At 59.9% G+C, this 56,918-nt stretch carries 53 protein-coding genes, 1 tRNA gene and 1 pseudogene (2 of these 55 cut by a window edge); 24 read left to right on the top strand and 31 right to left on the bottom strand.

Translation table 11 applies throughout. From position 1 onward, the window contains the following. On the top strand, positions 1–568 hold the 3' portion of the coding sequence (locus tag FDM28_RS09270) for a lipocalin-like domain-containing protein (RefSeq protein ID WP_138514860.1). It extends 545 nt beyond the left edge of the window; the window shows 568 of its 1,113 coding nt (coding positions 546–1,113); its start codon lies off the left edge, out of view; its stop codon occupies positions 566–568. A gap of 86 nt (positions 569–654) precedes the next feature. On the opposite strand, the gene FDM28_RS09265 is transcribed toward FDM28_RS09270, so the two are convergent. Further along, a complete protein-coding gene (locus FDM28_RS09265) occupies positions 655–1,491 on the bottom strand; it encodes an alpha/beta fold hydrolase (protein ID WP_240791958.1) in 837 nt (278 codons plus the stop codon). A gap of 188 nt (positions 1,492–1,679) precedes the next feature. Here FDM28_RS09265 and FDM28_RS09260 point away from each other — a divergent pair, with 188 nt between their 5' ends. The 4 genes from FDM28_RS09260 (at position 1,680) to FDM28_RS09245 (ending at position 5,607) form a co-directional block, all read left to right on the top strand. Beyond that, positions 1,680–3,458: an ABC transporter transmembrane domain-containing protein gene (locus tag FDM28_RS09260; RefSeq protein WP_138514859.1), complete on the top strand. Its 1,779-nt coding sequence runs from the start codon at positions 1,680–1,682 to the stop codon at positions 3,456–3,458. 102 nt (positions 3,459–3,560) lie between these two features. Continuing rightward, positions 3,561–3,758: a hypothetical protein gene (locus FDM28_RS09255; protein ID WP_138514858.1), complete on the top strand. Its 198-nt coding sequence runs from the start codon at positions 3,561–3,563 to the stop codon at positions 3,756–3,758. Between the two features lie 16 nt (positions 3,759–3,774). Next, positions 3,775–4,176: a hypothetical protein gene (locus tag FDM28_RS09250; RefSeq protein ID WP_138514857.1), complete on the top strand. Its 402-nt coding sequence runs from the start codon at positions 3,775–3,777 to the stop codon at positions 4,174–4,176. 102 nt (positions 4,177–4,278) lie between these two features. Next, positions 4,279–5,607, top strand: coding sequence for a Glu/Leu/Phe/Val family dehydrogenase (locus tag FDM28_RS09245; protein ID WP_206021942.1), 1,329 nt, complete (start codon positions 4,279–4,281; stop codon positions 5,605–5,607). A 39-nt stretch (positions 5,608–5,646) separates the two neighbouring features. Here FDM28_RS09245 and FDM28_RS09240 read toward each other — a convergent pair whose 3' ends face one another. From FDM28_RS09240 to rpsO, 23 genes are all read right to left on the bottom strand, one after another. Next, entirely contained in the window at positions 5,647–6,144 is a 498-nt protein-coding gene (locus FDM28_RS09240) for a DUF1178 family protein (protein WP_138514856.1), read from the bottom strand. 24 nt (positions 6,145–6,168) lie between these two features. Further along, on the bottom strand, positions 6,169–6,768 hold the full coding sequence (locus tag FDM28_RS09235; RefSeq protein ID WP_138514855.1) for an NUDIX domain-containing protein: 600 nt from the start codon (positions 6,766–6,768) through the stop codon (positions 6,169–6,171). After that, positions 6,761–7,060 (bottom strand): DUF2818 family protein, encoded by a 300-nt coding sequence (locus FDM28_RS09230; protein ID WP_138514854.1) that lies wholly within the window; start codon positions 7,058–7,060, stop codon positions 6,761–6,763. Before FDM28_RS09230 ends, FDM28_RS09235 begins: the two co-directional genes overlap by 8 nt. A gap of 35 nt (positions 7,061–7,095) precedes the next feature. Next, positions 7,096–8,586, bottom strand: coding sequence for an NADH-quinone oxidoreductase subunit NuoN (gene nuoN, locus FDM28_RS09225; RefSeq protein ID WP_138515230.1), 1,491 nt, complete (start codon positions 8,584–8,586; stop codon positions 7,096–7,098). Positions 8,587–8,610: 24 nt separating this feature from the next. Beyond that, positions 8,611–10,086 (bottom strand): NADH-quinone oxidoreductase subunit M, encoded by a 1,476-nt coding sequence (locus FDM28_RS09220; protein ID WP_138514853.1) that lies wholly within the window; start codon positions 10,084–10,086, stop codon positions 8,611–8,613. A 12-nt stretch (positions 10,087–10,098) separates the two neighbouring features. After that, complete coding sequence (gene nuoL, locus FDM28_RS09215) at positions 10,099–12,114, bottom strand: NADH-quinone oxidoreductase subunit L (protein WP_170211684.1); 2,016 nt, start codon at positions 12,112–12,114, stop codon at positions 10,099–10,101. A 4-nt stretch (positions 12,115–12,118) separates the two neighbouring features. Next, positions 12,119–12,427 (bottom strand): NADH-quinone oxidoreductase subunit NuoK, encoded by a 309-nt coding sequence (nuoK, locus tag FDM28_RS09210; protein ID WP_138514852.1) that lies wholly within the window; start codon positions 12,425–12,427, stop codon positions 12,119–12,121. Continuing rightward, on the bottom strand, positions 12,424–13,062 hold the full coding sequence (locus tag FDM28_RS09205; RefSeq protein ID WP_138514851.1) for an NADH-quinone oxidoreductase subunit J: 639 nt from the start codon (positions 13,060–13,062) through the stop codon (positions 12,424–12,426). The genes nuoK and FDM28_RS09205 overlap by 4 nt, the downstream gene beginning before the upstream one ends. Positions 13,063–13,087: 25 nt before the next feature. Next, positions 13,088–13,606: an NADH-quinone oxidoreductase subunit NuoI gene (gene nuoI / locus FDM28_RS09200; RefSeq protein WP_138514850.1), complete on the bottom strand. Its 519-nt coding sequence runs from the start codon at positions 13,604–13,606 to the stop codon at positions 13,088–13,090. 12 nt (positions 13,607–13,618) lie between these two features. Beyond that, complete coding sequence (nuoH, locus tag FDM28_RS09195; protein WP_138514849.1) at positions 13,619–14,695, bottom strand: NADH-quinone oxidoreductase subunit NuoH; 1,077 nt, start codon at positions 14,693–14,695, stop codon at positions 13,619–13,621. Then, the gene (gene nuoG / locus FDM28_RS09190) at positions 14,692–16,815 is read right to left on the bottom strand and encodes an NADH-quinone oxidoreductase subunit NuoG (RefSeq protein ID WP_138514848.1); all 2,124 of its coding nucleotides are present in this window, start codon (positions 16,813–16,815) and stop codon (positions 14,692–14,694) included. Before nuoG ends, nuoH begins: the two co-directional genes overlap by 4 nt. Before the next feature lie 13 nt (positions 16,816–16,828). Further along, positions 16,829–18,181 carry an NADH-quinone oxidoreductase subunit NuoF gene (gene nuoF / locus FDM28_RS09185; protein WP_138514847.1) on the bottom strand — a complete coding sequence of 451 codons (1,353 nt, stop codon included), beginning with the start codon at positions 18,179–18,181 and terminating at the stop codon, positions 16,829–16,831. Beyond that, positions 18,178–18,669 (bottom strand): NADH-quinone oxidoreductase subunit NuoE, encoded by a 492-nt coding sequence (gene nuoE / locus FDM28_RS09180; protein WP_138514846.1) that lies wholly within the window; start codon positions 18,667–18,669, stop codon positions 18,178–18,180. The genes nuoF and nuoE overlap by 4 nt, the downstream gene beginning before the upstream one ends. Next, a complete protein-coding gene (locus FDM28_RS09175) occupies positions 18,666–19,919 on the bottom strand; it encodes an NADH-quinone oxidoreductase subunit D (RefSeq protein ID WP_138514845.1) in 1,254 nt (417 codons plus the stop codon). Before FDM28_RS09175 ends, nuoE begins: the two co-directional genes overlap by 4 nt. An 11-nt stretch (positions 19,920–19,930) precedes the next feature. After that, positions 19,931–20,539: an NADH-quinone oxidoreductase subunit C gene (locus tag FDM28_RS09170; RefSeq protein WP_138514844.1), complete on the bottom strand. Its 609-nt coding sequence runs from the start codon at positions 20,537–20,539 to the stop codon at positions 19,931–19,933. An 8-nt stretch (positions 20,540–20,547) separates the two neighbouring features. After that, positions 20,548–21,027 (bottom strand): NuoB/complex I 20 kDa subunit family protein, encoded by a 480-nt coding sequence (locus FDM28_RS09165; protein ID WP_138514843.1) that lies wholly within the window; start codon positions 21,025–21,027, stop codon positions 20,548–20,550. A 4-nt stretch (positions 21,028–21,031) separates the two neighbouring features. Then, complete coding sequence (locus FDM28_RS09160) at positions 21,032–21,391, bottom strand: NADH-quinone oxidoreductase subunit A (protein ID WP_138514842.1); 360 nt, start codon at positions 21,389–21,391, stop codon at positions 21,032–21,034. 64 nt (positions 21,392–21,455) lie between these two features. Then, a tRNA-Leu gene (locus tag FDM28_RS09155) sits at positions 21,456–21,540 on the bottom strand. A 117-nt stretch (positions 21,541–21,657) separates the two neighbouring features. Further along, positions 21,658–22,017: a preprotein translocase subunit SecG gene (gene secG / locus FDM28_RS09150; RefSeq protein ID WP_138514841.1), complete on the bottom strand. Its 360-nt coding sequence runs from the start codon at positions 22,015–22,017 to the stop codon at positions 21,658–21,660. A 25-nt stretch (positions 22,018–22,042) separates the two neighbouring features. Beyond that, a complete protein-coding gene (gene tpiA / locus FDM28_RS09145) occupies positions 22,043–22,792 on the bottom strand; it encodes a triose-phosphate isomerase (protein WP_138514840.1) in 750 nt (249 codons plus the stop codon). Further along, positions 22,789–23,802 (bottom strand): NAD(P)H-quinone oxidoreductase, encoded by a 1,014-nt coding sequence (locus tag FDM28_RS09140; RefSeq protein WP_138514839.1) that lies wholly within the window; start codon positions 23,800–23,802, stop codon positions 22,789–22,791. Before FDM28_RS09140 ends, tpiA begins: the two co-directional genes overlap by 4 nt. Before the next feature lie 68 nt (positions 23,803–23,870). Then, a complete protein-coding gene (gene pnp / locus FDM28_RS09135; RefSeq protein ID WP_138514838.1) occupies positions 23,871–25,976 on the bottom strand; it encodes a polyribonucleotide nucleotidyltransferase in 2,106 nt (701 codons plus the stop codon). Between the two features lie 218 nt (positions 25,977–26,194). Continuing rightward, a complete protein-coding gene (rpsO, locus tag FDM28_RS09130) occupies positions 26,195–26,461 on the bottom strand; it encodes a 30S ribosomal protein S15 (protein WP_087494539.1) in 267 nt (88 codons plus the stop codon). A gap of 322 nt (positions 26,462–26,783) precedes the next feature. On the opposite strand from rpsO, the gene FDM28_RS09125 reads away from it, so the two are divergent. Next, positions 26,784–27,173: an Hsp20/alpha crystallin family protein gene (locus FDM28_RS09125; protein ID WP_138514837.1), complete on the top strand. Its 390-nt coding sequence runs from the start codon at positions 26,784–26,786 to the stop codon at positions 27,171–27,173. 79 nt (positions 27,174–27,252) lie between these two features. On the opposite strand, the gene tsaD is transcribed toward FDM28_RS09125, so the two are convergent. Further along, complete coding sequence (gene tsaD / locus FDM28_RS09120) at positions 27,253–28,308, bottom strand: tRNA (adenosine(37)-N6)-threonylcarbamoyltransferase complex transferase subunit TsaD (protein ID WP_138514836.1); 1,056 nt, start codon at positions 28,306–28,308, stop codon at positions 27,253–27,255. A gap of 88 nt (positions 28,309–28,396) precedes the next feature. Between tsaD and FDM28_RS09115 the strand changes: the two genes are divergently transcribed. The 5 genes from FDM28_RS09115 to FDM28_RS09095 all read left to right on the top strand — a co-directional run bounded on the left by FDM28_RS09115 (position 28,397) and on the right by FDM28_RS09095 (position 33,783). After that, positions 28,397–29,044, top strand: a complete 648-nt coding sequence (locus tag FDM28_RS09115; protein WP_138514835.1) for an ANTAR domain-containing response regulator — start codon at positions 28,397–28,399, stop codon at positions 29,042–29,044. Between the two features lie 257 nt (positions 29,045–29,301). Next, positions 29,302–30,546, top strand: a complete 1,245-nt coding sequence (locus tag FDM28_RS09110; RefSeq protein ID WP_138514834.1) for a CmpA/NrtA family ABC transporter substrate-binding protein — start codon at positions 29,302–29,304, stop codon at positions 30,544–30,546. Between the two features lie 9 nt (positions 30,547–30,555). Next, on the top strand, positions 30,556–31,494 hold the full coding sequence (gene ntrB / locus FDM28_RS09105) for a nitrate ABC transporter permease (RefSeq protein WP_138514833.1): 939 nt from the start codon (positions 30,556–30,558) through the stop codon (positions 31,492–31,494). A gap of 11 nt (positions 31,495–31,505) precedes the next feature. Further along, on the top strand, positions 31,506–32,324 hold the full coding sequence (locus FDM28_RS09100; RefSeq protein WP_138515228.1) for an ABC transporter ATP-binding protein: 819 nt from the start codon (positions 31,506–31,508) through the stop codon (positions 32,322–32,324). A 244-nt stretch (positions 32,325–32,568) separates the two neighbouring features. Further along, entirely contained in the window at positions 32,569–33,783 is a 1,215-nt protein-coding gene (locus FDM28_RS09095) for an MFS transporter (protein ID WP_138514832.1), read from the top strand. Between the two features lie 57 nt (positions 33,784–33,840). Here FDM28_RS09095 and FDM28_RS09090 read toward each other — a convergent pair whose 3' ends face one another. Continuing rightward, entirely contained in the window at positions 33,841–35,595 is a 1,755-nt protein-coding gene (locus tag FDM28_RS09090) for a bifunctional protein-serine/threonine kinase/phosphatase (RefSeq protein WP_138514831.1), read from the bottom strand. Between the two features lie 59 nt (positions 35,596–35,654). Then, the gene (locus tag FDM28_RS09085; protein WP_138514830.1) at positions 35,655–36,962 is read right to left on the bottom strand and encodes a type IV pili methyl-accepting chemotaxis transducer N-terminal domain-containing protein; all 1,308 of its coding nucleotides are present in this window, start codon (positions 36,960–36,962) and stop codon (positions 35,655–35,657) included. A gap of 322 nt (positions 36,963–37,284) precedes the next feature. On the opposite strand from FDM28_RS09085, the gene nirB reads away from it, so the two are divergent. The 10 genes and pseudogenes from nirB to FDM28_RS09035 all read left to right on the top strand — a co-directional run bounded on the left by nirB (position 37,285) and on the right by FDM28_RS09035 (position 48,816). Further along, a complete protein-coding gene (nirB, locus tag FDM28_RS09080) occupies positions 37,285–39,726 on the top strand; it encodes a nitrite reductase large subunit NirB (protein WP_138514829.1) in 2,442 nt (813 codons plus the stop codon). Positions 39,727–39,740: 14 nt separating this feature from the next. Continuing rightward, on the top strand, positions 39,741–40,535 hold the full coding sequence (locus FDM28_RS09075) for a type IV pili methyl-accepting chemotaxis transducer N-terminal domain-containing protein (protein ID WP_138514828.1): 795 nt from the start codon (positions 39,741–39,743) through the stop codon (positions 40,533–40,535). Between the two features lie 80 nt (positions 40,536–40,615). Then, positions 40,616–40,984: pseudogene (gene nirD / locus FDM28_RS09070) on the top strand (nitrite reductase small subunit NirD); the annotation flags it as partial. A gap of 106 nt (positions 40,985–41,090) precedes the next feature. Next, on the top strand, positions 41,091–43,925 hold the full coding sequence (locus tag FDM28_RS09065; RefSeq protein ID WP_138515227.1) for a nitrate reductase: 2,835 nt from the start codon (positions 41,091–41,093) through the stop codon (positions 43,923–43,925). Between the two features lie 42 nt (positions 43,926–43,967). After that, positions 43,968–44,885, top strand: coding sequence for a DNA-binding protein YbiB (gene ybiB / locus FDM28_RS09060; protein ID WP_138514826.1), 918 nt, complete (start codon positions 43,968–43,970; stop codon positions 44,883–44,885). Then, positions 44,882–45,679: a uroporphyrinogen-III C-methyltransferase gene (gene cobA, locus FDM28_RS09055; RefSeq protein ID WP_138514825.1), complete on the top strand. Its 798-nt coding sequence runs from the start codon at positions 44,882–44,884 to the stop codon at positions 45,677–45,679. Before ybiB ends, cobA begins: the two co-directional genes overlap by 4 nt. A 54-nt stretch (positions 45,680–45,733) precedes the next feature. Continuing rightward, positions 45,734–46,420, top strand: a complete 687-nt coding sequence (locus FDM28_RS09050; RefSeq protein ID WP_138514824.1) for a methyl-accepting chemotaxis protein — start codon at positions 45,734–45,736, stop codon at positions 46,418–46,420. Between the two features lie 243 nt (positions 46,421–46,663). Then, positions 46,664–47,908, top strand: a complete 1,245-nt coding sequence (locus FDM28_RS09045; protein WP_138514823.1) for a BaiN/RdsA family NAD(P)/FAD-dependent oxidoreductase — start codon at positions 46,664–46,666, stop codon at positions 47,906–47,908. Between the two features lie 129 nt (positions 47,909–48,037). Continuing rightward, a complete protein-coding gene (gene rpsU / locus FDM28_RS09040; RefSeq protein ID WP_006296472.1) occupies positions 48,038–48,250 on the top strand; it encodes a 30S ribosomal protein S21 in 213 nt (70 codons plus the stop codon). A gap of 119 nt (positions 48,251–48,369) precedes the next feature. After that, positions 48,370–48,816 carry a GatB/YqeY domain-containing protein gene (locus FDM28_RS09035; RefSeq protein WP_138514822.1) on the top strand — a complete coding sequence of 149 codons (447 nt, stop codon included), beginning with the start codon at positions 48,370–48,372 and terminating at the stop codon, positions 48,814–48,816. A 65-nt stretch (positions 48,817–48,881) separates the two neighbouring features. On the opposite strand, the gene pmbA is transcribed toward FDM28_RS09035, so the two are convergent. Then, on the bottom strand, positions 48,882–50,294 hold the full coding sequence (pmbA, locus tag FDM28_RS09030; RefSeq protein ID WP_138514821.1) for a metalloprotease PmbA: 1,413 nt from the start codon (positions 50,292–50,294) through the stop codon (positions 48,882–48,884). A gap of 23 nt (positions 50,295–50,317) precedes the next feature. Between pmbA and yjgA the strand changes: the two genes are divergently transcribed. Both yjgA and mog read left to right on the top strand, forming a co-directional pair. Further along, positions 50,318–50,977: a ribosome biogenesis factor YjgA gene (yjgA, locus tag FDM28_RS09025; RefSeq protein WP_138514820.1), complete on the top strand. Its 660-nt coding sequence runs from the start codon at positions 50,318–50,320 to the stop codon at positions 50,975–50,977. Beyond that, positions 50,974–51,573, top strand: coding sequence for a molybdopterin adenylyltransferase (mog, locus tag FDM28_RS09020; RefSeq protein ID WP_138514819.1), 600 nt, complete (start codon positions 50,974–50,976; stop codon positions 51,571–51,573). The genes yjgA and mog overlap by 4 nt, the downstream gene beginning before the upstream one ends. Before the next feature lie 137 nt (positions 51,574–51,710). Here the strand turns inward: mog and cysE are convergent, their stop codons facing one another. Both cysE and FDM28_RS09010 read right to left on the bottom strand, forming a co-directional pair. Then, positions 51,711–52,484 (bottom strand): serine O-acetyltransferase, encoded by a 774-nt coding sequence (cysE, locus tag FDM28_RS09015; RefSeq protein ID WP_138514818.1) that lies wholly within the window; start codon positions 52,482–52,484, stop codon positions 51,711–51,713. Between the two features lie 9 nt (positions 52,485–52,493). Then, a complete protein-coding gene (locus FDM28_RS09010; RefSeq protein WP_138514817.1) occupies positions 52,494–53,336 on the bottom strand; it encodes an RNA methyltransferase in 843 nt (280 codons plus the stop codon). 132 nt (positions 53,337–53,468) lie between these two features. Here FDM28_RS09010 and FDM28_RS09005 point away from each other — a divergent pair, with 132 nt between their 5' ends. Next, positions 53,469–54,383: an inositol monophosphatase family protein gene (locus FDM28_RS09005; protein ID WP_138514816.1), complete on the top strand. Its 915-nt coding sequence runs from the start codon at positions 53,469–53,471 to the stop codon at positions 54,381–54,383. 69 nt (positions 54,384–54,452) lie between these two features. Here the strand turns inward: FDM28_RS09005 and FDM28_RS09000 are convergent, their stop codons facing one another. Continuing rightward, positions 54,453–56,918, bottom strand: partial view of a sensor domain-containing protein gene (locus FDM28_RS09000; protein WP_138514815.1) — the 3' portion only. Its footprint extends 444 nt past the window's final position; the window shows 2,466 of its 2,910 coding nt (coding positions 445–2,910); the start codon falls outside the window, past its right edge — the gene reads right to left on this strand; its stop codon occupies positions 54,453–54,455.

Below are 56,918 nucleotides of genomic sequence, written 5' to 3'. Positions count from 1 at the left end.
AGGGCCGGAGGACAAGCAGGCCAGCTACTACTACAGCCTGCCCCAGCTGCAAGCCCGGGGCAGCATCCGTTTGCAAGGCCAGACGCATACGCTGCAAGCCGACAGCACCGCCTGGCTGGACCACGAATGGAGCCAGGAAGTGCTGCACCCGCAAGCTGTCGGCTGGGACTGGATCGGCATCAACCTGTTTGACGGCAGCGCGCTCACCGCCTTTCAGCTGCGCGACAAGGACGGCCGCGCGATGTGGGACGGCGGCTCCTACCGGAGCGGCGCCACGCCGGGCCACTACCAGCGCTACGCTTTCACCCGGGGCGAGGTGCAGTTCCAGGCCCTGCGCCGCTGGACGAGCCCGCTGAGCCAAGCCAGCTACCCGGTGGAGTGGCGGGTGCGCACACCGGCGGACTTCTACACCGTCAAAGCCGTGCTGGACAACCAGGAGCTCGACAGCCGCAACTCCACCGGCGCCATCTACTGGGAAGGCCTGTGCGAGGTGTGGGACAGCAACCAGCGCCTGGTCGGCCGGGGCTACCTGGAGATGACCGGCTACGCCAGCAAGCTCCAGCTCTGAGCCCACTTATCTGCTATGAAATCAGGAGCTGTTCGCGCAGATAAAACGAGGGCTAGCGGCCAATTTGGCACTCAAGCGCTGTTTGCCTAGTGCCTTGCCATCTTGCGGCGCTCGCGCCCCGCGAGCCAACGCAGCACCAGCGCATGAAAGGCCTCAGACTGCTCCAGCATCACCCAATGCCCGCAGCGCAAGCCGTGGGCGGCACCGTCTTCCGAGGCGCGCAGGGTGTGCACCCAGCGGGGGGAGTGGAACATGAAGGGCTTGCGCTCCCCGAACACATAGAGCACCGGGCACTGCAGCTGCACTTGCTGCGTTTTCAAACCGCCACGCAGTTGGAACCAGCGCATGGCGTAGGGGTAGTTCATCTGCCAGTGCACCTCGCTGACAGGTATGGGGCAGCGCAGGGTGGCCGCCATCCAGCGGGTCATGCGATTGGCCAGACCGCCATGCAGATAGCGGCCCACGGCCCAGGCAGTCGCCAGCCAGAGCTGGTAGCCCAACACCGAGAACTTTTGACCCGGTGTGAGCACGCTGGTGTAGGCCCGCGCGTTGTAGTCGCCAATGTCCACCGCCACCACCGCTTCTACGCGCTGCGGCAGGCGCATGGCCAGCTCGTACCCGAAGATGCAGCCCCAGTCGTGCAGCAGCAGCGTGACCGGTGCGCGCGGGCTCACCACATCGAGCACGGCTTGCAGGCGGCGGACCATATCGTCCACCGTAGGCACCGGCGTGGCACCCGAAGTACTACCCACCTCAAAGCCCGGCAAAGTGAGCGTCACGCAGCGGTGAATGACGGACATTGCCCGCACCGTGCCATCCCACACGCGCCGGGTGTCCGGCCAGCCATGGAGCATGACCAGCGTGCGCGGGCCATTCCCCTCCACATGGATTTCCATGCCTTCTATCTGCAAAGTTTGCGTCACCACAAGCTCCTCCACTTTTTTCTTCTAGCTTACATCGACATTCACGCAACAAAGTGAAACAAACCGAAATTCAGGCGCTATAAAAGCCATAGCTACTTGCGCAATACTTGCGGGCGCTGGCGCGTATTTGCCATTGCCACTATTGCGCCGCCCCCACGACCTGCCGAACCGCCCCCACCTGCACCCCCATGAGCACCTCTGACCGTCCCAAATCCAGCAACCCCCAATCCCTCTCCGGCCTGCTGCCGTTTCTGCGGCCTTACCGGGCACGCATCGGCATGGCGCTTGTGTTTCTGGTGCTGGCCGCAGGGGCCACGCTGGCCTTTCCGGTGGCCCTGCGCAGCCTGATTGATGGCGGGCTGGTGCAGGCCGACAAAGGCGCGCAGATGATGGCCTTGCGCGGCCACTTTGCCGCCCTGTTTGCGGTGGCGGTGGCGCTGGGCCTGTTTTCGGCGGCGCGCTTTTACATGGTGAGCTGGCTGGGCGAGCGGGTCACGGCCGACCTGCGCAACGCGGTGTACAGCCATGTGCTCCAGCAAAGCCCGGAATTTTTTGAGACCACGCAAACCGGCGAAGTGTTGTCGCGCCTCTCGGCCGATACCACGCTGGTGCAAACGGTAGTGGGCTCCTCACTCAGCATGGGGCTGCGCAATGCGGTGATGGGCGTGGGCGCTTTGGGCGTGCTGGTGTGGACCAACCCGCTAGTCATGCTGCAGGTGCTGGTGGTGTTGGTGCTCATCGTGCTGCCCAGCCTGTGGTTCGGGCGCCGGGTGCGCAAGCTCTCGCGGGCCTCGCAGGACCGGGTGGCAGACTCCAGCGCCATCGCGGCCGAGGTGTTGAACGCCATTCCCGTGGTGCAAAGCTACACCGCCGAGGCGCGCGAGACCCAGCGCTTTGTGACCTCGACTGACAACGCCTTTGCCACCGCCACCAAGCGCAGCCTGATGCGCTCGGGGCTGGTGGCCTTCATCATCATTGCCACCTCGGCCGCGCTGCTCTGGGGCTTGTACCAAGGCACGCAGGCAGTGGCGGAGGGGCGCATTACCGCAGGCCATCTCGGGCAAACCGTGGTGTATGTGATCATTCTGGCCAGCGCGTTTGCGGTGCTGGGCGAGGTCTACGGCGACCTGCTGCGCGCGGCAGGAGCTACCGAGCGGCTGATGGAGTTGCTGAACACCCAGTCGCCTATCGTTTCACCTGCAAATCCGCTTCTGGCGCCCGCCCCCTCTGCGGGAAGCGCTATCAAATTTGAAGCAATCAATTTTCACTACCCTTCCCGCCCCCAGCAGCAAGCGCTGCAAAATTTCAGCTTGGACGTACAACCTGGGCAGACCGTGGCCATCGTGGGCCCCAGCGGCGCGGGCAAGAGCACGGTGTTCCAGTTGCTGCTGCGTTACTACGACGCGCAGAGCGGCAGCATCGCGCTCGACGGGGTGGAAACACGCCAGCAAGCCCTGCAAGCCTTGCGCCGGCGGGTAGGCATCGTGCCGCAGGACGCCGTCATTTTCTCGAGCAGCGCGCTGGAAAACATCCGCTACGGCAAACCCGACGCGTCGGATGCGGAGGTGAAAGCCGCAGCGCAAGCGGCCTTTGCGCACGAGTTCATTGAAGCGCTGCCCGAGGGCTACAACACCTTTTTGGGTGAACGCGGTGTGCGCCTCTCCGGCGGGCAGCGCCAGCGCATCGCCATTGCCCGCGCCATGCTCAAAAATCCGCCCTTGCTGCTGCTGGACGAGGCCACCAGCGCGCTGGACGCCGAGAGCGAGCGCATGGTGCAGGCCGCGCTGGAAAGCGCCATGCGCAACCGCACCACGCTGGTCATAGCCCACCGCCTGGCCACAGTGCAAAAAGCCGATTTGATCGTGGTGCTGGACCACGGCGTGCTGGTGGAGCAAGGCACGCATGCGGAGTTGGTGGCGCGCGGCGGGGTGTACGCGGGCTTGGCGGCGCTGCAATTCAACGCCTGAGCCGGGCAGATTGCGCCCTATCAGTTTTCAATACGCCGCAATCGGTTGATAAAAGGGGGTTAGACCTCCTAAAATCGGGCTTTCCCCACCCCGGAGGTCCGCATGGAAATTTCACGCGCCAAAGTGCAGCAACCTGAACAGGTGCAAGCCGCGAAAAGGACCGAGGCCATCCAGCGCGAGGCGGTCCAAAAACAAGCTGCGTTAGAACAAAAACCAGCCCAAGCACAAGAAGCGGAGCGCAAGCCGGTCGTCAACGGCCAGGGCCAGACCATCGGCACCCGCCTGAACGTGAGCGCCTGACGCGCCCTCCTCCGCCATGGCCATTGCCGCCACCAACAGCGCCACACCGTCTCTGCAGGCGACCTTAAGCAAGGCACGCCTGGAGCAGGCCAAGCGGGAGGCCGACAGCGCCCAAATCAAGGTAGAGACGCTGCAGCAACAAACCGAGCAGGCGGAGCAGGACCTGCAAGTCAAACGCGAGAATGTGCAAGAACTGGCCGGCCGCACCGCGCTGCAAGACAGCACTTACGTGGGCCAGTTGCGGGCTGCCAAATCAGCAGTAGCCCCTGCAACACAAGACTTTTTAGTACGCATGTACGCAGCGGCATCGTCCAAATTTGCAGCCAGTGGCAATGCGTTGAAAACCAGCGTGGCGGCCCGCCCGTTTGTCAATACGCAGGGGCAAGCAACCGGGCGCATTGTCGACATCAGCGCCTGATCGTTATTATTTTTTTGCATAGTTAGCAAATGAAGTGGCCTTGGACAGGTCGTCACCGCGCGCCTACATTGCGGACCTTGACGACAACTACAAGGAGCATTCATGTCGCAGCACCCCGGCGCCCACACGGCGTCTTCCGTGACCCCCGCAGCCAACACCCATGCGCTGCCCTCATACCTGCAGGCCGATCACCTCGGCCCGTGGGGTATTTACCTGCAACAAGTGGACCGTGTCACGCCCTACCTCGGACACCTCGCCCGCTGGGCTGAAACCCTGAAGCGCCCCAAGCGCGCACTGATCGTGGACGTGCCCATCCAGCTCGACAACGGTACCGTCGCCCACTTTGAGGGCTACCGCGTGCAGCACAACACCTCCCGCGGCCCGGGCAAAGGAGGGGTGCGTTTTCACCAGGACGTGACCTTGTCCGAGGTGATGGCTCTTTCTGCCTGGATGTCTATCAAAAACGCTGCCGTCAATGTGCCCTACGGGGGTGCGAAGGGTGGCATTCGCGTCGACCCCAAAACGCTGTCGCTGGGTGAGCTGGAACGTTTGACGCGCCGCTACACCAGCGAGATCGGCATCATCATCGGGCCGACCAAAGACATTCCAGCGCCGGACGTGAACACCAACGAGCAGATCATGGCGTGGATGATGGACACCTACTCCATGAACGAAGGTGCCACCTCCACCGGCGTCGTCACCGGCAAGCCGATTGACCTCGGTGGTTCGCTGGGCCGGCGCGAAGCCACTGGTCGTGGTGTTTACACCGTGGGGGTAGAAGCAGCGCGGCATTTGGGCCTGGACATCAGCCAGTCGCGGGTGGCGGTGCAAGGTTTTGGCAACGTGGGAGGCATCGCTGCCAAACTGTTTGCGCAAGCAGGGGCCAAGGTGGTCGCGGTGCAAGACCATGGCGGCACTATCTATCGGGAGGCAGGCCTAGATGTGCCGGCCTTACTCACCCACGTCGCACGACATGGCACCGTTGGCGGCTTTGCCGCGGCAGAGCCCTTGGATGCCAATGCGTTCTGGGACGTGCCTTGCGAAATCCTGATTCCAGCGGCGCTGGAGCAGCAGATCACAGCAGCCAATGCCCACCGCATTCAGGCCAAGCTGGTCATAGAAGGCGCCAACGGCCCGACCACGCCCGCTGCGGACGACATTCTGCAAGACCGCAACATTCTGGTGGTACCGGACGTGATTGCGAATGCAGGCGGGGTCACCGTGAGCTACTTTGAGTGGGTGCAGGATTTCTCCAGCTTTTTCTGGAGCGAAGACGAAATCAATGCCCGCCTAGTGCGCATCATGAAAGAAGCGTTTGCCGGAGTGTGGGAAGTAGCGCAAGACCACAAAGTCAGCCTGCGCACTGCGACCTTCATCGTGGCGTGCAAACGGATACTGCATGCACGCGAATTGCGCGGTTTGTACCCGTAATACCTGCAGCAGCTGGCACTCTGCCGCTGCAGTGAATCATTACTGCAGCGGTTTTTTCAGATGCTCGGGGATGGGGAGCGCTACCAAGGCAATCCCCTCTTCGACGAGTTCCCGAGCCTCGTCCGGTGTGGCCTGACCACGGATACCACGCTCTTCTGTCTCGCCATAGTGGATGCGTCGGGCCTCTTCTGCAAACCGGTCTCCCACATCATCGGTAGTGGCGACGACATGCTTGGCGACCTGCACCCACGCCTGGTGCAACGCTTGTTGGAGCTCCGGACTTAGTGGGGGCAGCTCTACCGGCGCATTGCCAGCGAGCTGTGCAGCGCCAGGAGCTTGGTGGTCCTGAGGCTCAACAGGGGGTTTGGCGCCGGACAAATTTAAACGCGGTGCGCTCAGCTTCTTGTGAACAGAGGCATCGCCACATACAGGGCAAGCAACCAAAGCGCGCGCACTTTGCGACACGAAGTCTTGCTCAGAAGCAAACCAGCCTTCAAAGGTATGGCCGTACGAACACTGAAGATCCAACACTTTCATGGACAGACCCGTCTGCAATAGGCCTTAAACCGGAGCCACCCAATCAGGTGCCCAGCGCCCGGATTGGTAGTGCTGAAGCCAGAGTGCTGCTGCGATCGTTTTGGCATCCGTCACGTGGCCGCTGATGCACCAAGCGATCAGCTCGTCTGCCGTGGCCGTAAAAACATCCAAAAACTCACCGCTGTCCAATTGACGCTCGCCGGCGGCCAAACCACGCGAGAACCACACCTCAATGAATTCTGTGGAGTAGGCAATGACCGGGTGAATGACACCCGCTTTGGCCCAAGCCGAGGCGGTGTATCCGGTTTCCTCGTGCAACTCCCGCTGCGCGCAACGCTGGGTGGCCTCGCCGGCGTCCAGCTTGCCAGCCGGAAATTCAATCATGACCTGCTGAACTGGGTAGCGGTATTGCCGCTCCAGAACGACCCGGAGGGGCTGCCCAGCCTCTTCCACCAAGGGGATGATCATGACAGCGCCGGGGTGCACCACATATTCACGCGTCGCAACCGACCCATCGGGTAGCGCCACCGTATCTCGCAGTGCGTGAAGAAAACTGCCCTTGACTAACTCTTGACTGGAAACTTGGGTTTCCCGCAAATGGGCGTCTTGCCCCGGGTCAATCATGTTGCTTCAACAGGTAGCGGTATACGAAACCAGGAAATGCAAAGGTGAGGAACAAGGTGGCGGTGATGGCGTAAAACTCCCACCCCTGAGGTGCAATTTGCCCTGCATTCTTCTCGAGAAGCAGCCCCAAACCGCCCACCAAAAAGTAAAAAGCGAGCAACTCCAACAAGCGTATGCCCAGCGTTTTACGACCTCTCTGGGTAACTCCAAACCACCGGCTAGAAAAAAATGGGAAATTCGCGGCCAGCAAAGCAATGAGCAATAGCACTGGTATCGAGAGCGAATTCCCCATGGTGTGATGTAGACGTACGGCGGAAGGAATACCGCTTACATGCCCAACATCTGGCGCACCGAGGATGCGCACAAGGCCATCAAGCTGCCGGGGGCCAGGCCAAGAATCAGCACCAAAGCACCGTTGATAGTCAGGACTACGCGCACATCCGCAGGCGCGCTCACTGTCGTGACGGTGATGGGCTCATCGAAATACATCACCTTGACCAAACGCAAATAGTAAAACGCACCAATCAAAGACATGAGCACCGCGAAGATGGCCATACCCAAGTGAACCGGCTGACCAGACACCACCAAGGACTGCAACACCGAGAGCTTAGCATAAAAGCCCACCATGGGTGGAATGCCCGCAAGCGAGAAGGCACAGATGGCCATGACCGCTGCGTACAAGGGACTGCGCTGGTTCAGGCCGGCGAAGTCAGAGATTTCTTCGCTCTCGAAACCTTCCCGGGACAACAGCAGAATCACTCCGAATGTCGCCAGTGTCGTCAGCACATACGTGATGACGTAGAACATGGACGAGCTGTAGGCATTGGCGGCAAACGTGACCGCATCACCATTCACAACACCGGACATCAAACCCAGCAAGACAAAACCCATCTGGGAAATCGTCGAAAACGCGAGCATACGCTTCAGGTTGGTTTGTGCAATCGCTGCCAGGTTACCAATCAGCAAAGAACCTACCGACAAGACCATCAGCATTTGCTGCCAGTCACCGGCCAAGGGACGCATACCCTCTACCAACAAGCGGATACAAATCGCAAAAGCTGCCAACTTGGGAGCGCCACCAATCATCAGCGTCACTGCGGTGGGCGCGCCCTGGTACACATCAGGAATCCACATATGGAAGGGAACCACACCCAACTTGAAAGCCAAGCCAGCCACGATGAACACCAATCCAAACACCAACACGTCAGGACGGATTTGGCCGCTGGAGATGGACTTGAACAGTTGGGTAATGTCCAAGGTGCCGGTTGCGCCGTACAGCATGGACATACCATACAACAAGAAGCCGGAAGCCATCGCACCCAACACAAAGTACTTCATGGCAGCCTCTGTGGCAGACGCATTGTCACGGCGAAGGGCAACCAGTGCATACGCAGACAGCGTCAACAACTCCAGGCCCATATAGGTCAGCAAGAGGTTGTTGGACGAAATCATCACAAACATGCCCAACAAAGAAAGCATGTTGAGGGTGAACAGCTCTCCGCCGCGCAGCATGTCGCGATGGCTGGCGTACGGACGTGCGTACACCAAAGACACCATCACGGCAATCGCAGCAAAACATTTGAGCCAATTGCCCATGGCATCGCTGACCACCATGTTGCCAAAGCCGTAGTAAGTCTGGCCAGCGACCGCCAAATTGGCCTCGAGTACAGCCACTACTGCCAAGGTGAGCATCGTCAGCACATAGGTGCCGTTCCGCAAGGGAGTTTTCACACCGAGATCAATCAACAGGATGGCGCAAGCCATCACCATCAAAACGATCTCGGGGTACACCGTGATCCAACTGATTGTGTCAATCATCATTCGTCTCTCAATTCAGTTTGATCAGTTCAATTTGGAAATAGCAACGTGCTTGAGCAATTCCGCCACAGACACATCCATCACATCCGTGAAAGGCTTGGGATACAAGCCCATGGCCAGCACCGCAACAGCCAACAAGCCCAGCATCAGGAACTCGCGGGCATTGATGTCCGTCAGCTCCTTCACGTCGTCATTGGTCACAGGGCCGAGGTAAACGCGCTTGAACATCCAGAGGGTGTAGGCGGCACCAAAAATCAGGGCGCTGGCAGCAGCGAAACCGATCCAGAAGTTGAACTTCACGGCACCCAGAATCACCATCCACTCACCGACGAAGCCAGCTGTTCCCGGCAAGCCGCAATTGGCCATGGCAAACAGCAGTGCAAACGCTGCAAACTTCGGCATCCTATTCACGACTCCACCGTAGCTGGCAATCTCCCGGGAATGAACGCGGTCGTACAGCACGCCGATGGACAAGAACATGGCACCCGACACAAAGCCGTGCGCAATCATCTGCACCAAGCCACCGGACACGCCCAGGTCATTGAAGATAAAGAAGCCCAAGGTAACGAAGCCCATGTGAGCCACCGACGAGTACGCCACCAGCTTCTTCATGTCTTGCTGCACCATGGCAACCAGCCCGACATACACCACAGCAACCAAAGAGAGCGCGACCATAAAGCCACCCCACTCATGAGCGGCATCCGGCGCGATGGGCATCGAGAAACGCAAGAAACCGTAAGCACCCAGCTTCAACATGATGGCAGCCAACACTGCAGAGCCACCGGTGGGCGCTTCAACGTGCACGTCGGGAAGCCAGGTGTGCACAGGCCACATCGGCACCTTCACCGCAAATGCTGCAAAAAAAGCGAAGAACAACAACGTCTGTGCGGTTTGCCCTAAGGGAAGCGCGTGCCACTTGGCCAGATCAAAACTGCCGCCCGATTGGGTGTACAAGTAAATCAGCGCAATGAGCATCAATAGGGAGCCCAACAGCGTGTACAGGAAGAACTTGAAAGCCGCGTAAATCTTGTTAGGACCACCCCAAATGCCGATGATCAAGTACATCGGAATCAGCGTTGCCTCAAAAAAGACATAGAAAAGCATGCCATCGAGTGCTGAAAACACGCCGATCATCAAGCCGCTCAGGATCAAGAACGCACCCATGTACTGGTTCACGCGCTGGGTAATCACCTCCCACGCTGCGATCACCACGATAACGGTGATGAAGGCCGTCAAAGGCACGAACCAGAACGAAATACCGTCCAAGCCCAAGTGGTAATTGATATTGAAACGCTCAATCCACGGCAAGTTCTCCACAAACTGCATGGCAGCCGTAGAGTTGTCGAATTGGCTATACAGAGGCAACGTCAGCAAGAAACTGATCAATGCACCCATCAAGGCAACCCAACGAACGGCCTTGGCTTGTTCGTCGCGGCCCAAAGCGAGAAGTAGCACACCAAACGCGATAGGCACCCAGATAGAAAGGCTCAACAAACCCATATTATTTTTCTCCTACTTGAGCCAGACGAAATACGTCATCAATACAAACACTCCCAAAATCATGATGAGTGCGTAGTGATACAAATAACCAGATTGAGCCTTGCGTACCAGGCCGGAGAACAAGCCCACGAGCTTCCAAGCACCATTGACTACGGCACCATCAATCAGCGTCTGATCGCCGACTTTCCACAGACCAGTTCCCAACAAACGGGCACCACGCGCCAGAATGTTCTCGTTGATCCAATCCAGGTAGTACTTGTTCTCCAGCAAGGTATACACCGGCTGAGCGAACCGCTTGATCGCAGCAGGGATGGCCGGGTACATCATGTAGAACACGTACGACATCGCAACACCCGCAATCGCCAACCAGAGCGGCAAGGTAGAGAGCGAATGCATAGCCATCGCCGACGCACCATGAAACTCCGCAGACAACTCTTCCATGGCAGGGTGAAGCTCGTGGTTGACGAAAATCACACCCTTGAAAAAGTCTCCATGCAACATGGGCTCGATCGTGAAGTAGCCGATCAACACCGAGGGAATGGCTAACAACACCAGTGGTACCCAAACGACCCATGGCGACTCATGAGGATGTGCATCGTGGTGGCCGTGTCCGTGGTCGTCACCGTGATGCGCATCAGGATTTTGATCGAAGCGCTCTTTGCCGTGGAAGACCAGGAAGTACATCCGGAAGGAATAGAACGCGGTCACAAAAACACCCGCCAACACGGCGAAGTTCGCAAAACCAGCGCCAGGCAAGTGGCTTGCGTGCACCGCCTCGATGATGCTGTCTTTGGAGTAGAACCCTGAAAAGAAAGGCGTTCCAATGAGAGCCAGAGAACCCAGCAAGGAGGTAATCCAAGTCACAGGCATGTACTTACGCAAGCCGCCCATCCAACGAATATCTTGGTTGTGGTGTACCCCCATGATGACGGAACCCGCACCAAGGAATAACAACGCCTTGAAAAACGCGTGAGTCATAAGGTGGAACACCGCCACCGAGTAGGCAGATGCACCGAGTGCCACCGTCATGTAGCCCAGCTGGGACAAGGTGGAGTACGCCACTACGCGCTTGATATCGTTTTGGATGATCCCGAGGAATCCCATAAACAGCGCAGTGATAGAGCCAATCACCAAAATGAAATTCAATGCGGTATCGCTCAGCTCAAACAGCGGTGACATACGAGACACCATAAAGATGCCAGCAGTAACCATGGTCGCCGCGTGAATCAGCGCGGAAATAGGTGTGGGACCTTCCATCGAATCCGGCAACCACACATGGAGAGGGAACTGGGCAGATTTACCCATCGCGCCAATGAACAAACAGATGCAGATTACGGTCACCAGCATCCAGTCGGTACCTGGAAAGACCAAAGCGGACAGATCGGAAGTTTTCGCAAACACTTCGGTGTAGTTGAGACTTCCAGTGTAGGCACCAATCAACCCGATACCCAAAATGAAGCCAAAGTCACCCACCCGATTGACCAAGAACGCCTTCATATTCGCAAATATCGCGGTCGGTTTGTTAAACCAGAAACCAATCAACAAATACGACACCAAGCCCACCGCTTCCCAACCGAAAAACAACTGCAGCAAGTTGTTGCTCATCACCAGCATCAACATGGAGAAGGTGAACAAGGAAATGTAGGAGAAGAAACGGTTGTAGCCCTCGTCCTCTTCCATGTAACCCACCGTGTAAAGGTGAACCATCAGAGAAACGAAAGTGACGACACACATCATCATGGCGGTGAGCGAGTCGATCAGGAAGCCCACTTCCATCTTCAAACCACCCACCGTCATCCACGTGTAGATGGTTTCATTGAAATGCGCGCCGTCGGTCACGACGGATTGCAAAGTCAAGGCAGACAAGACGAAGGCAATAAACACCCCCAGAATTGTCAAACTGTGACTGAGCTTGCGCCCAATCCAGTTACCGCCAAACTTGGTACCGAATACACCCGCGAGCAAAGCGCCTGCCAACGGCGCAAGTGGCACAGCCAGCAGTGTGGATGCAGAAAGGGTCTGACTCATTCGATTAACCCTTCAAGGTATTGAGTTCATCCACGCTGATGCTGGACTTGTTGCGGAACAACAGCACCAGAATCGCGAGACCAATCGCGGACTCCGCAGCGGCCACGGTCAAGATGAAGAAAACAAAAATCTGCCCGTGCATATCGTGCAGGTAATGAGAGAAAGCTACGAAATTGGTATTCACCGCCAACAGCATTAACTCAATCGCCATCAACAAGACAATCAAATTACGGCGATTAAGAAATATACCGACGACTGACAGTGCGAACAGCATCGCACCCAATGATAAAAAATGGCCCAGGGTCAATGTCATGCTTTTGGCTCCAATTCTTCGACTACGGGTGCTACAGCTGCTTGGGTGACATCCATCTTCACCACCGTCATCCTGTCCGCGGATCGCACACGCACTTGGTCGCCTGGGGACACATACTTGCTGTCTTTGCGCGCACGCAAGGTAAGCGCAATCGCTGCGATCATGGCTACAAGCATAATAGCTGCGGCTACTTCCAGTTGCACCAAGTATTGGGTAAACAACAACTTGCCGAGCTCCTTGGCGTTGCTGCCTTCAGCAACCACATGGGCGGTATTCGGGTCATCAACCAAGCGAAATCCACCCATCAAAACAGCGGCCATTTCCAAGGCAATCACAACCCCCACGATGGCAGCCAAGGGGAAGTGTTTCCAGAACCCGACGCGCAAATTCTCGACATTGATGTCCATCATCATCACGACGAAGAGGAAGAGCACCATCACAGCGCCAACATAAACCAGCACCAGCGTAATAGACAAAAACTCTGCTTTCAACAGCATCCAAATCATGGAGGCTTGGAAGAAAGTCAATACCAAGTACAAGGCCGCATGCACAGGGTTACGGGCGGTGATGACTCGGAACGCTGCAAAAAGCAACACCGCAGAAAAGACGTAAAAAAGTCCAGTCGTTACATTCATGATTCAAGGGCTTTCTTGCGGCTAATCAACGGTACTTGGCATCTGCCTGCTTGTTCGCGGCAATTTCGGACTCGTATCGATCACCCACTGCCAACAGCATGTCTTTGGTGAAATACAAGTCACCGCGCTTTTCACCGTGGTATTCCAAAATATGAGTCTCTACGATGGAGTCGACCGGACAGCTCTCTTCGCAAAAACCGCAAAAAATACATTTGGTTAAATCAATGTCGTAACGGGTCGTACGGCGCGAACCGTCGTCACGAACATCAGATTCAATGGTGATAGCCATTGCAGGGCATACAGCCTCACACAGCTTGCAGGCGATGCAGCGCTCTTCTCCGTTTTCATAACGGCGCAGTGCATGCAGGCCCCGGAAGCGCGGCGAGAGAGGTGTTTTTTCTTCCGGAAACTGGACCGTCACTTTACGACGGAACAAATAACGTCCGGTTAATGCCATCCCCTTCATCAACTCCAACAGAAGGAAGCTGGATAAAAAGTCCTTCAGCGAAAAGGCAGGCGTAGAGCGTTGAATAGTTGTAGTCATGTCGTATTCCCCTCAATTCCAAATATTGAAGGGCGTCTGCATCCAGATGCCAATAACCAGCAGCCAAACCAGCGTGACTGGAATGAATACCTTCCAGCCCAAACGCATGATTTGGTCATAGCGGAATCGGGGGAAGGTAGCGCGCACCCAAATGAACAGGCTGACCATGAAGAAGGTTTTGGCGCCTAGCCAAATCCAACCGGGAATAAAGTCCAACGCCGCAATCGGAGAATACCAACCACCCAAGAACATGACGGTGGCCAGAATGGATACCAGCCACATGTTCACGTATTCAGCCAAATAGAACATCGCAAACGACATACCTGAATATTCGACCATGTGGCCAGCGACAATTTCCGCTTCACCTTCCACCACGTCGAAAGGATGCCGGTTGGTTTCTGCCAAACCGGAAATGAAATACACCACAAACACCGGCAACAAGGGGAGCCAGTTCCAAGAAAGGAAGTTCAGCCCCATGTCAGCGAATTGGCCCTTGCCTTGCCCCAACACAATATCCGTCATGTTCATGGACCCGGCAATCATGAGCACGATCACCAAGCAAAAGCCCATCGCAATTTCATAACTCACCATTTGGGCGGAGGCTCGCAATGCACCCAAAAACGAGTACTTGGAGTTGGAAGCCCACCCCGCAATCACCACACCATAGACTTCCAATGACGTAATGGCCATCAAAAATAGCAGGCCTGCATTGATGTTCGCCAGCGCCACATCAGGACCGAAAGGAACCACCGCCCATGCGGCCAACGCTGGCATGATGGTCAGAATGGGGCCAATAAAGAACAGTCCCTTACTTGCCGCCGTAGGAACAAGAATTTCCTTTGTCAACAACTTCAAAGCATCTGCAATGGGCTGCAACAGGCCTCCGGGGCCCACCCGGTTGGGACCCACACGAACTTGCATCCATCCGAGGTATTTGCGCTCCCACAAAGTCAAATAGGCCACGGCGCCCATCAAAGGCAGCACCAACACAACAATCTTCAGGATTGTCCAAATGACCGGCCAAACCAGACTGGCCCACAGAGGGGCAGCAATCAGACCTAGACCGAAGTTGTAAATAGCGTCGATCATGCCGCCACTCCTTGTGCGGCACGCGCGTCTGCTGTTAACTGCAAAGACGTTGATCTGCGTACCAATCCATCCAATTGATAAATACCCGCCACCGCAGGGCGAACCTCCGCAGGAGCCGTATCCACAGCGCCATTGCATGCATTGTTGAGTCGATCAGCACGAACAAATGTCCCGTCGACATCTGCGATACCTGCGGCAGACAAGATTTCTTGCGTGGACTCGTAATTCATGCCGGAAATATCCAGCAAATTAGCCAGAACGCGCAGAACCTTCCAAGCAGGACGCGTTTCGCCCAACGGCTTCACCACCGCATGGAAACTTTGCAGGCGTCCTTCGGCATTCACAAAAGTACCAGGAGTCTCCGTAAACGGAGCAATAGGCAACAGCACATCACTGAATGCCATATTGGCCTTGAAAGGACTCAAGGTCACTACCATTTCAGCACCCATTAACCCATGCTTGGCCGCAGCGCCGGTTGCCGAATCAAAGTCAGGCTCAACATTCAGCAAAATGGCTGCTTTGAGAGCGCCAGTCAACATCTGCCCTGCATGAAAGCCACCAATTGATGGAGTTGCGCCCACGGCATAGGCGCCCACTGTGTTGGCCGCTTCTGTGAGATAGCCCACAGTTGCACCCGTTTGAGCGGCAATCCAATTCGCCAGAACCATCAAGCTCCCGGCTTTCGCATGGTGCGCAGCGGCGTTGCCCAACAAAATAGCTTTACGTTCGCCGCTTAGCAGCGAAGCGGCCATCTTTTTTGCCGCTTCCGTTGCAGTGCCGGATACAGGCGCCACAGCGCCGGTTTGTTCCGTAACAGCAGTTGCCACGTCGGCCAACGCTTGAACCCAGACAGATGACTCGACAACTTGGGTACCGGCCAAAGGCAATGCCCAATCAGGTGCCGCATCAACTATCGCATGCACCTGTGCACCTACCTTTGCCGCCTGACGAATACGCTGAGCGAACAAAGGATGATCTTTGCGGAGATTTGAGCCGATCACCAGTACACGTTGCAACGCACTGAGAGAAGCAATGGATGTTCCCAAATAAGGAGCTCCATCAACGGACGTAAAGTCTGCATGACGCAAACGGAAATCAATGCTTCCAGAACCTACACCATTGAGTAACCCCTTGGCGAGGTACAACTCCTCCACAGTGCTATGCGGACTCACCAAGGCGCCTATAGCGTTCGCGCCGTGGGTAGTTTTGATTTGCTTCAGACCGTTGGCAACGTATTCCAGCGCAGTTTGCCAATCCACAGATTTCCATTCACCGCCTTGCTTGATCATCGGAGATGTCAGGCGGTCCGAGCCATTCAATGCTTCGTAAGAAAAACGATCCCGGTCAGCAATCCAGCATTCATTGACGGCTTCGTTCTCCAAAGGAACGACGCGCACCACTTGATTGTTTTTGACTTGAACAATCAAATTAGCACCTGTGGAATCATGGGGGCTCACCGACTTACGGCGCGACAACTCCCAGGTGCGGGCGCTATAACGGAAAGGCTTGCTAGTCAGCGCACCCACGGGGCAAATGTCAATCATATTGCCCGAGAGCTCAGAATCTACGCTTTGACCAATGAATGTCTCAATCTCAGCGTGCTCTCCACGGTGAGACATGCCCAACTCCATCACACCGGCAACTTCTTGGCCAAAGCGCACACAACGGGTGCAGTGAATACAACGGCTCATTTCCTCCATGGAGATCAGAGGGCCCACTTCCTTGTGAAATACAACCCGCTTCTCTTCTTCATACCGTGAGGAAGATCCACCGTAACCTACCGCCAAATCCTGCAACTGGCACTCACCGCCCTGATCGCAAATGGGGCAATCCAATGGATGGTTGATGAGCAAGAACTCCATCACGGATTTTTGTGCCTTGATGGCCTTATCGCTCTTGGTACGAACGATCATGCCGTTGGTCACAGGTGTTGCACAAGCGGGCATCGGCTTGGGCATTTTTTCCACGTCGACCAGACACATGCGGCAATTTGCCGCAATGCTCAATTTCTTGTGATAGCAAAAATGGGGGATGTAGGTGCCTGCCTTATCGGCAGCATGCATCACCATGCTGCCTTCGGCGATTTCCACCTTTTTGCCGTCGAGTTCGATTTCAATCATCTTGTGGACTCGCTCAAACGTAAGCAGGGACCATGCAGGTCTTGTGCTCTACGTGGTACTCAAATTCGTGACGGAAATGCTTGATCATCGCGCGCACAGGCATCGCAGCCGCGTCGCCCAACGCACAAATCGTACGTCCCTGAATGTTTTCAGCAACGTTATCCAGCAAATCCATGTCGCTGGGGCGCCCTTGGCCACCTTCAATACGATCCACCATACGCGACAACCAGCCCGTACCTTCACGGCACGGGGTACATTGGCCGCAAGACTCATGCATGTAGAAGTAGCTCAAGCGCTGCAAAGCTTTCACCATACAACGAGTTTCGTCCATCACAATAACTGCGCCTGAGCCCAACATGGAGCCCGCCTTAGCAATCGAGTCGTAATCCATGGTGCACTCCATGATCACGGAAGCCGGTAGCACAGGAGAGGATGACCCGCCGGGGATTACCGCTTTCAACTGACGGCCACCGCGAACACCACCCGCGAGTTCTAACAACTTCGAGAAAGGTGTTCCCATAGGAATTTCGTAATTGCCTGGGCGCTCCACATCACCACTCACCGAGTAGATTTTTGTCCCACCATTGTTTGGCTTTCCGCACTCCAGATACGCCTGCCCACCGTTGCGGATGATCCAAGGAACTGCCGCAAATGTTTCTGTGTTGTTGATGGTCGTGGGTTTACCGTACAAGCCGAAGCTGGCAGGAAACGGAGGCTTGAAGCGTGGCTGGCCTTTTTTGCCTTCCAAGGACTCCAGCAATGCTGTCTCTTCACCACAAATGTAGGCACCGAAACCGTGAGCTGCATGCAGTTGGAAACTGAAGTTACTGCCCAGGATGTTGTCACCCAAAAAGCCTGCAGCACGCGCTTCTTCCAGCGCGGCTTCGAAACGATCGTAGGACGCAAAAATTTCGCCATGGATGTAGTTGTATCCCACCGAAATACCCATGGCATAGGCTGCAATCGCCATACCTTCAATCACGATGTGCGGATTGAATTGAAGGATGTCGCGATCCTTGCAAGTGCCCGGTTCGCCCTCATCCGAATTACAAACCAAATACTTCTGCCCCGGAAACTGGCGAGGCATAAAGCTCCACTTCAGTCCGGTCGGGAAACCAGCGCCGCCACGACCGCGGAGGCCAGACTCTTTGACGGTTGCAATGACTTGGTCTTGCGTCAGGCCATCACCGCCATCTTTGCCCAAAATTTTGCGTAGTGCTTGGTATCCACCACGTGCCACATAGTCTTGCAGACTCCAATTCGAGCCATTGAGCCCGGCATAAATTTGGGGATTGATGTGTCGATCATGGAAGCAAGTCTCAGTACCTTGGGTACTGAATTGAGCCAAAATAGTATCTGCGCTCATACTTGTCCTTCCGACGCACGCAGTTGATCAACCAGCTGATCTAGCTTGTCGTTCGACATAAAACTGCACATCGCGCGGTCATTCACCAACATCACAGGAGCATCTGCACAAGCACCCAAGCACTCGCTTTGCTGCAGGGTGAACAAGCCGTCTTTCGTGGTCTCGCCCATGTGGATGCCCAATTTACCTTCGAGGTGATGCAAGGCCTTTTGCCCATCACGCAACTGACAAGGCAGATTAGTACACACATTCAACTTGAACTTACCAACCGGCCGCTGGTTGTACATGTTGTAAAAGGTAATCACCTCGTGCACAGCCATGGGGGCCATTCCGAGATGCTCTGCGATCACTTTTTCGCTGTCAGCACTCACAAAGCCCAGCTCTTGCTGAACGATAGCCAAACACGCCATCACCGCAGACTGCTTTTGATCTGACGGGTACTTGGCAACTTCGCGATCGAAGCGCAATTTAGTTGCGGCGGAGATCATCGGTCAATCTCTCCAAAAACAATGTCCATGGTTCCAATGATGGAAACAGCGTCGGCAATCATGTGGCCCTTTGCCATTTCATTCAGGCTTGCAAGATGCACAAATCCTGGTGGACGAATCTTCAAACGATAAGGCTTGTTAGCTCCATCACTCACGATGTAAATACCAAACTCGCCTTTGGGGTGCTCGACCGCTGCATAGGCCTCGCCCTCGGGCACGCGAAAGCCTTCGGTGAACAACTTGAAGTGGTGAATCAGCTCTTCCATGCTGGTCTTCATCGCTTCACGCGATGGAGGCGCCACCTTGTGGTTGTCCGTGATTACCGGACCTGGGTTGGCTTTCAACCAATCCACGCATTGCTTGATGATGCGATTAGACTGCTTCATCTCTTCCATGCGAACCAGATAACGGTCATACACGTCACCGGTTTTACCGACAGGGATATCAAACTCTACCTTGTCGTACGCATCGTAAGGCTGCTTCTTACGGAGATCCCATGCAATGCCAGAGCCGCGCAACATCGGACCGGAAAAGCCCATATTCAGGGCGCGCTCAGGGGATACAACTCCGATATTGACCGTGCGCTGCTTCCAGATGCGGTTCTCTGTCAGAAGCGTGTGGTACTCCTCCATGCACGCAGGGAAGCGCTGGGTGAAGTCATCAATAAAATCCAGTAATGAGCCTTTGCGGTTGCGGTTGAGCTCTTCCACACCTTTGGCATTGCGAATTTTGCTGGCCTTGAACTGCGGCATGGTGTCCGGCAAATCACGGTACACACCACCCGGACGGAAGTAGGCAGCGTGCATACGCGCACCGCTGGCAGCTTCGTACATATCAAACAGATCTTCGCGCTCGCGGAAGGTGTAGATGAGAATCGTCGAACTGCCGCAATCATTCCCGTGCGAACCCAACCACATCAAGTGATTCAATAAACGGGTGATTTCCGCATACATCACACGGATGTACTGGGCTCGGATTGGCACTTCGATACCCAACAGCTTTTCAATCGCAAGGCAATACGCGTGCTCATTGCTCATCATGGACACGTAATCCAAACGGTCCATGTAGGGCAAGGATTGGATGTAAGTCTTGCTCTCAGCCAATTTTTCCGTCGCGCGGTGCAGCAGACCGATGTGGGGGTCCGCCCGCTGAATCACTTCACCATCCAGCTCCAACACCAAGCGCAAAACTCCGTGCGCAGCAGGATGCTGCGGACCGAAGTTCAATGTGTAGTTTTTAATTTCAGCCATGCGTCAACTGCTTACTGCAGGCCTCCGTACTTGTCTTCCCGAATGATGCGCGGGGTAATCTCACGCGCTTCGATCGTGACCGGTTGATACACCACACGCGCTTGCTCAGCGTCGTAGCGCATTTCCACATGCCCGGCAAGAGGAAAGTCTTTACGGAATGGGTGGCCGATAAAACCGTAATCCGTCAGGATCCGGCGCAGGTCATCATGACCTTCAAAAATCACGCCAAACAAATCAAACGCTTCACGCTCAAACCAATTGGCAGAATTCCAAATGTCATTGACAGAAGCCACTACCGGCATATCGTCATCAGGCGCCATGACCTTCAAACGCAAACGCTGGTTTAAGCTGATAGATAGCAAATGACAAACGACGGCATAACGCAGGCCGTCGTAAGCACCGTCTTTGTATTCCGAATAGTCGACACCGCACAAATCCATCAGCTGCTCAAACTGGCAACCTGGTGCATTGCGCAAAGCCAGCGCAGCATCGTGGTAATGCTGAGCAGCAACCAGTACGGTCACCTCGCCCAAAGCCACGTCAATATGTTTTACCTTGTCACCCAGAGCAGCCACTACGGCAGCTTTGGTGACTTCAGGATGTACTGCAAAAGTAGTCATAGACAGTGTCAGGCCCGCGCGATGGTTTGAGTGCGACGGATTTTCTGCTGCAATTGCAAGATGCCATACAACAGTGCTTCCGCCGTTGGAGGGCAGCCGGGAACATAGACATCCACCGGAACGATGCGATCGCAACCGCGAACTACCGAATAGCTATAGTGGTAATAGCCACCACCATTCGCGCACGAGCCCATGCTGATAACCCAGCGTGGCTCAGACATCTGGTCGTACACCTTGCGCAAAGCAGGTGCCATTTTGTTGCACAGCGTGCCGGCAACAATCATCAAGTCGGACTGCCGCGGACTGGCGCGAAACACTTCGGAGCCGAAACGACTGATGTCGTAACGCGCAGCTGCCGCATGCATCATTTCCACCGCACAGCAAGCCAACCCAAACGTCATGGGCCAAATGGAACCGGTTTTTGCCCAATTCACTACCGAGTCGTAACTCGTCGTGACGAAGCCTTCATTCAAAACGCCTTCAATCATTGCGTTACTCCCAGTCCAGAGCGCCTTTTTTCCACATGTAGACGAATCCGATAGTCAGAATGACCACAAATTCGACACCGATCAAGAACCCAAACAAGCCGAGTTCTTTGAGGGCTACCGCCCAGGGAAACAGAAACGCTGTTTCCAAGTCAAACAAAATAAACAGAATGGCGACGAGGTAATAACGCACGTCGAACTTCATCCGAGCGTCTTCAAACGCCTCGAAGCCGCATTCATAAGGGGAGTTTTTTGCCGCATCAGGCTTGTTCGGCCCGAGGATGTAGCCGAGTACCTGGGGCACCACACCGATGCCGATACCGACCAAGATGAACAGCAGAACGGGGAGATATTGATCGAGGTTCATCTTGAGATTCTGATCACCGTGAATGCTCTTTGCAGACGTGACGCCTGCGCAAGCTGATTTTTTCTGGTGCCGTCGGCGAGACTCGAACTCGCACAGCTTTCGCCACTACCCCCTCAAGATAGCGTGTCTACCAATTTCACCACGACGGCGGCTCTCAGCTGACGAATTTGCGTGAGGAGCCTTTCGGCATTTGCTTATTCATCAGCCTTAGAGTTTACCCTGAATTTCCCTTGCTTTTAGTGAGGGAAAGGGTTTTAAAAAAAGGTTTATTTTGCAGGAATCTGTGCGGCACCAGACGCTGGCGCCGCAGGCACCATGTCTGCAGCAGGAGCCGCCGCCGGAGCTACCACAGCAGCACCTTCCAAGACCGAGCCGGAGCTGGCAGGACGCAGGTTGCCGAAATAGGCCAACGCCAAGGTCGCCACAAAAAATACAGTGGCCAACACCGCTGTCGTGCGGGACAAGAAGTTGGCACTGCCGCTGGCACCGAACAAGCTGCCGGAGCCACCGCTGCCGAAAGCAGCGCCCATGTCAGCACCTTTGCCGTGCTGCACCAGGATCAAGCCAATCATGGCCACAGCCGACAACAATTGCACGGTCAAGATGATGGTAATAACGATGTTCATAAACGACTCCTAGTATCAAATTCAATCAGGCTGCCGAGGCGGCAGCGATGATGGTCAAAAAGTCCGCAGCCTTCAATGAAGCGCCACCGACCAGTCCACCATCAATGTCTTTTTGGCCCAGCAGTTGCTGCGCATTGGCGGCATTCATGCTGCCTCCGTACAAGATGTGCACACGGTCTGCATGAGGCGTTGCCGCAGCCAGCTGCGCACGCAACACGGCATGCACTTCCTGCGCCTGCTCCGGCGTCGCGGTCTTGCCTGTGCCGATGGCCCAGACAGGCTCGTAAGCCACCACGATTTCGCTGATGCAATGACCATTGGTATGGATTACCGCAGCGAGTTGGCGCTTTACAACCTCTTCCGTTTTACCGGCTTCACGTTCTTCCAGCGTTTCGCCGACACACACAATCGGTGTCACGCCGCAAGACAATGCTTTTTGAGCCTTCAGCGCCACTACTGCATCGGTCTCACCATGGTATTGGCGGCGCTCGGAGTGGCCGACGATGGCGTAACGAATACCCAAGTCACGCAACATACCCGCAGACATTTCACCGGTGTAGGCACCGGCGTCATGCGCGGAGACATCTTGCGCGCCCACGGCAATCGCACCGCCGTGCGTGATGGTCGCGACCTGCTGCAAGTACACAGCAGGGGCACACACCGCCACCCAGCAAGGGTTAGCAGGCATACCCGCCGACAATTGCTCCAGCAGCGCCGCATTCGCAGCCACGCCGCCATTCATTTTCCAGTTGCCGGCAATCAGTTTCTTTTTCATGCGGGTTCCCAATTCAAAACAAGCTTTCCAATATGCGCATTGCTTTCCATCACGGCATGTGCATCTGCAGCCGCGGTAGACAGATCGCCAGTCGCCACAGTAAATACACGATGCACCACCGGACGAACCACCTTTTGCTCTAACAACGGCCACACCTGCTGCCGTAACGCAGCAGCAATAGCCGCTTTGAAAGCGACCGGCCGTGCACGCAAGGTAGATCCTGTAATCGTCAAACGCTTGCGCAAAACCAAACCTGCGTTGAGCTCCGACTGCACGCCACCTTGCACGGCAATGATGACCAAGCGCCCCTCTTCCGCCAGGCACTGCACCTCTTTGGCGACATAGGGGCCAGCCACCATGTCCAGAATGACGTCGACGCCCCGCCCCTGCGTAATACGTAAGGTCTCTGCTTCAAAGTCCTGGCTGCGGTAGTTGATCGCAAAATCAGCCCCCAAGGCCAGGCAAGCTACACATTTGTCATCGGAGCCAGCGGTGGCAATCACGGTAGCACCGCGCGCTTTTGCCAGCTGAATCGCCGTCACGCCAATACCGCTGGTGCCACCTTGCACCAGCAACACCTCGCCCGCTTTCAGTTGGCCACGATCGAACACGTTGCTCCACACCGTAAAGCAGGTTTCGGGCAGGCTCGCAGCCTCCACATCCGACCATCCTGCGGGCACCGGTAGACACTGGGCTATGGGTGCTACACACAACTCCGCATAACCGCCACCGGCGACGAGAGCACACACCCGATCGCCGATTTGAAAACCGGCCTCGGCCATCGCATGCACATTGCCATCGACAATCGTGCCCGCGATCTCCAGGCCCGGAATATCGGATGCACCGGCAGGCGCCGGGTACTTGCCCAAACGCTGCAGCACATCCGGCCGGTTGATGCCGCTGGCAGTCACCCGAATGCACACCTCCCCTGCCCCCGCCACTGGCGCAGGGCGATGCACCAGACGCAAAACGTCCGGCGCGCCGGGAGAGGTGATTTCAAATGCTCGCATATCAAATTGACCGGTAGCGCCCACGCAATCTGCGCGAGCAGCTACCAAATCAATAGCAGACGAAAGGTTTACTCTTGCGCAGGGCGCTCGAGCAAAGCCTTCATGGACAGCTTGATGCGGCCCTTTTCGTCGGTTTCCAGAACCTTGACCTTGACGATCTGGCCTTCAGACAGGTAGTCCGTGACCTTCTCGACGCGCTCGTGGGCGATCTGGCTGATGTGCAACAAGCCGTCCTTGCCGGGCAGCAGGTTCACCAGGGCACCGAAGTCCAGGATCTTGGTGATCGGGCCTTCGTACACCTTGCCGATTTCGACTTCTGCAGTGATCTGCTCGATGCGGCGCTTGGCTTCTTCAGCCTTGGCTGGATCGCTGGAAGCGATGGTGATGGTGCCGTCTTCCTCGATGTTGATCTGGGTGCCGGTTTCTTCGGTCAGGGCACGGATCACAGAACCGCCCTTGCCGATCACGTCACGGATCTTCTCGGGGTTGATCTTGAAGCTGAACAAACGGGGCGCGAAGTTGGACACTTCAGTGCGGGCTTCCGCCATGGACTTTTGCATTTCGCCCAGGATGTGCACGCGCGCTTCCTTGGCCTGCGCCAATGCCACTTGCATGATTTCCTTGGTGATGCCTTGGATTTTGATGTCCATCTGCAGCGCGGTAATACCGTTGGTGGTACCGGCAACTTTGAAGTCCATATCGCCCAAGTGATCTTCGTCACCCAGGATGTCGGTCAACACCGCAAAGCGGTTGTCTTCCTTGATCAAGCCCATGGCGATACCGGCCACGTGTGCCTTCAAAGGCACACCTGCGTCCATCAGGGACAAGCAGCCGCCGCACACGGACGCCATGGAAGACGAGCCGTTGGACTCGGTGATTTCAGACACGACGCGCAGGGAGTACGGGAACTCTTCTTTGGTCGGCAACACAGCGACCAGAGCACGTTTGGCCAAACGGCCGTGACCGATTTCGCGGCGCTTGGGCGTACCCACGCGGCCGGTTTCGCCGGTGGCGAAGGGAGGCATGTTGTAGTGCAGCATGAAGCGGTCTTCGTACTCGCCGCTCAAGGCGTCGATACGCTGCGCATCACGCTCGGTACCCAGGGTAGCGATCACCAAAGCCTGGGTTTCGCCACGTGTGAACAAGGAAGAGCCGTGGGTGCGGGGCAGCACGCCGTTACGAATTTCGATAGCGCGCACAGTGCGTGTATCGCGACCGTCGATACGGGGCTCGCCTGCCAGAATCTGGCCGCGCACGATCTTGGCTTCGATGTCGAATAACAGGCCTTCGACCTTGACGCTGTCGAACTCGACGCCGTCGGCCTTCAAACCGGCAAACACGTCTGCGTAGGCAGCGCGGCAGGCTTGGGTACGGGCTTGTTTGTTACGGATTTGGTAAGCAGCGACCAGCTTGTCTTTGCCGTGGGCATCAACCTTGGCGATCAAGGCTTCGTCACGGGCAGGCGCCTTCCAGTCCCACACGGGCTTGCCAGCGTCACGCACGAGTTCGTGGATGGCGTTGATGGCGGTCTTGCTCTGCTCGTGGCCGTAGACCACAGCGCCCAACATCACTTCTTCGGACAGCTGTTGTGCTTCAGACTCGACCATCAACACAGCGGCTTCGGTACCAGCAACCACCAAGTCCATGATGGAATCTTTGCGTGCGGTCTGGCCGGGGTTCAACACGTATTCGCCGTTGACGTAACCCACGCGGGCTGCGCCGATGGGGCCGTTGAACGGGATGCCGGAGATAGACAAGGCCGCGCTCACCGCGATCATGGCGGCAATGTCAGCATCCACTTCGGGGTTCAGGGACACGGTGTGCACCACCACGTGCACTTCGTTAAAGAAGCCTTCGGGGAACAGAGGGCGGATGGGGCGGTCGATCAGACGACTGGTCAGCGTTTCAAATTCGCTGGGGCGGCCTTCGCGCTTGAAAAAGCTGCCGGGGATCTTGCCTGCGGCGTAAGACTTTTCGAGGTAGTCAACGGTCAGGGGGAAAAAGTCCTGGCCGGGCTTGCCTTCGGTCTTGCCGACCACGGTGGCCAGCACCACGGTGCCGTCCATGTCCAGCAACACAGCGCCGGTGGATTGGCGAGCGATTTCGCCGGTTTCCATGGTCACGGTGTGCTGACCCCATTGGAAGGTCTTGGTAACTTTGTTGAAAATGCTCATGGTGAATCTCCTGTGAGTATCAAGTTGTTCGGGGGATGCAGGCCATCCCGCCACAGCCCGGATTCCACAACACAGTCCACGATGCCATTCCAGAAACACTGCCCATTTGAGGGCAACGGCTTTGGAATGACACAGCTTCGTTCTGTTTTTGCAGTCTCCGAAGTAAAAAACGCCTGAGCTAGTGACCTAACTCAGGCGTTCGTCATTCAGTCAGTCGCTTACTTGCGCAGACCCAATTTCGCGATCAGGGCCACATAGCGGTCGTGGTCCTTGGAGTTCAAGTAGTCCAACAGCTTACGGCGACGGCTCACCATGCGCAGCAAACCGCGACGACCGTGGTGGTCTTTGGCGTGGGTCTTGAAGTGAGGAGTCAGCTCGTTGATACGGGCTGTCAGCAGTGCCACTTGCACTTCTGGGCTACCGGTGTCACCGGCGGAACGGGCGTTGTCTTTGACAACAGCAGCTTTGATGCTGGAAGCGATCATGTGTTTTTCCTTGTGATGTTTTGACTTGCGCCAAGTGCTGGAACGGCTCTTGGCGTGCGCCCTGCCCAATGCAAAGCCTATCAATTATAGCCCGAAGCACCTGCGTGGTGAAACCACCCGTTCCGCGAGTACCTGAAAGCCTTGACAACACAAGACCCCAAACCACGGCAAACCCGCGCCAGATAACGGCTTTCACGCCATTTTCAAGAGGCATTTTTAGAGAATAAATTCAGCCGTTTTGGCTTGAATTGCCCCGCACCGCGCTCAGTTAGGGAACAAGCGGCAATCACGGTGAGCGCCGCGCACGATAAGGAATCGCATCATGTTCTTCGCAACCGCCCCCGCCGCTTTTCAAGCTTCTGTGCGCCGTCCCGCCTACGCCGGCAGCGGCCGTGCCGTGGAGCGCTTTTTGAGCGACGCCCTGCTCTCCGCCCGCCAGTCCGGCGCCGCTTACACCCAAGACGACACCAGCTTCACCCTGAGCCTGGACATGCCCGGCATTAGCAAGGAACACTTGCGCATTGCGATTGACGGCGCCGTGGTCCGCGTCCAAAGCAAGGATGACGCACCACGCCAGTACCGCACCGCCTATGAGCTGCCGCAAGACATCGACAGCGCCCTGAGCGAAGCCAAGCTGGAAAACGGCGTGCTGACCTTGAAACTGGTCAAAAAAGTGCCGGTAGACACCTCGGCTGAACTCACCATCCAGTAAACACCCCACGCAACCTGCTGAAGGTTGCTACTAAAACAGGAGCTGCTCGCGCAATCTAGACCTGCGCTAGCGGCTCTTTTTATAGGGAATGCAGGGGCCAGCGGGGCTTTACGTCAAACGCGTAGTCGGTCACGGCCTGCTGCAAGCCGCTTTGCAGGCGCATGGCGGCTGCCATGGCGATCATGGCGCCGTTGTCGGTGCACAAATGCAGCTCGGGGTAATGCACCCGCACGCCGCGCTTGGCGCATTCGGCATTGAGTTGCTCGCGCAGCTTGCGGTTCGCGCCGACGCCGCCGGCCACCACCAAACGCTTCAAACCCGTCTGTTTGAGTGCTTTAACAGACTTTTTCAGCAAAACTTCCACGATAGCCGCCTGGGTGGACGCGGCCAAGTCGGCCTGCTGCTGCGCAGGCAAATCCTGAAAATGGGTGACACCACCGGCCGTCACCATGCGCTGGCTTTGCACCAGCACCGCAGTTTTGAGTCCGGCGAACGAAAAGTCGAGGTTGCCACTGTGCAGCAAGGGCCGTGGCAAGGCGTAGGCCTTGGGGTCGCCCGCCTCCGCCAGCTTGGAGAGCAATGGCCCACCGGGATAGGCCAGCCCCATGAGCTTGGCCGATTTGTCAAAGGCTTCGCCGGCCGCATCGTCAATGGTTTCACCCAACAGCTCGTAGCGCCCGACGCCGTCCACCCGCATCAGCTGGGTGTGGCCACCCGACACTAGCAAAGCCACAAAGGGAAACTCCGGCGGGTCTTCGCTCAAAAAGGGCGATAGCAAATGCCCCTCCAGATGGTGCACGCCCAACACCGGCTTGCCCAAGGCGGCACCCAGCGCACAGGCTACACCCGCCCCCACCAGCAAGGCGCCGGCCAAGCCGGGCCCACGGGTGTAGGCCACCACATCCACTTCTTGCAAGCTGCGCCCGCTGTCGGCCAACACCTGACGGGTCAGGGGCAGCACGCGGCGGATGTGGTCGCGGCTGGCCAGTTCAGGCACCACGCCGCCGAAGGCCTGGTGCATCTCAATCTGGCTGTGCAGGGCGTGGGCCAGCAGCGTGGGCACTGCGTCGCCCTGCGACTGCACCATGGCCACACCTGTTTCATCACACGACGACTCAATCCCCAACACCAGCATGCTTGATTCCTTCAGAGGCGCCGAGTGTAGAGGATGGCTTTGGAAGGCGGGCTCGTGAATTGGCGCAGTTCTTGCTGCCGGCACTCCTATGACTACGCCACTGCGCATTGTTGTGATCAGCTCCGACCTGGTCGTACACGACCTGGAGGACACCCATGCGCTGGAGCAGGCGGAGCGCTCGCGCAGCCTGCGCATCGGGTTGCTGGAAAACGGCTTCAACCTGATCGCCTCCCTACCTGCCGACGTGTATCTGACCGAACGGCTGGCGCAGCTGCAGCCCGACATGATCATCGTGGACGCCGAGAGCGATGCCCGGGACGCACTGGAGCACGTGGTCATGGCCACGCGGGATGCGCGCCGGCCTATCGTGATGTTCACCAACGACCACGACAGCCGCACCGCCCGCGAGGCAGTGGCGGCCGGCGTGTCGGCCTACATCGTCGCGGGGCTGCAAGCCGAGCGCATCCGCCCGATTCTGGATGTGGCCATGGCCCGCTTCGAGCAAGACCAAGCATTGCGCCGCGAGCTCGCCGACACCCGCAACGAGCTCAACGAACTCTCCACCGCCTTGCAAGACCGCAAGGTCATCGACCGCGCCAAGGCCCTGCTGATGCAACGCCAGCAACTCAGCGAAGACGCGGCCTACGCCAAGCTGCGCAAAACCGCGATGGACAAGAACCTCAAGATGGTGGAAGTCGCCCAGCGCATGCTGGATGTGGCAGACCTGCTGGGCTGATGCACACCGGCGGTGCCATACCGATGGTGCAGTGCACAAATGCAGTGCAAAAACCCTCTGAAAAACATGGCACAGACATTGCGTAATAGCTGACAAGACCGGTAACGGTCATGCAAACACCCTGTCTAACGGCGGGCGGGGTGGATGCAACAGGACAAAGGCGTCCCCACGGGTTTGATTGCGCACCGCGCATCGAACCCCGTGTGGACGCCTTTTTTGTTTTTCGCTTTGTGTTTTTAACCTTCTGGAGTTGTGTCATGACCGATCTTCTGAAAGCCAAACTCAGCCGTCGCGCTGTTCTGCAAACTGCTGCCGTCGGTGCCATCGGCATCGACCCCGCCCTGCGTGCCGTGGTGTATGCCGCCGGCTCCGACGCCCCGGAGAAAACCGAAGTCAAGATCGGCTTCATCCCCCTGACCGACTGCGCCAGCGTGGTCATGGCCTCGGTGCTGGGCATTGACCAGAAATACGGCGTCAAGATCATCCCCAGCAAAGAAGCGAGCTGGGCCGGCGTGCGCGACAAGCTGGTGAATGGGGAACTCGACTTTGCCCACGTGCTCTATGGCCTGGTCTACGGGGTGCACCTCGGCATTGGTGGCCCCAAGAAGGACATGGCAGTGCTGGCCACGCTCAACAACAACGGCCAGGCCATCACCCTGTCAAAAAAACTGGCAGACAAAGGCGCGGTGGACGGCGCCGGCCTGGCCAAGCTGATGGCCAGCGAAAAACGCGAATACACCTTCGCCCAGACCTTCCCCACCGGCACCCATGCCATGTGGCTGTACTACTGGATGGCAGCCCACGGCATCAACCCGCTGCAAGACGCCAAGGCCATCACCGTGCCGCCGCCCCAGATGGTGGCCAACATGCGCGTGGGCAATATGGACGGCTTCTGCGTGGGCGAGCCTTGGAACCACCGCGCCATCATCGATGGCATCGGCGTCACCGCGGCCACCACCCAGGACATCTGGAAAGACCACCCCGAAAAGGTGCTCGGCACCACGGGCGATTTCGTCAAGAAATACCCCAACACCGCCCGCGCCGTGACCGCCGCCATTCTGGAAGCCGGCAAGTGGATTGACGCCAGCCTGTCCAACAAAAACAAGATGGCCGAAACCATTGCCGACAAGAGCTATGTGAACACCAGCGTGGACGCGATCAACCAGCGCATTCTGGGCCGCTACCAGAACGGTCTGGGCAAGACCTGGGACGACCCGAACTACATGAAGTTCTACAACGACGGCGCGGTGAACTTCCCCTACCTCTCGGACGGCATGTGGTTCTTGACCCAGCACAAGCGCTGGGGCTTGCTCAAAGACCACCCTGACTACCTCACGGTGGCCAAGCAGATCAACCAGATCGAGATCTACAAGCAGGCAGCCACTGCCACCAAGACACCGCTGCCCAAGAGCGATATGCGCAGCAGCAAACTGATCGACGGCGTGGTGTGGGACGGCAAGGATCCCAAGAAATACGCCGACGGTTTCAAAGTCAAAGCCTAAGGAGCCGACATGGTCAGCGCCGTATTTCACTCGCCACTCGACGTCAGCGCCGAGGGCTCTGCTATCAAAAAAGAAGCTGCTCCCGCATATTCGGCGGGCGCTGGAAGCCTGAAAGATGCCAAACCTGCACCCCAGGTGCAAGCTGAGAAGGCGGCCCCCGGCTACGACTGGAGCGGCCTGCTGCTCAAGGTTTTGCCGCCGTTTTTCGGGCTGGCGCTGCTGGTGGGCATCTGGGCGATGGTGAGCATCGGCACGGCCAGCTCCATCCCCAGCCCGCTGGAAACGTGGAAGCAGGCGGTCGTGATTTTTAGCGACCCGTTTTACAGCAAAGGCCCCAACGATCAGGGCGTGGGCTGGAACATTCTGTTCTCGCTCAAGCGCGTGGCCGTGGGCTTCGGCCTGGCGGCGGTCGTGGGTATTCCGGTGGGCTTTTTGATCGGGCGGTTTGAGTTTTTGAGCCGCATGTTCAACCCGCTCATCAGCCTGCTGCGGCCCGTGTCGCCACTGGCTTGGTTGCCCATCGGTTTGCTGGTGTTCAAGGGTGCGAACCCGGCTGCCATCTGGACCATCTTTATCTGCTCCATCTGGCCCATGATCATCAACACCGCGGTGGGCGTGCAGCGCGTGCCGCAGGACTACATGAACGTGGCCCGCGTGCTCAACCTGAGCGAGTGGAAGATCGTCACCAAGATCCTCTTCCCCTCCGTGTTGCCCTACATGCTGACCGGCGTGCGTCTGGCAGTCGGCACGGCCTGGCTGGTGATCGTGGCGGCCGAGATGCTGACCGGCGGCGTGGGCATTGGCTTCTGGGTGTGGGACGAGTGGAACAACCTCAACGTCAAGAACATCATCATCGCCATCTTCGTGATCGGCATCGTGGGCCTGCTGCTCGAGTACGCGCTCATCAAGTTGGCCACTGCATTCACCTTTGAGGAAGTGAAGTCATGAGCATCGAATCCATGAACTCCAAGTACATCGAAATCCAGGGCGTAGAGCAAACCTTCAAAACCAAGAAGGGCCTGTTCCCCGCGCTGCGCGACATCAACCTGACCGTGGCCAAAGGCGAGTTTGTCGCCCTCATAGGCCACAGCGGCTGCGGCAAGTCCACCCTGCTCAACCTGATCGCCGGCCTGACCCTGCCCACACAAGGCTCGCTGATTTGCGCCAGCCGCGAGATTGCAGGCCCCGGCCCCGAGCGTGCGGTGGTCTTCCAGAACCACTCGCTGCTGCCTTGGCTGACCTGCTTCGAGAACATTTACCTCGGCGTGGAACGCGTGTTCGGCACCCGCAACCCCGGTGCTGCGGCCGAAAGCAAAGCCCAGCTCAAGGCCCGCACCGATGCCGCTTTGGCGCTGGTGGGCCTGACCGCCGCCGCCCAAAAGCGCCCCGGTGAGATCAGCGGCGGCATGAAGCAGCGCGTGGGCATTGCCCGTGCGCTGGCCATGGAGCCCAAAGTGCTACTGATGGACGAGCCCTTTGGCGCGCTAGATGCGCTGACCCGTGCCAAGCTGCAGGACGAGTTGCTGGAGATCGTGGCCCGGACTGAGAGCACCGTGGTCATGGTGACCCATGATGTGGACGAGGCCGTGCTGCTCTCCGACAAGATCGTGATGATGACCAACGGCCCGGCCGCCACCATTGGCGAGGTGCTCAGCGTGGACCTGTCCCGCCCCCGCAACCGCGTGGCCTTGGCCGACAGCCCCGAGTACCTGGGCTACCGCAAGGCAGTGATCGACTTCCTCTACACCCGCCAGGCACACGTAGAAAAAGCAGCGTAAACCGGAGTTTCAAGCTGTCCGACAAGAGCGTCCTTTGGGACGCTCTTTTTTTGTGCATGCCGCGCACCTTTATCAGGCACAGTTCCTGCTTGAGTTCATCACGACCAACGAAGGTCTAGCAGTCTTGCGGTTGATGAAGGCCCTGCCACTGCGGCAGCGCGCACCAGGTGTCCGGCTCCCTTGCGGTGCCGGCGATCGCCGCACGTCTTTCCACTCCCCCAGCCCCTCTCTACGGAGCCTACTCATGGCCGGATTTCGTCAATTTCTGAAAAGCGGACACACCCCCACGCTGTTCGCAGCGTTTTTTTACCTGATGTTCTCGTTCGTCATCTGGGTCATGAACGGTGCCATGGCGCCCTTCATCAGCGAGCAGTTTCAGCTGACGGCAGCACAAAAGGGGCTGCTGCTGTCCATTCCCATCATGGCGGGCGCCATCATGCGCTTTCCCCTGGGCTTGCTGGCCCAGTACGTCGGGCGCAAAACCGCGACGTTGGTGGAGCTGACGCTGATCACCTTCACCATGTCGTTCGGCTACTTTTTTGTGCACACCTATGACGACTTGCTCAAGATGGCACTGTTGTTGGGCGTGGCCGGAGCCAGCTTTGGCGTAGCCATGTCGCTGGGGTCCGGCTGGTATCCCCCCAAATACAAAGGCCTCGCCATGGGCCTGGTGGGCGCGGGCAACGCGGGCACTGCGCTGGCTGCCCTGCTGGCCCCCCCTTTGGCACAGGCCTATGGCTGGCAAACCGTCTACGGCTTTGCGGCCTTGGCATCCTTGGTCCCCATGGCAGTGGTGCTGCTCATGGCCAAAGAGCCGCCCGACCGGGACGAACACGCCAGCATGCGTGAGCACCTGGCCTGCCTGCTGGAGAGCGACGGCTGGGTCTTCAGCCTGATCTACGTGGTGACCTTTGGTGGCTTTATTGGCATCGTCACCTTTTTACCCACCTACTACTACGACCAGTTTGGCGTGAGCAAGGTGCAAGCCGGGCAGCTGACCATGCTGGCCGCCCTGATGGGGGCCGTGGTGCGTGTGGCGGGCGGCTGGATTTCGGACCACTGGGGCGGCGTCAACACCCTGAGCGTGGTGCTGGTGGTGGTGGCTGTGGCGTTGGTGGGCGTGGGGCTGTCTGCAAGCTCTCTGGTCATGACCACCTTGCTGCTGATTCTGTGTTTTGCCGCTTTAGGCGCAGGCAACGGTGCGCTCTTTCAATTGGTGCCCCTGCGCTGGCCCACCTCCACAGCGGTGGCCGGCTCCATGATCGGCGAGATCGGCGCCCTGGGCGGCGGCACTATTCCGGCGCTGATGGGGCAGTCCAAACAGCACCTGGGCAGCTTTTTGCCGGGCTTCGTGGTGCTGGCCATCTTCTCGCTCTTGATGCTGGTCGTCATGCGCAAGCTGCAAGTCCGCTGGACCCGCACCTGGGCAGAGAAAGGTGGGCGCGCGCGAAGTGCTTGAGAGCAATCAGCTATCAATACGATAGCTTCTCGCGCATATTCCACGGTCGCTAGCGGTCTATTTTGGCAAAAAAAGCAACCAGTACACCAGCAACAGATTGATCAAGCCCAGCGTGCCGGTGGCCAGCTTCCAGACAAAGCTGGGGTCGCGCTGGATGAGCGGGGTGCCATGGGGCGCGTGCAAGGCGCGCGAGGCACCGCGCTCCAGGGCCAGCAAAAATTCTTCGGCGGTTTCAAACCGCTGGCGCTGGTCCAGCGCCACGGCCTTGAGCACCACATGGTTCAACCAAATGGGCACCTCGGGGTTGTGCCGGCTTGGCGGCGTGGGGTCGCGGTGGTAGCGGCCCACCTGGTAGGGCAGCACCTCACCATAGGGCAGCTTGCCGGTCAGTAGCTGGTAGAGCGTGACCCCCAGGGCGAACAAATCACTTTGCGCGTTAGGCAGCTGCTCCTGGGCGCCCTCTGCCCCGGCCGCTTCGCCCTTGCCGCGAAAACCCCATTGCTCGGGATTCACATAGCTGGGGGTACCGGCATGCAAGGCGCGCATGGCGGCCGGCTCGCGCCCGGACAAGGCCACGCCCAGGTCCAGCACGCGCAGCACGCCGTCGTCACCCAGGTGCAGATTCGCGGGCTTGATGTCCCGGTGCACCACGCCCTGGCGGTGCAGCCGCGCCAGCGCCTTGAGCGCCTGCATGGCATAGCCCAATGCGGCCTCAGCCGCCACACGCGGCTGCCGCTCCAGAATCTGCTGCAAAGTTTCGCCACCGTGCCAGTCATACAGCACATAAAACGCCGAGCGCTCCCGCCCGTTGGGCAGCCGTGCGTGCACCGATACCCAATGGTCCGCACCGCGTGACGACTGCATGCGCGCCCCCAGCCACGCCTCATGGGCCAGCATGGCGCGCTCCTCCTGGTCGTGCGCGCGCGCAGTGTTCAGGGTTTTGAGGGCGTACAGCACCTGGGTCGCCGGGTCGCGCATCTGGTAGAGCACGTTGATACCGCTGTCCGCCACCAGGTGCGTCATCACCAGGCCGTCGAGCGTATCGCCCACCTTCAGGCGCGGGGGAATGGGCAGATGCTGGGCCATGCGGCTGGCGTCGGCCAGCGTGGCCTCCAGCAGACCGCGCACCCGCACCACGATGGCCGACACGTTGTCATGGCTGCCTTTGGCCAGTGCCTGGTCCACCAGCTTTTGGCTGGCCTCGCGGGCGTCATGGCCAGCGAGGTACTCCGGCAGGCGTTTGGCCGGGACCTCCCCATGCACCCCATCGGTGAGAAGGATGAACACATCGCCCACCTGCAGGTCGCCCTGCACATAGTCCACCACCAAATGGTCTTGTGCGCCCACGGAGCGCAGCAGTTGGTGTTTGAAGTCCGGGTGGTTGACCACATGGTCCTGGGTGAGCTGCGTCGCCCGGCCCTCGCGTACCAAATAGCAGCGGGTGTCGCCCACATGCGCCAGCGTGTACGAGTGTCCGCGCAAGACCAGGGCGGTCAGCGTGGTCAGGCCCGTGGCCGGCTGGCGGCGGCGGTTGATGCCGCACAACCAGGTGTTTTGCGCCGCAATGATGCGGTCCAGCGCCACGGTGGTGTCCCAGGTTTCCGGGGTACCGAAGTAGTCGCGCACCACACTGGTGACCGTGGTCTGGGCAGCCTCGCGCCCCATGCCACCGGCACTCACACCGTCGGCAATGGCCACGATGGAGCCCATGTCCTCTTGCCCTGCAGAGGGCAGCATGGCGGCGCAAAAGTCTTCGTTCAGAGGTTTGCGGCCCGCCTGGGATGCAAAGCCGATATCTATATCAAATGCCATGCACCACCTTAAGCAATATCAGTGCCCGAAATGAGCGCATCGCACCAAACTTGTGCGGGTTAACCCTCGCGGGAGGATTTCCCCATCAGCATGTGCATGCTGTGTTCGTAATGGACCGAGAGGCGCTCAAACAGCGTCAGCAGCGTTTCACTGCCCTGGGCCAGAGCGTCCCGGTGGGTGCCGCGCCGTGCGAGCGGCTTGCGCTGCCCCTCCCGCGCGGCATCCACCATTTGCAACCACGCTACCCCGGCGGCGCTCAAGTCGGCGTGGATATCGGGGGTGCTCAGCGGAATGCCATTCAGGTAGGTGAGTGCCGCCTCAAACTCCTCTTGCACGCTGCGCATGCCCTCCTGGGCCTTGCGGGACACCGGGCTGTCGGCAGGGGCCTGCGTGGCCAGCAATGCAAATTTTGCGAAACGCTGCGACAGCATGCGCTGGCGCCCCGCCAGGTTCAGCACCTGCAGGGGGGCGCCGGTGCCCGCACTCTCCAGGCTGCCCGTCAGGCGCTCGGCCCCCAGCAGCAGGGCCTCCGCCGCGTCTTCCACCGCAGCGCTGTCGGCCCCCGCCAGCGCGGCTTTGAGTTGCTCCCAGGTGCTGGCCACCTGCTCCAGCAAGTCTCCATAGGTGGCTTGCGACAGGTTTTTGCGCAGCAGGGCGAAGTTGCCGTCCACCCACTGCACCGACTCCTGCAACAGCGCGTCCGGCGGCTCGCCCTGCCCACCGGCGGCCTGTAGCAAGTGCAGTTTGACCAACCGCTGGGACAGCATGCGCAGCTGGCCGGCGCGGTTAACGCTCTCCGCCGCCTGGGCGGACTGGATGATGTGCTGGGAGAGCTGCCCCATGCGCTGGTTGCTGCTCATGGCCGCGGAGCGCAGGGTGCGGAAGGCGTCATCGTCCGAGAGACTCTGGGCGCGCATCAGGATGCCTTTGGCCCGGTCCACCGCCTTTCTTTCTTCCAGGCGGGTGGCCATGTCTTCCAGCGCCCGCCGCAGCTGCTGGGCCTTGGTATGCCGCGCCTGCGCCAGGTGAATGAGTGAACGCAGGCGGTGGCTGGCATAGCCCTGCACCACGTAGACATGCACCCCGCTCTCTGTGGCGTGGGCGATGTGGGCCGCATCCGCATCCTGCGTGAAAAAGAGGGTGGGCGCGGGCTGGGTTTTTTCCAGCGTTTCGATCGCCTCAAACCAGGCCGCGCCGGGGCGGGACACATCGCAGATCACCACATCTGGTGCATGCAGCACTGCCGCTTGCACCAACTTGCTGCATTCGTGCACCGTTGCCAGCAGCGTGATTCCCGCCGCAGACAAGTCTGCCGCAAGGCCGGGAGCGGTGGGAGAACGGCTGGTGCACAACAAGGCGGTGGTCATAGAGGTGAGTAGCTAAGGGGCGTAAGGGCCATTTCAACACGCCATGGGCTGATCCGCCGGGTGCGGGACACGCGCGTGTAAAAGAGGTGGCGATCTTATGGCACAACTTTTGCGTAGCTGAAGACAAGACGCAACGACGCGTCCGAATGAGATGACAGCCTGCACCCCTTCTGCGCACAACGACGTCGCGCAGTGGCTCGCTGCCCACACCAGTGCGTTCTGGTGCGCCTCTGCCTGAGGCGCGGATCTCCCCTACCCCCGTTTTAGGTCTGCAGCCTCGCTGCAACCCCAACCCACTTCTCGTGTTCTAGGAGTAGCCACTATGAAAAAACTGAAATTGGTGATGATCGGCAACGGCATGGCCGGTGTACGGACCCTTGAAGAGCTGCTCAAGGTTGCGCCTGACCTGTATGACATCACCGTCTTCGGTGCCGAGCCGCACCCCAACTACAACCGCATCTTGCTCAGCCCCGTGCTGGCCGGTGAGCAGACGCTGGACGAGATCGTGCTCAACTCCTTTGAGTGGTATGCCGAGAACGGCATCACCCTGCACGCAGGCAAAAAAGTGACCGAGGTGGACCGCGTCAAGCGCGTGGTCAAGGCGTCTGACGGCACCGAGGCCGCGTACGACCGCTTGCTGATCTGCACCGGCTCCAACCCCTTCATCCTGCCCGTGCCTGGCAAAGACCTGCAAGGTGTGATCGCCTACCGCGACATTGCCGACACCAACGCCATGATCGAGGCTGCCACCAAGTACAAGCACGCCGTGGTCATCGGCGGTGGCCTGCTGGGTCTGGAAGCCGCCAACGGCCTGATGCTGCGCGGCATGCAAGTCAGCGTGGTGCACGTACAGCCCACGCTGATGGAGCGCCAGCTCGACACCGTGGCCGGTGCTTTGCTGCAAAAGTCGCTGGAAGAGCGCGGCCTGAGCTTTCTCATGGGCGCGCAAACACAAGAGCTGGTGGGTGGTGAAGACGGCCGCGTCAAGAGCATCAAGTTCAAAGACGGCACCGAAGTGCCGGCCGACCTCGTCGTCATGGCCGTGGGCATTCGCCCCAACACCGAGCTGGCCCAGACGATGCGCCTGCATGTAGACCGCGGCATTGTGGTGACCGACACCATGCAAACCGTGACCGATGCCCGCATTTACAGCGTGGGCGAATGCGCGGCGCACCGCGGCATTGCTTACGGCCTGGTCGCCCCCTTGTTTGAGCAGGCCAAAGTGGCCGCCAACCACCTGGCCGAGTACGGCATTGGCCGCTACCAGGGTTCGCTCACCTCCACCAAGCTCAAGGTCACCGGCATCGACCTCTTCAGCGCCGGCAATTTCACGGGTGGTGAGGGCTGCGAAGAAATCGTGATGAGCGACCCCTTTGGGGGCGTGTACAAAAAGCTGGTCATCAAAAACGACCAACTCGTGGGCGCCTGCATGTACGGCGACACCGTGGACGGCAGCTGGTACTTCAAGCTGCTGCGCGAAGGCCGCAGCGTGGCTGACATCCGCGACAAGCTGATGTTTGGCGAGGGCGGCGCCAACATCGGCGACGTGGGCCACCAGGGCCAAAACAAGGCTGCTGCCATGGCGGACAGCGACGAGGTCTGCGGCTGCAACGGCGTCACCAAAGGCACCATCTGCAAGGCCATCAAAGAGAAAGGCCTGTTCACCCTGGACGAGGTGAAGAAGCACACCAAAGCCAGCGCATCCTGCGGCTCCTGCACCGGCTTGGTAGAGCAGATCATCATGTTCACCGCGGGTGGCGACTACTCGGCCACGCCCAAGAAGAAAGCCATGTGCGGCTGCACCGACCACAGCCACCAGGAAGTGCGCGACGCCATCTTCGCCAACAAGTACCTCACCATTGCCGCGGTGCAACAGGGCATGGGCTGGAAGACGCCCAACGGCTGCTCCAGCTGCCGCCCCGCGCTGAACTACTACCTGATCTCCAGCTGGCCCAAGGAGGCCAAGGACGATCCGCAAAGCCGCTTCATCAACGAGCGCAGCCACGCGAACATTCAGAAGGACGGCACCTACTCCGTCATCCCCCGCATGTGGGGCGGCGAGACCACGGCCGACGAGCTGCGCCGCATTGCCAACGCGGTGGACAAGTTCAAGATCCCCACGGTCAAGGTCACCGGCGGCCAGCGTATCGACTTGCTGGGCGTGAAGAAGGAAGACCTACAAGCCGTGTGGCAAGACATCGGCATGCCCAGCGGCCACGCCTACGCCAAGGCCCTGCGCACCGTGAAAACCTGCGTGGGCTCAGAGTGGTGCCGCATGGGCACCCAGGACAGCACCCAAATGGGCAAAGACCTGGAGCGCGCCCACTGGCGCATGTATGCCCCGCACAAGGTGAAGTACGCCGTGTCCGGCTGCCCGCGCAACTGCGCGGAGGCTGGCATCAAGGACGTGGGCATCATCGGCGTGGACAGCGGCTGGGAGATGTACATCGCCGGCAACGGCGGCATCAAGACCGAAGTGGCGCACTTCTTTGTGAAGCTCAAAACCGCCGAAGAAGTGCTGGAGTACACCGGCGCCTTCATGCAGCTCTACCGCAAAGAAGGCTGGTACCTGGAGCGCACCGTGCACTATGTGAGCCGCGTGGGCCTGGACTACGTGAAGAAGCGCATTCTGGAGGACGCCGAGGGCCGCAAGGCGCTGAACGAAGAGCTGCTGTTTGCGCTGGATGGCGAGCCCGACCCGTGGTTCGACTTCCAGGACGCGCAGGTCGATACCCGCCAGTTCGCGCCGGTCGCCACCGCCTGAGCCCGGGAGCCACCATGCAACGCAGAAGCCTGATTGCCGCCGCCGGTGCCACCGTGCTGGCCGGTGGCCTGCCCCTTGCGCACGCGCAAGTGGTAGACCTGAGCGACGCAATCAACAAAGCCGGCCGCCTGCGCATGCTCAGCCAGCGCATGGGCAAAGCCTGGCTGGCCGTGTTGTTGAGCGTGGAAAAAACCAGCGCGCAAATGGTGCTGGACAAATCGATTGCCCTCTTCAACCGGCACCTGGTGGAGCTCAAAGCCTACGCCCCCAACCCTGAGGTGCTGGTCACCTACACCAAGCTGGAAGCGGCGTGGAGCGACTACCAGGCCCAGCTGATCGGCAAAGCGCCCGCGCGGGATGCAGCCGCAGCCCTGCTGCAGCAGGATGCCAAAGTGCTGGCCCTGGCCCACCAAGGTACCCAGCAATATGAAGCCGCGCTGGCCAAGCTGGTGGGCAAGCTGGTGAACGTGGCCGGCCGCCAGCGCATGCTGAGCCAGCGCATGGCCAAGTTTTATCTGGCCACCACCCTGCCCGTCGACGCGGCAACCGCCGGCATGGAAATTACCAAGGCGCGCGGCGAATTCGTCTCGGCCCTGGGATTGCTGAAAACCGCCCCGGAAGCGAGCACCCGCATCAAGGAGGAGCTGACCCTGGCCGAGGCGCAATGGGTGTTTTTTGACACCGCCTTGCAAAACCTGCAAGAGGGTGCCCAGCGCCCCCGCCCCATGGCCGATGTATTTCTGGCCAGCGAAAACCTGCTGAGCGTGATGGACCGGGTCACCGGCCTCTACGCCAGCCTCAAAGCGTGATTCAGTAACCAAACAAGCCACCAGCGCACGCGTAACAAGCGCGAGCAGCTACCAAAACCATAGCAAACCGGAAGACTGACATGACCGAATGGACCCGCATCTGCACCCTGGAAGACATCCCCGTACTGGGCTCACGCCGCGTGGAGCGCACCACCGGACTGGACGTTGCCATCTTCCGCAACAGCCAGGACGAGGTGTTCGCCCTGCTCGACCGCTGCCCCCACAAAGGCGGCCCGCTGTCGCAAGGCATTGTGTTCGGCACCAGCGTGGCCTGCCCGCTGCACAACTGGACCATCGGCCTGTGCGATGGCCAGGCCAGCGCGCCCGATGAGGGCTGCACCCCCAAATTCAGCGTGAAGCTGGAGGCCGGCGTGGTCTACCTCAACGCCACCGAGCTGCAAAGCCACGGCACCGATTTGGTACGCCCCATTGCAGGGCCCGCACGCCGCAAAAACACCGACCCCCACGCTCCACCGCTGCGCGGGTCGCTGCCCCCCGAGGGGGCGCAGCCTGGCTTGGGGCGGCCCGGCGCGGCGGCTTGACGCGCACATGGCCATGGTCAAAGAAACCCGTTCCACCTGCCCCTACTGCGGTGTGGGCTGCGGCGTCATCATCCAGAGCGAAGGTGCGCAGATCACCGGCGTCAAGGGCGACCCTTCTCACCCGGCCAACTTCGGCCGCCTGTGCTCCAAGGGCAGCACCCTGCACCTGACGGCCACGGCCGAAGTCACGCTGCAAACCCGCCTGCTGCAACCCCTGCAGCGCCCGCAGCGCGGGCACACGCCCGAGCCGGTGACCTGGGACAGCGCCCTGCACACCGCCACCACCCAGTTCGCCCGCATCATCCGCGACCACGGGCCGGACGCCGTGGGCTTCTATCTCAGCGGCCAGCTGCTCACCGAGGACTACTACGTCTTCAACAAGCTGGCCAAGGGCCTGATTGGCACCAACAACCTCGACACCAACTCCCGCCTGTGCATGAGCAGCGCGGTGGCCGGCTACAAGAAGTCGCTGGGGGCCGACGCGCCCCCCTGCAGCTACGAGGACCTGGCACTCGCCTCCACCCTGTTCATCGCCGGGTCGAATGCGGCCTATGCCCACCCCATCCTCTTTCGCCGCATCGAAGACGCCAAGGCCGCCAACCCCGCACTGAAAATCGTGGTGGTGGACGTACGCCGCACCGACACGGCCGAGGCGGCCGACCTGTTCCTGCAAATCCAGCCCGGCACCGATGTGATGCTGTTCAACGGCATGCTGCACCTCATGCTGTGGGAAGGCTGGACGGACGCGGCTTTTATTGCCGCCCACACCGAAGGCTTTGACGCCCTCAAGGCACTGGTGCGCGACTGCACCCCCGAAGCCGTGGCCGCCGTCTGCGGCATTCGCAAAGAAGCCCTACTGGAAGCCACACGCCTGTTTGCCCAGTCTCCGGCCACGCTCAGCCTATATTGCATGGGGCTCAATCAGTCCAGCGCCGGCACCGCCAAAAACACCGCCCTCATCAACCTGCACCTGGCCACCGGCCAGATCGGCAAGCCCGGCGCCGGCCCCTTCAGCCTGACCGGCCAGCCCAATGCCATGGGCGGGCGCGAAGTGGGCGGCCTGGCCAACCTGCTTTCCGCCCACCGCGACCTGGCCAACCCGGTGCACCGCGCCGAAGTGGAGGCCTTGTGGGGCCTGGACCTGCAGGGCCGCACCGTGCCCGAGGTGCCGGGCAAATCGGCCATCGAAATGTTCCAGGCCGCCGCTGACGGTGAAATCAAAGCCCTGTGGATTGCCTGCACCAACCCCGCGCAAAGCCTGCCCGACCAGGCCACCGTGCGCCGCGCGCTGGAACGCGCCGAGTTCGTGGTGGTGCAAGAAGCCTTTGCCACCACCGCCACCGCCCGCTATGCCGACCTGCTGCTGCCCGCCACCACCTGGGGCGAAAAAGAAGGCACGGTTACCAACAGCGAGCGCCGCATCTCCCGCGTGCGTGCCGCCGTGCCCGCCCCCGTCCCGCACGACAACGGCCCGCGCCACGACTGGGCAATTGCCGCCGACTTTGCGCAGCGTCTGGAAGCCGCACTGGGCCACACCCCAGTGCACCCCACGCTTTTCCCCTACCCCACGCCCGAATCGGTGTGGAATGAGCACCGCGAAAGCACCCGCGCCCGCGACCTCGACATCACCGGCCTGAGCTACGCCCAGCTCGAAGCCGCGCCCCAGCAGTGGCCCCTGCCCGAGGGCGCTGCCACCGGCACCGTGCGCCTGTATGAAGACGGCGTGTTCCCCACGCCCAGCGGCCGCGCCCGCTTTGTGGCCACGCCCTACACCCCGGTGGCCGAGCCGCGCGAGGCGCGCTACCCCTTTGCCCTGACCACCGGCCGCCTGCGCGACCAGTGGCACGGCATGAGCCGCACCGGCACCTTGGGCCGCCTCTTTGGCCACGTGCGCGAGCCGGCCCTGCAGATGCACCCGCAAGACATGGCCCGCCGCCTGCTGACTGAGGGCGACCTGGTACACATCACCAGCAAACGCGGCTCCATCCTGGCGCCCCTGCAAGCCAGTACCGAGGTGGGCTTGGGCCAGGTGTTTCTGCCCATGCACTGGGGTGACGAGTTCTTGAGCGGCCACAGCCACACCGGCGAGCGCTTGGGGGGCGTGAACGCCCTCACCAGCCCCGTGTTCTGCCCCGACTCCAAGCAACCCGAGCTCAAGCACGCCGCCGTCAAGGTGCTCAAGGCCGACATGCCCTGGCACCTTAGCGCGCTGGCCTGGCTGCCGGCCGACCGGGTGCTGGCCCGCCGCACCGCCTTGCAAGCGCTGATGGCACGCTTTGAATTTGCCAGCTGCGTGCTTTTCGGCAACGATGCTGCACTCGGCCAGGCCGGGCGCACCGGCGTCATGTTCCGGGCGGCGGGCAGTGCTACGCCGCCGGATGCGCTCTTGGCCGAGATCGAAGCCCTGCTCGAACTCAACGGCCCCGACGCCGTGCGCTACGCCGACCCCCAACGCGGCCAGCGCCGCGTGGTGCGCCTGCAGCGCAGCACAGTGAACGCCACGCTGGAGGGCTTTTTGCTCAGTGGCGACACCCGCGCCCGTGACTGGATGGCCGCCCTGCTGCGCGAAGAGCAGCCCGCCCAAAACTATGGCCGCGCCCTGCTCGCCGGTGGCGCTACGCCCCCGTTGCCAGTGCTGAGCAAAGGCAAAACCGTATGCACCTGCTTCAATGTGAGCGACAGCGCCATCACCGAGACCCTGGGCCACTGCACCGGCAGCGATGCCGAGCGCCTGGACCAGCTGCAAGCCCGCTTGCAGTGCGGCACCAACTGCGGCTCCTGCATTCCGCAGTTGCAACGCATGGTCAAGGCCACGCCGGTCGCCGCCACGGCAGGCGCCGGGGCATAAGGACATAGCCAAAAGTTATCTGGCTTCACCGACAATCCCACGATGGCTATTGGCAACTACATCAAAGAAATCGGGCGCGGCAAAGACGGCGCGCGCGCACTCACCCGCGAGCAGGCGGCCGATCTCTTGGGCCAGGTGCTGGACGGCACCGTCACCGACCTGGAAGTGGGCGCCTTCTGCTTGGCCATGCGCATCAAAGGCGAAACCGCCGAAGAGATGGCCGGTTTTCTGGACGCCGTGCGCAGCCGCATGGCGCTGCTGCCCGCCAGCGATGTGCCGGTAGTGGTCATCCCCAGCTACAACGGCGCGCGCAAGCTGCCCTTGCTCACCCCGCTCTTGGCCCTGTTGCTGGCGCGCGAAGGCGTGCCGGTACTGATCCACGGAACGCCTACCGAAGACAAACGCGTTTTTGTGTCAGAAGTGCTTGCAGCGCTCGATATACGTGCGCAAGCAGCTCCTGAAAAGATAGCAACTGGCAGCGTGGCCTTTGTGCCCACTGGCACCCTGCTGCCCGGCCTGCAGCACCTGCTGGATGTGCGCCGTGTGGTGAACCTGCGCAACCCGGCGCACAGCCTCGTCAAGCTCATGAACCCGGTGAACGGCCCGGCCCTGCTGGTGAGCAGCTACACCCACCCCGAATACGCGGTTTCCATGGCAGATACGTTTGCCTTGGTGCAAGCCCACGCCCTGCTGATACGCGGCACCGAAGGTGAGTCCGTGGCCGATGCCCGCCGCACCCCCAAAATGCAAGCCTTTGTGGCCGGCCAAGCGACTGACCTGCACGCCTACCAAGCCGGCTCGTTGACCACCTTGCCCGAGCTGCCCACTGCGATTGACGCCGCCAGCACCGCCGCCTACATTCAATCCGTATTGCAGGGCCACAGCCCGATTCCGGCGCCGATTGCCGAACAAGTGGCACACATCCTGCACCTGCACCAAGATTTGCACCGCGTACTATGAAAAATAATCTCCACACTCCGGCCGCCGGCCATGTCACCCTGGTCGGCGCAGGCCCCGGCGACCCCGAGTTGCTCACCCTCAAAGCCTTGAAGGCCATCCAGCAAGCCACCGTGGTGCTGGTGGACGATTTGGTGAACGACGCCATCGTGGCCCACGCCAACCCGGCTGCCCGCATCGTGCATGTGGGCAAGCGCGGCGGCTGCAAGTCCACCCCGCAATCCTTCATTGAGCGCCTCATGATCACCGCCGCCCAAGAGGGCGAGAACGTGGTGCGCCTCAAAGGCGGCGACCCGTTCATCTTCGGCCGCGGTGGTGAAGAGGTGGAGCATCTTGAGGAAGCCGGCGTGCGCGTGTCCGTGATCAACGGCATCACCGCCGGACTGGCCGCCGTCACCTCGCTGAATGTGCCCCTCACCCACCGCGAACATGCCCACGGCGTGGTGTTTGTCACCGGCCATGCCAAGCCCGGCGACAGCGGCACCGACTGGGCCGCACTGGCCACCGCCGCCCGCCAAGCCAAGCTCACGCTGGTGATTTACATGGGGGTCAGCGGTGCCGCCGACATCCAGGCCGGCCTGCTGCAAGGCCTGGGCGCAGACACGCCGGTGGCCGTTATCCAAAACGCCAGCTTGCCCCACCAGCGCCATGCCGCCTGCACTTTGGGTGCCCTGCAAGCCACCATCGTCCGCGAACAACTGGCCAGCCCCAGCGTGATCGTGGTGGGCGATGTCATGACCGGCCTGCTCGCGGCGGCCGACGTGGACGAGGCCCCCCGGGCCGCACACCACCGGTAGAACCGGCACGCAACTTGCGGTATTTGGCACCTCACCACACCACCGCGTTGCACCATGCCATCCCCCGTTGCAGTCCGCTCCCAACCCGCCGCACGTCCACCAGTCGCCGCCTCGACGGCCCCGCTGTCAGACCTGAATCTGGCCGCCCGCCAGCGCATGCTGTCGCAGCGGGTGGTGATGCAAACCCTGCTGGCCGCCGCGGGAGATACCCGGCAACTGGAGGCGGCCCGCGCCACCTTCACCTTGTTTTGCGATAGCGAAGCCAAGCTGCTCGCGACCCTCACCCATTACGACGATGCCAGCGTCCGCCAGTTGCGCGCGGTGTATGAAGGTCCGCAGGGCATAGGCGTGACGATTGAAACGTTCATGGACCGCATGCGCCGGGCGCTGGACACCATCGAGCGCGGGGGCCCTGTGCAAACCCTGCTCGCGGACATCGTGAACTCCACCGACGAGGTACTGAGCGCGCTGAACCAGGCCACCAGCACCTTCGATGCCATTTCCAAGGCCCAATCCGACCACCTGTTCAAGCAGCTGAGCGGCATCGTCTCCGACATCCATACCATCGCACGCGAAGCCAAAATCGTAAGCTTCAACGCCCAGGTGATTGCCGCTCGCGCAGGCGACCAGGGGCGCGAGTTTGCGGTGGTGGCCAATGTGCTCTCAGGCATCAGCACCGAGATTGATGGCTTGACGCAAAAAGCCATCCATCTGGCCGACCGCAAGTCGCAGCACGCCTAAGCACCCGATAAGGGCGCAGAACGCCTGGGCCTGCAACTCGGGGCGATTTGGCGAACGCAGCGAGTATGAGCCGAGGGCTGTGGGTCTGCCCACACCGGGTCATCACCGCCTCCGGAGAGAACGCAGCGATATTGCCCGCACAGCCTGCCGCTCATACTCGCTGCGCTCACCAAATCGCAGCAGACTGCGCGGCCAACCTCGCTGCTACTGTGGCGGCGAGCGGCTCATCTACACTGCGCGCCTATGCATAGTTTTGACGTCGTGATCGTGGGTACCGGGGCTGCCGGCTTGTTTTGTGCCGGGGTCGCGGGCCAGTTGGGCCTGAAGGTGCTGGTGCTGGACCACAGCGAAAAAGTGGCCGAAAAAATCCGCATCTCGGGCGGCGGTCGCAGCAACTTCACCAACCTAGATGTGAGTGCAACCAACTTCATCAGCGAGAACTCGCGCTTTGCAAAGTCTGCGCTTTCACGCTACACGCCGGCAGACTTCATCGGCTTGGTGAAGAAGCACAACATCGCCTTCCACGAGAAACACAAAGGCCAGCTGTTTTGCGATCGCTCCGCCGAAGACCTAATCGCCATGCTGCTCGCCGAATGCGCGGCCGGTGGCGTGGAGCGTTGGCAGCCCTGCGCGGTCAAAAATATACGCTTTTTGACCTCTAGCGCTCATGGAACAAGCGCAAGCAGCTACGAAATCGATAGTGAGCGCGGCACCATCCATTGCGCGGCCGTGGTGATTGCCACGGGTGGTTTATCCATTCCCAAAATCGGCGCAACAGACTTTGGCTACCGAATTGCCAAGCAGTTTGACCTGCCCGTGATCCCCCCCCGCCCCGCGCTGGTCCCGCTGACTTTTGACGAGGCTACGTGGGCGCCATTTGCCGAGCTGTCTGGCTTGTCGCTGCCGGTGGACATTGCTACAGGCGCCAAGAAAAGCAGCATGTCGTTCCGCGAAGACCTGCTGTTTACCCACCGCGGCCTCTCGGGCCCCGGCGTGCTGCAAATCTCCAGCTACTGGGCAGAGGGCACCCCTATTCGCCTCAACTTGGCACCCACTGTGGACTTGGCGCAACACCTGAGCCAGGCCAAAGGAACGTCCCGCAAGCGCATCGCCAACGAGCTGGCTGGCATCGTCCCCAGCCGCCTGGCGGACACCTGGGTTGGCCAGGGGCAGGCCTGGGGCCACGACTGGCAGCGCCCCGTGAATGAAGCGAGCGACAAGGCGCTGAACGCATTGGCAGAGCGACTTTCCCGCTGGGAACTCACGCCTACCGGCACCGAGGGCTACCGCAAAGCCGAAGTGACCGCCGGCGGCGTGGACACCAAAGTGCTCTCCAGCCAGACCATGGAAAGCAAGCAGCCCGGCTTGTTTTTCATCGGCGAAGTGACAGATGTGACCGGCTGGCTGGGCGGCTACAACTTCCAATGGGCCTGGGCTAGCGCTTTTGCGTGCGCCCACGGCTTGGCAGCCCGCCTGAAGACGCTATAATCGCGGGCTATTCTGGCAGAACCCCCGTCGGCCAATACTAGTTAAAGACGGGGAAACCGCCGAGCGAGGCATGTGGGGCACGATCTTCCCCCAAGCAATCCGCCGGCATATTTTGGAATTCATTACGTAATGACAACGATCCGTGTAAAAGAAAACGAACCCTTTGACGTAGCACTGCGTCGCTTCAAGCGCACCATCGAAAAGTTGGGCTTGCTGACCGACCTGCGTGCACGCGAGTTCTACGAAAAACCCACTGCCGAGCGCAAGCGCAAGAAGGCAGCCGCTGTGAAGCGCAACTACAAGCGCATCCGCAGCATGCAACTCCCTAAGAAGCTGTACTAAGCTTCGCGGCACGGTCGCTCTCAGGAGCACCCAGCCCACACAAGCTCGCCTGGGGACGCTCCGGCGAGCTTTTTTCATTGTCACCCCCCTCTTTTGTTTCACCTTCAGGAAGCACCGCTATGTCCCTCAAAGACCAGATCACCGAAGACATGAAGACCGCCATGCGCGCCAAGGACAGCGAGCGCCTGGGCACCATCCGCTTGTTGTTGTCGGCGATGAAACAAAAAGAGGTGGATGAGCGCGTGGTGCTGGACGACGCCATGGTGGTGGCCATCGTCGACAAGCTGATCAAGCAGCGCAAAGACAGTATCGACGCCTTCAAGAAGGCTGAGCGTGCGGACCTGGCCGACAAGGAAGAAGCCGAGATGAAGGTGCTGCAAACCTACCTGCCCCAGCGCATGAGCGCTGAAGAGGTGCTGGCGGAAGTCAAGGCCATAGTGGCCGAACTGGGCGCCTCCGGCCCCGGCGACATGGGCAAGGTGATGGGTGTGGTCAAAACCAAATTGGCTGGCAAAGCCGAAATGGGCACGGTGTCTGCCGCAGTCAAGGCCGCACTGGCCGGTTAATCGCCGATTGCCAATGAAAAAGGGGCCACGAGGGCCCCTTTTGTTTTTCCGACCCGGGTCCGCAATCAGCTACCGGCCACCTTCATGCGGTTGACCAGGATGGAGCCCACGGTCTTGGCACCGTAGTTGTAGATATCAGCGCCCACCGCTTCGATGCCCTTGAGCATGTCTTTCATATTGCCCGCGATGGTGATTTCATGCACCGGGTAGGCAATGCGTCCGTTTTCCACCCAGAAGCCGCTGGCGCCACGGGAGTAGTCACCGGTCACGTAGTTCACGCCCTGCCCCATCAGCTCGGTCACAAACAAGCCGGTGCCCAGCTTTTGCAACATCGCATCCAGGTTGTCGCCTGCTTTGGTCAGGCGCGAGGTAAAGGTCAGGTTGTGCGAGCCACCGGAATTACCGGTCGTGCGCATGCCCAGCTTGCGGGCAGAGTAGCTGCTCAAAAAGTAGCCTTGCACACGGCCGGCGTCCACCACCTTGCGGGGACGAACGCGCACGCCTTCATCATCGAAGGGGGAGCTGCCCTTGCCACGCAGCACAAAGGGGTCTTCCTGAATGTCAATGTGCTTGGGCAGCACTTGCTTGCCCAAGGAATCCAGCAGGAAGGTGCTCTTGCGGTACAAGGCACCGCCGCTGACCGCTTGCACAAAAGCGCCCAACAGCCCGGCAGCCAAGGGCGACTCAAACAACACAGGGCACTCCACCGTGGCGATCTTGCGAGCCTTGAGGCGGCTCAGGGCACGCTCTGCAGCGTAGCGGCCTACTGCCTCGGGCGAGGCCAGTTCATCGGCGGAGCGCATGGAGCTATACCACGCGTCGCGCTGCATGTCCTTGCCCTTACCGGCAATCGGCGACACCGAGAACGAGTGGCGCGAGGAGGCATAGCCGCCCCGGAAGCCACGAGTGTGTGCGCTGAAAAAATGCGATTGCTGGGCGGACACCGCAGCGCCTTCGCTATTGGTAATGCGCTTGCTCACCCCTAGCGCCGCAGCTTCGCACTGAAGCGCCAAACGCGCAGCCTCTTCGCTGGTCACGGCCCAGGGGAAGAACAAGTCCAAGTTGCGGTCACGCTCGTCGACGGGAACGATATCGTCCGCATCCGGCAGACTGGCGAACGGGTCTTCCGCAGTGAAACGGGCAATGTCGTAGGCCGCGCGCACGGTTTGCTCAATGGCGGCATCCGAAAAATCAGAGGTGCTCGCATTGCCCCGGCGGTTACCGATGTAGACCGTCACACCCAAAGATTTATCTCGGTTGCGTTCCACATTTTCCAGCTCGCCGTTGCGCACCGAGACGCTCAGGCCGCAACCTTCGGACACCTCGGCGCCGGCATCGCTGGCACCCAATTTCTTGGCGTGGGCCAGGGCGGCATCGACGCGGGTTTCAAAAAAAGCCCGGGTGTAGGCAAAACCGCTGTCGGCAGGTTTGGTGGATGCGGGGGAAGGCAGAGGACGGGCGGAGGTGGGTTTCTTCATGGCGACGGCTATGATACTTGGCTATGTCACGCAAACTAAAAAAGGGCTATTACGTCCGGGGCTTGTTCGTTGCCGAAGGCAGCGCACTGGACCTGGAGTACAAGCGCGAACTCAAGGGTACGGATGAACCGACCCGCACCGATCTCAAAAAGGAAAGCGACGCACTGCAAAAGCTGGGTGAAGACCTGCTGACGCTGCGCGCCGACCTGATAACCAAGTTGGAACTGCCCGAGCGGCTGGTGGAAGGCGTGGCGGAAGCCAAACGCATCACCAACTTCGAAGGCAAACGCCGCCAGATGCAATTCATCGGCAAGCTGATGCGCAAACTCGATCCCGGCAAATGGGACGAGATCCGTGCAGCGCTGGAAGAGCAGCACATGCCCTCCGTGCAGGAGACCATGGTGCTGCACCAGGCCGAGCAATGGCGCGACCGCCTGATTGCCGAAGACGATGCCCTCGGCCAGTGGCTCAACCTCAGCCCCGACACCGACAGCCAGCAACTGCGCGCTTTGGTGCGCCAGGCCCGCAAAGATGCCAAGCCCGAGAAACCCGGCGAGGCCGTTCGTCATGGCCGCTCGTACCGCGAAATCTTCCAGCTGGTGCGCGAGGCCCTGCTTGCAAACCAGGAAGCATCCCACACTGCAGCGGTAGACGAGGACGATGAAGACGGAGACGACGCTTGAGTAGCAGCGCTTTGGATGAAATCCGCATCGGCCTTGTTTCCATCAGCGACCGCGCCTCGGCCGGCATCTATGAAGACAAAGGCATTCCGGCCCTGAAAGAATGGGTGCAGCGTGCAGTAAAAAACCCGGTGGTGTTTGAGGCCCGACTCATCGCGGACGACCAGCAGACCATTCAGGACACCCTGATTGCGCTGGTGGATGCGCGCTGTGCCTTGGTGCTCACTACCGGTGGCACCGGCCCTGCCCTGCGCGACGTGACGCCTGAGGCCACGCTGGGCGTCGCGCACAAGGAAATGCCGGGCTTTGGCGAGCAGATGCGCGCCATCAGCCTGAACTTTGTGCCCACAGCCATTTTGTCGCGCCAGGTTGCCGTCATCCGCGACCAGACCCTGATCATCAACCTGCCCGGCCAACCCAAGGCTATTGCCGAAACGCTGGAAGGTGTGAAGGATGCCGAAGGCAAGCAAGTGGTACCCGGCATCTTTGCCGCAGTGCCCTACTGCGTAGACCTGATCGGTGGCCCCTACATCGACACCGTAGACACCGTCTGCAAAGCCTTCCGCCCCAAAAGCGCCATCCGTCCGGCGCGGGACTGAGGAACCTCTTCGTTTCGGTAAACGCCACCTTTCCGGCGTACGTGCCTTAACCCCAAAACACCGCAGGTCTGGCTCCGCCAGCCTGCAGGTGTTGCCCCCTGCAAGGGGGAAGCGGCAAAGCCGCTCGGGGGTGAGCCCTACTTCCCGATCAACTCGTTGATTTTCGCGGCCTCAAAGCATTCCTTGCGGGCCGCATCCTTGGGCACGCAGTCACTGTCTGCCAATTTCGCCGAGAGCTGTTCCACCGCTTTCCACAACATTGCAATCTGGTGGTCTTGGCCGGAAGCGCTGTCCACCAAACCGCGCAGCGCCTGGCTCACAGGGTCATCCTCTTGGGTGATGCCGTAGGCGGTGAACTTGCGGTCCTGCGTCGTTACATCCGCACTCATGCCCTCTTTGCTCGGGATGATGCGCGCGGGAATGCCTACGGCCGTAGCCCCCGCAGGCACGGGTTTGATCACCACCGCATTGCTGCCGATCTTGGCGCCATCGCCCACTTCAAAACCGCCCAGTACTTTCGCACCGGCACTCACCACCACGTCCTTGCCCAAGGTCGGATGGCGCTTGGCGCCCTTGTAGAGGCTGGTGCCGCCCAAGGTTACGCCTTGGTAAATCGTGCAACCGTCACCGATTTCGGCCGTCTCGCCGACCACCGTTCCCATGGCGTGGTCAAAAAACACCCGTTCGCCGATCTTGGCGCCAGGGTGGATTTCAATGCCGGTGAGAAAGCGGGCGATATGGGACGTGAAGCGCCCCAGCCACTGCAAGCCGTGGGTCCAGAACCAGTGGGCCGGGCGGTGCAACACCACCGCATGCAAGCCGGGGTAACAGGTGATGACCTCCCAGGTGCTGCGGGCAGCGGGGTCGCGGTCGAGGATGCACTGGATGTCGGATCGGATACGGGCAAACATGCTGGCAGTCTATCCCTTCGCCAACGGTTTGCCGTCTATCGCCACCAAATCCGCACCGGGAGCAGGCACTTCCCCCGTTTGCTTGAGGATGGCTTTGGCTATGCCGCGCAGGATGTGAATTTCCTCCTGCGTGACCTGCGCCCGGTTGAACAAGGCATTGAGCCGCGGCATCAGCTTCTTGGGAGCAGCCGGGTCCAAAAAGCCCAATGCCACCAGCGATTGCTCCAGGTGCGTGAGCATGCCAGTCACCTGCGCCGCGTCAGCCAGCACCGATGGCGCCGTTGCGGCTTGCACGCCAAAACTGCCCAAGGCCAGACGCCACTCGTAAGCAACGACCTGCAAGGCGGCGCCAATATTGAGGGAGCCGAAATTCGGATTGCTGGGAATGGACAGGCACACGTGGCAGCGATACACGTCTTCATTGCGCATGCCAAAGCGCTCGGAGCCGAACAAAAAGCCGATGCCCTGCTGGGAACTCGCACCCGGCGAGTTAAGTGCCAAATCAGCCTCTAGCGCAGGTGCAGATTGCGCAAGCAGCTCCTGTTTTGATAGCAATTCAAAATGCTCACGCGGTGTGGTGGTGGGTGGCCCGAAGTCGCGTGGGGTCATGGCGGTGGCGCACAAGTGGGTGATGCCATCCAGTGCCTCGTCCAAGGTCTCGACAATGCGGCACTTGTCCAGCACATCCAGGGCACCGCTGGCGCGCTGGATGGTTTCTTCGCGGCGCAGCACATTGGGCCAGCGGGGGGCGACGAGCACCAAGTCGTCAAAACCCATGGTTTTCATGGCCCGGGCGGCAGCGCCCACATTGCCGGCGTGGCTGGTGTTGATGAGGATAAATCGGGTGTGCATCAGGCAGAAAGAGGCCAAATTGCTGCACTCGCACAAAGATAGAGTGCGCAACCGAGGCCGAACCGTTAAAATAATGCCTATTGTCGCCGCCTGCATCGCCAGCCGGTTCTCCCAGTTCTTCCCCCACAATCTATGACGCTCAATCTGCACCCCATGGCCAACGTGGCCATCAAGGCCGCCCGCACCGCCGGTTCCATCATCAACCGCGCCGCGCTGGATATCGAATCTGTTCGTGTTTCCCAGAAAAAAGCCAACGACTTTGTCACTGAAGTGGACAAAGCGGCAGAGCAAGCGATCATAGAAACTCTGCTGACGGCCTACCCCGGCCACGGCATCCTCGCCGAAGAATCGGGCAGCGAATTCGGCGCCCGCGATTCCGAATACGTCTGGATCATCGATCCGCTGGACGGCACCACCAACTTCATCCACGGTCTGCCCGTGTACTGCGTGAGCATTGCCTTGTCCGTGCGCGGCAAGATCGAACAAGCCGTGGTGTACGACCCCACCCGCAACGACCTCTTTACCGCCACCAAAGGCCGCGGCGCTTACCTGAATGACCGCCGCATCCGCGTCTCCAAGCGCACGCAGCTCAAGGAGTCGCTGATTTCCACCGGCTTCCCTTTCCGTCCGGGCGACAACTTCAACCAGTACCTGACCATGATGGGCGATGTGATGCAACGCACCGCCGGCCTGCGCCGCCCCGGCGCGGCTGCGCTGGACTTGGCTTATGTGGCAGCGGGCTATACCGAAGGCTTCTTTGAACTCGGCCTGCAGCCCTGGGATGTGGCCGCTGGCTCTTTGCTCGTGACCGAAGCGGGTGGACTAGTCGGCAACTTCACCGGCGAAGCCGACTTTTTGGACCAGCACGAATGCCTGGCCGGCAGCCCGCGCGTGTACGGCCAGCTGGTCAGCATTCTGGGTAAATACAGCAAGTTTGCACCTGCCGGCGAAAAAGCGGCCCTGCGCCAAGCCGCCATTGCAGCCGACAACCCGGAGCCCGCCGCAGACCAACCACCTGCAGCCGGCGCTGAAGACGCACCGTTTTAATCCACCCCTGAATCCAGTGCGGCCACAGGCAGGCCGCACTGCGAGTGCCGCACCCACGGTGCGGCCGGATCAATCGAGCGGAAAGTCGCCAATCGGTACCGGGCGGCCGAACAGATAACCCTGAAACAGGGTGCAGCCCTGGCCCAACAGAAACTGAAGCTGGCCTTCAGTTTCCACTCCCTCAGCCACCACATCAAAACCCAAACTCCGCCCGAGCGCCAGTACCGTGCTGGCGATGGCCGCATCGTTCGCATCGGTCAGCACATCCCGCACAAATGACTGGTCGATCTTGAGTTGTTGCAGCGGCAACATCTTGAGATACGAGAGTGAGGAATAGCCGGTGCCGAAGTCATCCAGGGCAAAGCGCACCCCCAAGCTGCGCAGGGCGCTCATTTTCATGATGGCTTCCTGGCTGTCGGTGAGCAGCAGGCTTTCGGTCAACTCCAGCTTGAGCAGGCGTGGGTCGGCCCCGTTTTGCAAAAGCGCGTTTTGCACCTGGAGCACGAATTCCGGGTGGCGGAACTGGCGCGCACTCACATTCACGGCAATGGTGAGCTGTGCCCGTGCAGGCTCCCGGGCCCATTCCGCCAGCTGCCGGCACGCCGTCTGCAACACCCACTCCCCCACGGGAATGATGAGCCCGGTCCGCTCCGCAAGGGGCACGAAATGCAGGGGCGAAACCATGCCCCGCTGAGGATGCTTCCACCGTAGCAAGGCCTCGGCCCCTACGACCCGGCGCGCGGCATCGACCACCGGCTGGTAATACAGCGCCAACTCCGCCCTTTGCAAGCCAAGGCGCAAGTCCGCCTCCAGCTCGGTGCGCTGTGCCACCAAGGCCTGCATGGCGGGATCAAAGAAGCGCAGGGTATTGCGCCCGGCTGACTTGGCCTCGTACATGGCCAGGTCAGCTTGCTTGAGCAGCTCATCCACCGACTGGCGTTGCTCATGGATCAGGGTGATGCCCACACTGGGCGTGCTGTGGTGCTCCACCGACTCCAGGTGGTAAGACACATTGAGCTGCAGCAGTATTTTTTTACCCACCCGCTCGGCCTGCACGCTGGCCTCTTCCATGGTGCTGCCCAGGTCTTCCAGCAGCACCACGAACTCATCACCGCCAAGCCGGGCCACAGTATCGGACTCCCGCACACTGGCCTTCAGGCGTTGCGCCACCTGCTGCAGGAGCAAATCCCCCACATCGTGGCCACGGGTGTCGTTCAGGTCCTTGAAGTTGTCCAGATCGATAAACAACAAGGCGCCGTGCGAGCGGTTGCGCGCGCATGCCACCACCACATGCTGCAAATGGTCCATCAGCAAACGGCGGTTGGGCAGGTCCGTCAGCACATCGTAGAAGGCGAGGCGCTCGATCTTTTCTTCCGCTTCCTTGCGCTCGGTAATGTTGCGGCCAATGCCCCGGTAACCCTTGAACACACCGTGGGAGTCAAAAATAGGGGCCCCGCTGGTAGAAATCCAGTACACCCGGCCGTCGGCATCCCGATCGCGGATTTCCAGCTCACGGAACGTCTGGTGAGCTTCCAGCACTGCCCGGTGTGCGGCCCAGTCCGCCTCCGTCATGTTCAGGCTGCCGTTTTCCCAACGGGTTTTGCCAATGCTGCCGGGGCCGGTTTTTTCGCGGCCGGCTTTCAGGGCCCCGTCAAAACGGGTAAAGCGAAACTCGGCGTCTTGCTCCCAATACCAGTCTGAACTCAACTCTGTCAGGCCGCGAAAGCGCGACTCGCTCTCCTGCAAGATGGCCTGGGACACCTTGTGCTCGGTGATGTCCGTCACCGCGCCGTAGGTATTGAAAAGTCCGCCGCTTTCCCGGAAGGTAATCGCCTTGCCGAACAGCGTGCGCACCAGGCCGTCCGGGCGAACAATGCGGAACTCATGGGCCCAGGTCATACCGTGCTGGGCCGCATCGTTCATGGACTTGAGGGTCGCCACAATGTCGTCGCGGTGAATCAGACGAAACAGGCTGTTGGCATCCGCCCGGGTCTGCTCCGGCGTAATGCCGAAAATGGCTTCGCACGCATCACTCACAAACACATAGCGCCCACTGATCGGGCTGTGCATTTCAAAGTGAAACACCATCTCCGGCAAGCGGCTGGTCATGCGCTGAATCACATCGAGCTGGTGCTGCAAGACCTGCTTGGCCAGCGCCTCATCGGTAAAATCCTGCACCACACCGAAGTCGACAAACGTGCCGTCGCGCCGGTGGTAGCGGTGCATGCGGCTGCGCAGCCAGCGGATTTCGTTGTCAGGCCGCTTCCAGCGGAACTCCAGCAGCTGCCCGTCCATCGCCTCCCGGGCAGCAAGATAGCGGTCCATGTCCTCACTCAGCAGGCCGGAGCGGGAATCCTCCAGGCTGAGTTTTTCTGTCCACGGGAGATTTGCCAGGTTGAACAAGCCCCGCGACCAGCGCGGTTCCTGGGCCCCTTGCGGAACGATCCAATGCCCCGCCAGCGCCAGGCTCTCGGTTTCCTCGTACAACTCCAGCTGCCCGCGCAGCTCATCGTTGGCATCCTGCAGGGCCTGCTC

It is taken from the genome of Rhodoferax bucti (genome assembly GCF_005876985.1).
GTDB lineage: Bacteria > Pseudomonadota > Gammaproteobacteria > Burkholderiales > Burkholderiaceae_C > Allorhodoferax > Allorhodoferax bucti.
Note: the sequence above shows the minus strand (reverse complement) of the source record. Positions and strands in the feature narration are given on the sequence as shown.

What these genes read in the sequence shown, in the direction of transcription:
- FDM28_RS09260 (WP_138514859.1), top strand. Translation starts at nt 1,680, where the DNA reads ATGAGCACCTCTGACCGTCCCAAATCCAGCAACCCCCAATCCCTCTCC.
- FDM28_RS09255 (WP_138514858.1), top strand. Translation starts at nt 3,561, where the DNA reads ATGGAAATTTCACGCGCCAAAGTGCAGCAACCTGAACAGGTGCAAGCC.
- FDM28_RS09250 (WP_138514857.1), top strand. Translation starts at nt 3,775, where the DNA reads ATGGCCATTGCCGCCACCAACAGCGCCACACCGTCTCTGCAGGCGACC.
- FDM28_RS09245 (WP_206021942.1), top strand. Translation starts at nt 4,279, where the DNA reads ATGTCGCAGCACCCCGGCGCCCACACGGCGTCTTCCGTGACCCCCGCA.
- FDM28_RS09240 (WP_138514856.1), bottom strand. Translation starts at nt 6,144, where the DNA reads ATGAAAGTGTTGGATCTTCAGTGTTCGTACGGCCATACCTTTGAAGGC.
- FDM28_RS09235 (WP_138514855.1), bottom strand. Translation starts at nt 6,768, where the DNA reads ATGATTGACCCGGGGCAAGACGCCCATTTGCGGGAAACCCAAGTTTCC.
- FDM28_RS09230 (WP_138514854.1), bottom strand. Translation starts at nt 7,060, where the DNA reads ATGGGGAATTCGCTCTCGATACCAGTGCTATTGCTCATTGCTTTGCTG.
- nuoN (WP_138515230.1), bottom strand. Translation starts at nt 8,586, where the DNA reads ATGATTGACACAATCAGTTGGATCACGGTGTACCCCGAGATCGTTTTG.
- FDM28_RS09220 (WP_138514853.1), bottom strand. Translation starts at nt 10,086, where the DNA reads ATGGGTTTGTTGAGCCTTTCTATCTGGGTGCCTATCGCGTTTGGTGTG.
- nuoL (WP_170211684.1), bottom strand. Translation starts at nt 12,114, where the DNA reads ATGAGTCAGACCCTTTCTGCATCCACACTGCTGGCTGTGCCACTTGCG.
- nuoK (WP_138514852.1), bottom strand. Translation starts at nt 12,427, where the DNA reads ATGACATTGACCCTGGGCCATTTTTTATCATTGGGTGCGATGCTGTTC.
- FDM28_RS09205 (WP_138514851.1), bottom strand. Translation starts at nt 13,062, where the DNA reads ATGAATGTAACGACTGGACTTTTTTACGTCTTTTCTGCGGTGTTGCTT.
- nuoI (WP_138514850.1), bottom strand. Translation starts at nt 13,606, where the DNA reads ATGACTACAACTATTCAACGCTCTACGCCTGCCTTTTCGCTGAAGGAC.
- nuoH (WP_138514849.1), bottom strand. Translation starts at nt 14,695, where the DNA reads ATGATCGACGCTATTTACAACTTCGGTCTAGGTCTGATTGCTGCCCCT.
- nuoG (WP_138514848.1), bottom strand. Translation starts at nt 16,815, where the DNA reads ATGATTGAAATCGAACTCGACGGCAAAAAGGTGGAAATCGCCGAAGGC.
- nuoF (WP_138514847.1), bottom strand. Translation starts at nt 18,181, where the DNA reads ATGAGCGCAGATACTATTTTGGCTCAATTCAGTACCCAAGGTACTGAG.
- nuoE (WP_138514846.1), bottom strand. Translation starts at nt 18,669, where the DNA reads ATGATCTCCGCCGCAACTAAATTGCGCTTCGATCGCGAAGTTGCCAAG.
- FDM28_RS09175 (WP_138514845.1), bottom strand. Translation starts at nt 19,919, where the DNA reads ATGGCTGAAATTAAAAACTACACATTGAACTTCGGTCCGCAGCATCCT.
- FDM28_RS09170 (WP_138514844.1), bottom strand. Translation starts at nt 20,539, where the DNA reads ATGACTACTTTTGCAGTACATCCTGAAGTCACCAAAGCTGCCGTAGTG.
- FDM28_RS09165 (WP_138514843.1), bottom strand. Translation starts at nt 21,027, where the DNA reads ATGATTGAAGGCGTTTTGAATGAAGGCTTCGTCACGACGAGTTACGAC.
- FDM28_RS09160 (WP_138514842.1), bottom strand. Translation starts at nt 21,391, where the DNA reads ATGAACCTCGATCAATATCTCCCCGTTCTGCTGTTCATCTTGGTCGGT.
- secG (WP_138514841.1), bottom strand. Translation starts at nt 22,017, where the DNA reads ATGAACATCGTTATTACCATCATCTTGACCGTGCAATTGTTGTCGGCT.
- tpiA (WP_138514840.1), bottom strand. Translation starts at nt 22,792, where the DNA reads ATGAAAAAGAAACTGATTGCCGGCAACTGGAAAATGAATGGCGGCGTG.
- FDM28_RS09140 (WP_138514839.1), bottom strand. Translation starts at nt 23,802, where the DNA reads ATGCGAGCATTTGAAATCACCTCTCCCGGCGCGCCGGACGTTTTGCGT.
- pnp (WP_138514838.1), bottom strand. Translation starts at nt 25,976, where the DNA reads ATGAGCATTTTCAACAAAGTTACCAAGACCTTCCAATGGGGTCAGCAC.
- rpsO (WP_087494539.1), bottom strand. Translation starts at nt 26,461, where the DNA reads ATGATCGCTTCCAGCATCAAAGCTGCTGTTGTCAAAGACAACGCCCGT.
- FDM28_RS09125 (WP_138514837.1), top strand. Translation starts at nt 26,784, where the DNA reads ATGTTCTTCGCAACCGCCCCCGCCGCTTTTCAAGCTTCTGTGCGCCGT.
- tsaD (WP_138514836.1), bottom strand. Translation starts at nt 28,308, where the DNA reads ATGCTGGTGTTGGGGATTGAGTCGTCGTGTGATGAAACAGGTGTGGCC.
- FDM28_RS09115 (WP_138514835.1), top strand. Translation starts at nt 28,397, where the DNA reads ATGACTACGCCACTGCGCATTGTTGTGATCAGCTCCGACCTGGTCGTA.
- FDM28_RS09110 (WP_138514834.1), top strand. Translation starts at nt 29,302, where the DNA reads ATGACCGATCTTCTGAAAGCCAAACTCAGCCGTCGCGCTGTTCTGCAA.
- ntrB (WP_138514833.1), top strand. Translation starts at nt 30,556, where the DNA reads ATGGTCAGCGCCGTATTTCACTCGCCACTCGACGTCAGCGCCGAGGGC.
- FDM28_RS09100 (WP_138515228.1), top strand. Translation starts at nt 31,506, where the DNA reads ATGAACTCCAAGTACATCGAAATCCAGGGCGTAGAGCAAACCTTCAAA.
- FDM28_RS09095 (WP_138514832.1), top strand. Translation starts at nt 32,569, where the DNA reads ATGGCCGGATTTCGTCAATTTCTGAAAAGCGGACACACCCCCACGCTG.
- FDM28_RS09090 (WP_138514831.1), bottom strand. Translation starts at nt 35,595, where the DNA reads ATGGCATTTGATATAGATATCGGCTTTGCATCCCAGGCGGGCCGCAAA.
- FDM28_RS09085 (WP_138514830.1), bottom strand. Translation starts at nt 36,962, where the DNA reads ATGACCACCGCCTTGTTGTGCACCAGCCGTTCTCCCACCGCTCCCGGC.
- nirB (WP_138514829.1), top strand. Translation starts at nt 37,285, where the DNA reads ATGAAAAAACTGAAATTGGTGATGATCGGCAACGGCATGGCCGGTGTA.
- FDM28_RS09075 (WP_138514828.1), top strand. Translation starts at nt 39,741, where the DNA reads ATGCAACGCAGAAGCCTGATTGCCGCCGCCGGTGCCACCGTGCTGGCC.
- FDM28_RS09065 (WP_138515227.1), top strand. Translation starts at nt 41,091, where the DNA reads ATGGTCAAAGAAACCCGTTCCACCTGCCCCTACTGCGGTGTGGGCTGC.
- ybiB (WP_138514826.1), top strand. Translation starts at nt 43,968, where the DNA reads ATGGCTATTGGCAACTACATCAAAGAAATCGGGCGCGGCAAAGACGGC.
- cobA (WP_138514825.1), top strand. Translation starts at nt 44,882, where the DNA reads ATGAAAAATAATCTCCACACTCCGGCCGCCGGCCATGTCACCCTGGTC.
- FDM28_RS09050 (WP_138514824.1), top strand. Translation starts at nt 45,734, where the DNA reads ATGCCATCCCCCGTTGCAGTCCGCTCCCAACCCGCCGCACGTCCACCA.
- FDM28_RS09045 (WP_138514823.1), top strand. Translation starts at nt 46,664, where the DNA reads ATGCATAGTTTTGACGTCGTGATCGTGGGTACCGGGGCTGCCGGCTTG.
- rpsU (WP_006296472.1), top strand. Translation starts at nt 48,038, where the DNA reads ATGACAACGATCCGTGTAAAAGAAAACGAACCCTTTGACGTAGCACTG.
- FDM28_RS09035 (WP_138514822.1), top strand. Translation starts at nt 48,370, where the DNA reads ATGTCCCTCAAAGACCAGATCACCGAAGACATGAAGACCGCCATGCGC.
- pmbA (WP_138514821.1), bottom strand. Translation starts at nt 50,294, where the DNA reads ATGAAGAAACCCACCTCCGCCCGTCCTCTGCCTTCCCCCGCATCCACC.
- yjgA (WP_138514820.1), top strand. Translation starts at nt 50,318, where the DNA reads ATGTCACGCAAACTAAAAAAGGGCTATTACGTCCGGGGCTTGTTCGTT.
- cysE (WP_138514818.1), bottom strand. Translation starts at nt 52,484, where the DNA reads ATGTTTGCCCGTATCCGATCCGACATCCAGTGCATCCTCGACCGCGAC.
- FDM28_RS09010 (WP_138514817.1), bottom strand. Translation starts at nt 53,336, where the DNA reads ATGCACACCCGATTTATCCTCATCAACACCAGCCACGCCGGCAATGTG.
- FDM28_RS09005 (WP_138514816.1), top strand. Translation starts at nt 53,469, where the DNA reads ATGACGCTCAATCTGCACCCCATGGCCAACGTGGCCATCAAGGCCGCC.